Here is a 57,671-nt window from a genome sequence, read left to right on the forward strand (position 1 = left end):
TTCGAATGCTTTCCGTCCAGCCATGGACAGCGAATTTCGAAGGTGCATATGTCGACTGGATAAGTGTTCCTCTATCCCCGAACAGGCTCCCTATATTAATTAGAGCACCAGCATTCCCTCGCTCTTTGAAATGGTTAATCGCAATCCTTGTACCGTAGACAACACCCCAATAGTTAGTATCATGCATTCGTTTCATGTCCTCAATGCTTACATCCATGGCATATCCGTATATCGTCACTCCTGCATTATTAACCCAAGTATCAAATCCCCCGAATGTTTCTAGCGCCGTATCGGCAATTTTTTTTACTTCTTGTTCTTTTCCCACATCAGCCTTTACATAAACGACGGAAGCTCCTTGTTCTTTTAACTCAGCAGTCAGTTTTTCTAAGGCATTCTCATTTCGTGCTGCTAGCACAAGCTTTGCACCTTTAGCAGCAGCCATCCTCGCTGTGACAAGTCCGATTCCACTAGAAGCTCCTGTAATTACGATGACTTGTTCATTGATTTCTTTTAATGTCCACTTGCCCGTTGAATCATCTTGTTTCTGAAACTTTCTATCTTTTAATTCCTTTAAGCTCTCTAAATGAAGTACTTTCTTATTGTATTCTCTTTCCTTGCTGCTCATCATCATACCTCCCATATAATAGTAATAAGCTTAGTATTTAGTAATTCAGCAATAATAATCAGAAAAAGAATGGAAGTGACATATAGAAGATATACCCGTAAAAGCAATAAAAAAAGAATGAAAAATATCCCAAAAAGGATGCTTTCATTCTTTAGATTACTCTTTAGCCCATGGCTTCAGATAATATTTTTTTCCTTTTTTCAGATGAACAAGGAGAGCTAGCATTGGAAAAGCTATCGCCAAAAGCAATGCCGTATTCGGACTGAATTGATAATAACTATAGCTTCCGATCCATGATCCAAACGCTCCTCCTAAGAAGAAAATGGTCATATATAACCCATTTAATCTATTTCGAATGGCCGGGTTTAAGCTAAAAATAACCTTTTGACCTAACAGCATATTTCCTGATACACCGATATCTAGTATAATCCCAGAGATTACAATAAGTGCAATACTTAAGATAGAATGATCTTTTACAAAAAATAAAAGAAAAATCGAAACAACTACTAGAACCATTGATACATTCGTCATGGAGTAAATATATCCCTTATCCCCTAACTTTCCAATATATGGGGTTAACAATGCACCCGCAATGGCAACAAAGCCAAATAGGGCAATTTCGTTATTAGTAAAATGCAAGGACTCGGATCTTAATAAGATGGGCAAAACTGTCCAATACAGACTAAAGGTAGCAAAGATACAAGCATGGTAAAATGCCCTTTGTTGGAGAGGCTGCGTTTCTTTTAGGAAACTTAACATCGAGCGCAATAAAGCAGGATACGTTATGCCAAGATTAGATTCTAATTCAAAATCTGGTAAAAATTTTAATAATAATAGCAAAATAGTAACTAATATAAGGCAAGAAAAAAGAAAGACCATCCGCCAGCCAAGCCAGTCAGTAACGGCGATTGAAAATGGTCGCGCCACCATAATTCCAATAAAAAGCCCACTCATTACTTTACCGATATAATTCCCAGCTTGTTCTTTAGGGACAATTTTCATCGTTAATGGCACTAACATTTGAGCAGCACTTGCTCCAATCCCGATGAATGTAACAACAAATAAAAAGATCATCCCATTTGTCGAAAATAAAGCACCAATTAAAGAAAGAATGGTTAGCCCTATTAACAAGACAATGATTCGTTTACTTTTATAAAGATCTGCCAAGGGAACTAAGAAAAACAAGCCAGCACCATATCCAATTTGCGTTAAAGTCGTTAACAGCCCAGAGATATTTGAAGCAATATGTAAATCAGTAGAAATAAATTGAATAATCGGTTGGGTATAATATATATTAGCTACTACAGCTCCACAGCTTACCGCCAATAAAAAAATGAGAAAATTTGTTTTCGTGTTCATTACCAACACTCCTTTCACCAACCAAGATGATATATAATTATAACATAAGGACTATATCTGAAAATGTCTAAAACATTAATACTTGGCTAGTTGGTACTATATTTCATAACCCTATCCAAAGACAAGCTTTTTAAGAAACCTATATAAAAAAACAAGGAGTGTTCCCCCCCCTTGTTTTTCACTGCTAAATTACTCCCATATAAATGTACAAATCTCCGCTTCGTTCATTTGATTGGAATCGAACATTTCTCCGTTCATTTCTTCCAATAAATTAGATTTCCTTGGGTATTTCCCATTATATTTCACCGTTAAAGGCTGTTTTTCGTCCGTTAAATTGTATCCTCGAAGAACTATTTCTTTGCTGTTTTCTCTCCGCTTAAATGCTGTTAGTCGAAAAGCTTTTCCGTCCAATTGAATAAATTCATATATGGACGGATATGCACCTTTATGGATATCTGTTTGCACACTAGAAAAAGGAATTTGAAAGTTAATTGCTGCATGATAGGATTCCAGCTTGTTCGTGCTATCGTGAAATCCTACGGCAAATTTCACTGCTTGATTTCCTTGGCACTGAGCTTCTGGAGTTGGGAAGTAACCCCAATCTCCTAATTCCCCAACCGCTCGAAGCAAAGTAATGGCAATAGTATCTTCCATGATTTCATATTCATTCAGTCCATAATTCGCAACAGTCACCCCTCTATTCTCATCATGTAAATTAACGAATGCATGCTGATGCTGTGGGTTAGTTGGATTTTCCCAGTTGGAACTTACCTTATTTGCTCGCTTCACTACTTCGAAAATACTGTCTGCTTCATGCTCCTCTACATGAATGCCTGTTGGAAAGAGCACTCGTATGCGATGGTCCTTCATTTGGTTAGCAAATGATGTTTCGAATAAAAGCTGATTACTGTTTCGCTCTAATCTTATTTTTGTTTTCAGCTCCAATGTTTCCAGCTTGTTCGAACGACCTGCATGACGGCCTCGAAATTCAATTAGCCCTTTCTGCTCTTCCAATAACCTTTCATCTGCTGATTTTGGAATCAGCATTGTTTGTGTTAAAAGCACTTCTCCATATGCAAAAGTATCACCGATAACCTCCACCTCTGCTTTTCCTGCTGATGATAAAATGGGCTGATCTCCTTTTGGCATTTTGTAAATATACTCATTGCCAACATCGCCCGTATTCTCAAAAGTGAGGAAGTTTGTGTATATACTATTTGTTCCTTTATCCAAAACAGTCAATGTACCATTTTGTTCTATTTGCACCTTTAAATGATTATTTTCTAAAAGATGCCCTTGCTGCTGAACAATTCTTTTGTGTTCTTGCTGCTGAGATTCTCCTTCTATCAACGCATAGGTTTGCCATGATAATGGACTCATTTCGTTTAATGGGAGCTCAACAGTCACATAAGCACCGATAAACGGCTGACGAAAACGATCCTCTGGAAGATCATATCCAAACCGGATATCTGTATAGATAACCCTTGCTGGAACTTCCACTCCCTCTTTATCGATTACTTTCATTGCTGGAAACTCTTCGGCTTTTAGCTTGCGATACAATTCATCTGGACGTCCGCTCGAAAAGGGAAGCCTTTTCCACTCTATCTCTATTTCAACCAAACCTGTTTTTGTACTGCCAGCAGTATTAAAGACAATAAAAGGGCGGCTTCCAGCTGGAAATTCACTCGTGTCAATTTGTTCTGCAAGCATAGTTAAAGCTTCTGTTTTTATAAATTGACCTACTTCCTCTGCTTTATGAAAGCGAGTCATCATTTCACGATGCACCTCATCCACACTGCAGCCGCAAATACTGTCATGGGGATGGTTTTGCATCAATTGTTTCCATGCAAACTGAAACATTTCATGGGGATATTTTCCGTCCTTTTGATAGGCCATTGCAGCCAATGGTTCCGCAATATTTTCTAACAATCTACTAACATCTGTATTTCTTTGTTTCAGATATACTCTAGAGGAAGCGGTATTTGCTAAAGTATACCAGCCATCTGTCTCCTGACTAGTTAATTCTCCTTTCACTGTATGTAAATTTTCAGGAATGTCTTGTTTTATTATTTTCATATACTCATCAAAACTACTATGAATGAAGGTTATGTCAGGATATAGATTATTGGCAGCTTCAATGGCAGCTGTAATATTCTTTTGAACTGGCTGATGATCACAGCCATTCATAAACAATAGATGATCTGTAGATGCATATTGAAGGGCATCCTTTAATTTCTGATCCCAAAATTGCTTTGCTTCCACTTCATCCACAGGAATTTCATTCCCATTACTATACCAATTGGCAAAAAGAATGCCTAAAACAGTGGATTTATCAGGGCCTTCCCACCACATTTCTGAATATGGTGAACTATATTGATCATCATTGATAACAATATTATTAAACCCCGTAGGTTTAACCCCGCGCCCAAACGCCGCCACATCCATACCAGACTGTTTAAGAATTTGTGGTGCCTGCCCCATATTCCCAAATGTATCTGGGAAATAGCCTAACTTAACTGGTGCTCCCCATTTTTGGCATTCTTGCAATCCAATTAAAATATTTCGTACATTTGCTTCACTACTAATTAAAAAATCATCTTGCAGAATATAGAAGGGACCAATTTTTAATTTTCCTTCTTGAATATATTTTTTGAGCTTCCATTCGTTTTGCGGCTTTATCTCCAAATAATCATCGAGAATAATTGTCTGCCCATCTAAATGAAAACTATTAAAATGAGGGTCTGTGTCAAACAACTCTAATAAATCATCGATGAGCTGAACCAATCGCATGCGATGCTGTTCAAAAGGCAAATACCATTCTCGATCCCAATGACTATGGGATACTATATACACTTTTTTCATCTTCAGCTACTCCTCTCTAGTTCCTTTACTGTCCTGTCATTTATTTTTTCTTTACTCGAATATCAAAGTAATCCATTACTAGTTCGCAAAACATCATATTTGCCCAAGAAAACCACTCTCTCGTATATTGAGTAGGATTATACACATCAAAGCCTTCATGCATTAAATGTGTTCCTCCATCACAGGCTACTAGTAAGTCTAGTATTCTTTCTTTCTCCTTTTTATCCTCTGTCGTTAGACCTTCCATCGCAAGAGCAATCGGCCAAATATAATTTTCCGGTGTATGGGAGCTGCCAATCCCTTCCGCATATTTCCCTTTATAAAAGTAAGGATTCTCTTCACTAAGTATTGTCTGGCGTGTTGCTCGGTATCTTTCATCATTTTCCTCCACATATCCAAGATACGGGGCAGATAATAGATTAGGTATATTGGAATCATCCATAATTGTAAAGTTGCCTTTTCCATCTACTTCATAGGCATAAATTTCTTCACCGTTTTGATTGCGTACAACAGCAAACTCCTCAATCCCCTTTTCTATCTCCTCTTTGAGTTTTTGAAAGGCAGGAACTTGCTCCGTTATCTTCAAAACATCTTCATAAATCTCGATTAGATAACCTAGAACTACACTAGCAAACATATTCGAAGGCACTAAATAACCATATGTACAAGCATCATCACTTGGTCTAAATCCTGACCAGGTCATTCCAGTAGGCACTACTTCTGCCCCTCTCCCTTTGTTTATTAACGTATCCTCTTGTCGATCAGTCACTCTTTCAAATGTATAGGAGGAATTCGTATGATCTTGCTCTATCATCCATACCTCGATTATTTTTTGGACCGCTTCCTGAAACGACTGATTAAAATGATCTGTTCTCCCTGTTGCCTTCCAGAACAAATAACTAAGCTGGATTGGATAACACAGTGAATCAATTTCATACTTTCTTTCCCATATCCATGGATTCATTGTCGTTAAATCGGTTTGATGTCCTGCCCCATTCGCTTCTTTATTGAAAGCGTTCGCATAAGGATCTAAACAAATATACTGACATTGTCGTTCAATAAGACCGGCAATCATATTAGCCATTTCTTCGTCCCTTTCAGCCAATACTAAATATGGTCTTACCTGTGCAGTGGAATCTCGCAGCCACATCGCTGGTATATCCCCTGTAAGGAGAAAAGTAGTTCCATCCTCCAGCTTTTCAACTGTTGTTTCTAATGTATTGGCAAAGCAAGTATTGAAATTAACGGCCCAATCCGCATGTTCATCCCCACATTTTTCTGTAATCCTTTTCATAAATTCTTTTACCGAAGACATCGTTGTTTTTTGATATGACATTTTTTAACCCCTCTCATATTTGATATATCATTTAAACTCATTTTAATTTCAATCGTCTTTATTGTCTAGTGTTTCTTTTTCTTAATTTAATGAAAAATTGTTTGTCTATCAATGGATATAACTTCTCTCCTATTTATCTTCATAAAATTTACTTAGCTTTACTATTTACGGAAAGCATTTTCATGTTATAATAAATTTGATATATCATTTAAGGAGTTTATGATGAAAAAAGAACCACTTTATCAAAAAATTGTCACTGACATACTAGCACAAATCCAAGCCGGTCATTTAAAGCCAGGTGATCAAGTACCGACAGAATTAGAAATTTCTAAGCAATACAACGTCAGCCGCATCACTTCAAAGAGAGCTTTAACCGAGCTGGAAAACAAGGAGCTAATCGAACGAATCCAAGGAAGAGGAAGCTTTGTTGCCGAACAAAAACCGTCTCCTTCCCATGTTATTCTGTTTATTCTTCCTTTTCCCAATAATCCGGGACTAGGAGATTATGCACAAGGCATTAGTCGCTTTATCGCGAACACACCCTATACAGTGCAAATCCAGACAAATGCTTACTTAAGCCAGCTTGATGCCAAAAAAATATCGTCTATGTATGCGGGTCTTCTCCTTTATCCAGAGGCTGGAACATCGCATTTAGATATTCTTTATACCTTATATCTCGAGAAATTTCCGGTAGTGGTACTCGATAAGAAAATCGAAAGCATCCCATTTCCTTTTATTACCTCTGATAATATGCAAGGTGGTTATCTAGCAGCACAGCATTTAATTAACCAAGGACATAAGAAAATCGTCTTTTATGCTACACAAAATTTAGAGAGAAGTTCCACTATTCGAGAAAGGTATTTAGGCTATTTAAAAGCTATACACGAAGCGAATATCGCGTATCATGGTTCAAAAGTAGTGCTCTCAGCTGAGGACAACAGCGCTTTTATCCATCAGCTAAAGGAAGAAGAAATTACAGGACTGATAGCGGAAAACGATATTAATGCAATTCATTTAATGAAAGAAATCAAAAGATACGGCTATCAAGTTCCTAAAGACTTTTCGATTATTGGCTTTGATAATATTCAAGCAGCTGAACTTGTCGACCCAGCATTAACCACAATTGCCCAAAGCTTCGAGGAGATCGGATATCAAGCAGCTGAACAACTTATTCAATTAATTGAAAACAAAGAAGCAATTCATTCTGTCGTCATTCCTATTGAAATGATCATTAGAGAATCCACTAATTAAGGAGCGGTGTCTATGCTAGAATTAATTGATACAAGACAAGGGACAGAAAATCAACATAGCTATTCAAACGGGAATACACTTCCCTATACAGGCTTTCCCTTTGGCATGAATTTCTTTGTTCCGCAAACGAAACATACAAATGGAAGTTGGTTTTTTCATCCGCGTGATCGGGTTTTTCAAGGCTTTCGGTTAACTCATCAGCCGAGTCCATGGATGGGGGATTTCTCTCATTTATTATTAACACCTCTTTCAGGCGCCGTTCACCATGACGATATTTACCATAATCAAAGTTCCTATCGACCTGAAAGTTCCGTATACCAACCACATTATTTACAAATAACGCAAGCACGCTACCGAATTAAGAATGAATTGGTTCCTACTACATATGGCTCCATACTTCGTTCTGCTTATAGAGATTTAAAGCTACCTGGTTTATCTCTACATCTTCCTGGCAAAGGAAACGTTTCACTAGATATAGAGAAAAACAAGCTAACTGGATATGTTTCCAATTTTGCTGGCTGTGAAGATTCTGATTTTAAAATGTACTTTGTCATGACCTTTAGCCATCCCATCGATCAAGTTAATACTGGCTTTTTCCAAGAGAATAAGATGTTTACTTCCGCTCTTTCAGCAACTGGCGAAGACCAGCACTTTTTGATGCGCTTCTTATTAACCGAAGACAAACCGCTAGAAACTCGTCTTGCCACTTCTTTTATAAGCAGTGCTCAAGCAGAATGGAATCTAAGTCAAGAACTATCGCCTTTTTCATTTAATGCTCTCAAAGAAAGGGCAGAGGAAGCTTGGGAACATTACTTAAATAAAATTGAAGTGAAGAATAAAGATTTTTCTACAGTTAAGACATTCTATCACTGTATGTATCGGATGTTTCTTTTTCCGCAAAAATTCTATGAAATAAATCAACAAGGTGAGCCGATTCATTATGATACAACAAGCAAAAGTGTAAAACCTGGTGTCCTGTATACAAATAACGGCTTTTGGGACACATTCCGAACCGTCTATCCTTTCTATTCTCTTCTTATTCCAGAAGAATATGAAGAAATGCTGAGAGGCTTTCTGAATAGTTATAAAGAAACGGGATTTCTCCCTAAATGGCTGTCTCCCGATGAACGTGGACTTATGCCGGGTACGTTAATCGATGCTGTTATTGCAGATGCGTCGCAAAAAGGAATTGCTGTTGATATCATTCCTGAGTTGTTTGAAGCAATGGTGAAAACTGCTTCTACCGTAAGTTCAAAGCGAACCTATGGCCGACAAGGAATCGAAGATTATGATACATATGGCTACATTCCTTCCAGCCATCATGAAAGTGTAAACCATACACTTGATTACGCATTTAGTGATTTCTGCATTAGCAGAGTAGCCCAAAAATTAGGACAGGATGATCTAAGGAAGACCTTCGAAAAGCGCGCTTATAATTATCGCAATATCTTCCATAAAGAAACGGGATTTATGCGTGCCAAAGATAAACAAGGCAAAGTAGAAGAACCCTTCAATTCCTTTAGCTGGGGGCAGGATTATGCAGAAGGAAGCGCTTGGCAAAGCAGCTTTGCGGTTTTTCACGACTTCGCTGGATTAATAAATGCTTATGGTGGAAAAGAACCTTTTCGAAACAAATTAGTAGATCTGTGCAATCAAGAACCGATTTTTGATACCAAAGGCTATGGTTTGGAAATACATGAAATGAGCGAAATGGCTGCAATTGATTTTGGCCAAGTTGCCATATCCAATCAGCCAAGTTTTCATCTGCCTTATTTATTTACCTATGCTGGTGATCCCGCTTCGTCTCAAGTTTTATTAAAACAATTAATGACCCAGTTATTCTCTAGTAGTCCAACTGGCTATCCTGGTGATGAAGATAATGGCAGTATGTCTGGCTGGTTTATTTTTAGCAGTATGGGCTTTTATCCTATCTGCCCTGGTACAGGGGAATATGTAATTGGAATGCCGATTTTTGATGAGATTACAATACATCTACCAAATGACAAAAAAATCGAAATTTCAACTGCATTCAACCAGCCACAATTTAATTTTGTTCATCAGGTTACTGTCAACAATGAAATTTACAACAAGCTATTTTTAAAGCATGACGTACTTATAAAAGGCTGCACCATCGACTTCCAGCTTGGTATTGTGCCGCCAAATAAAGACTATGCAGAAACAGATTTACCTTATTCCTTGTCGACAGACAGTGCCTCCCTCCTATAAATAAAAGCACACCAAAAACCTACCCGCGCCGACCAAGCCAAAGGGTAGGTTTTCTTTATATTCAAATCCACTTCCTCATTCATCAATCGGCTCAAATAATTGCTGATAGCTGTCCCTAAACTCTTTTGGAGAAATACCACAATATTTTTTAAAGTTTTTATAAAAGTAACCTGGACTCATATAGCCAATTTTTTCGGAGATTTCATTTATATTCAGCTCTGAATTCAGCAATAGATTCTGCGCTAGCTTTATGCGATAGTGATTTAAATATTGAGAAAAACTCTTATTGGTTTCTTTCTTAAAAATCTGCCCTACATACATCACATTTAAGTGGAGCCTTTCGGCAATTGCTTTTAATGTTAAATCCTCGTGATATTCTTCTTGGATGATTTTGAGGACATTTTGAACATTCATGCTGTATTCTCTTCTAAACTTCTTATACTTCAGATTGTCCAACAGATCTTTAATGATCATTTGCAGCTCTTTAAAAGAACAAGCTTTATTTATTTTCTCCACCATCTCTTCATAGATGAATTCATCCTGAACCTCAAGTTCGCGATAAATATCCATGAATACCAGGAAGATAATATAGCGAGTGTATGCAGGTGAAGCGGCGGATTCCATTAACTCCGCAAAGATTTGTTTAATCTCCGTTTGAATTGTTTCTATATTTCTTATTCCTAATGCCTTTTTAAACGCTGTGAACGATATATTCGGTACATTTTCATTTAAAACATTGGCGGTTGCCGTGTCCATAAATTGTTGCTGTCTTTCATAAAAAGAACTAAGATATAAACTACTCTTTGCATGTTCATAGCTTAAGGAAACATCAGCCATTTTCTTTACTTCTTCCCCGATTCCAAAAGTCACTTTATTTTGGCAGTATAGCACTTGGATTGATTTCATTAAGCTCTCCAGTCCCCATCTTCCACCAAAATAGATAACGACCCATTGGTCTTCTTCATAATGATGAAAAAAATATAAATCTTTATTCGTATGTAACAGCTGATGAACTTGGTCATGGAGTTTCTTTTTATAGGTAAAGATCAGCACTTGATACCTTTTCATCTCCGTACTTATATCAAAGGCAGCAAGCATCTTTTTTAAATCCATATAATCAATATCATCATGTACCCAGCGTTTGAGTAAATGTGCAAATAAATATTTTTCGCCTTGGATTCGCAGCTTTTCCTCTTCAAACTCCTTGATACACTTTTTTAACGTCTCGATTAATTCCTCTTTGTTTATCGGTTTAATTAAATAATTCTCTGCTCCCATCTGGAGACTTTCTTTCACATATTCAAACTCTTGATAGCCAGACAACACAATAAAACGGAAAAAGATGGACGCTTCTTGTGCTTGTTTTAGAAAGTCAATCCCAGAAAGGATCGGCATGGTTACATCGGTTATCACAATATCTACCTTTTGTCTTTTTACAAATTCAAAAGCCTCTTGGCCATTACCTGCTGTGCCGACAATTTCAAATCCAAGATTCTCCCAAGGAATCAACTTTTGCAAACCTCTTACAATCATATATTCATCATCAACAAGCAGAACTTTATACAAAGCTATCCTCTCCTTTTAAAACAAGATTTCGATTGTTAATCCGCCTAATGGATTGGTCATTAACCTCATGCTGTATGTATCTCCAAAAAAGGATCGCAATCTTGCATTTACATTATGTATGCCGATAGAGGACTCTAACTGATTTTCTGAAGAAGGCGTTTTCAATAATTCGTTGATTTTCTTTAATTTATCTTCGTGTACTCCTGTTCCGTTATCTTTGATTAAAATGCAGGTATACCCATCTTGCTTTGAGACCTTTACACTAATTGTATTGTTTTTCCTTGTATGATCAATCCCATGTATAAAAAAATTCTCCACCAGCGGCTGAATAGAAAATTTAGGGATGCTAATTTCTCCAAGCTCCTTTTCTATCTGAAACCCGTAAGCGATTCGATCCCGATAGCGCATTTGATACAAATAAGCATATTTCTCACAAAATTCGAGCTCGTGTCTGATTGTAACTACTTTCTCTTGGGTAATGCTGTTTCTTAACAAGCTTCCAAAAACATAAACAACATTCGATAATTCATCCGCCCCTTCACTAACCGCATACATCCGAATGTACTCAAGCGTATTATAGAGAAAATGCGGATCAATTTGAGACTGAAGCGCCCGCATATTAGCATCCTTTTGTTTGATTTCTAAGTTATAGATATCCTCAATATTGCGATTAATGCTATCTAACATCTGATTGATACTATGAGAAATATCCTTTAGCTCCCCTTGCTTCGTCTTTTCTTCAATGCGTACTTCCATATTCCCGTTTGAAACTTGATTGGTTCCTTTTTGAATATCTTCTACTTGAATCACATATCGTTTAAACGTTTTTCGGAGCCCAAAAAGAAGAATACCGTCTAAAATAGCACTAACAAATAAAAAGAAAAACAGGCTTTTCATCGATTCGTTAATTACTTCCTTTTTACTGTTGAAAGCGAGCACCTCAAAGTCATTGCTTGTATGAACACTTTTAATATAATATTGTTTTTCTAAATCCTTAAGACTAATAACGGAAGACTCTTCTAAATTTGCTGCAATCTTTTGGTGGAGCACAGGGTCTTGTCTGTATTGTCCTTGATAGTATACTAGTTTTTTTGTATCAGAAATAATTGCTACTTGAAGAGATGTTTTCTCTTTGTCATTATCTAAAATCCGTTCTAATTCTTTATCATTAAAGACAATTGATACAATTCCAATTTGTGATAAAGTATTGGGATCCTTTATTGCTTTTTGGTAGACTACTTGATTGGTGCTGATAGGAATATGGAGATATTTCTTACCCCCCTTGTTTTCCTTCGTTGAATAATAGACTTCTTTATAATCATTTAATGAAATGGTTACCGATTCAATATCATCATCCAAGTAATACATCTCTGTTACGATGCGCGGAAGATAAAGAAAGGCATTATTTTTTTGCTCACTTAACGATTTTTGTAAATATGCTGCTGGTTCTAACTCAAAATACTGATACATACTTGTGATCATTTCTGAGCTGGCCATTAAATTAGCGACTACTTTATCTAACTTTTTCTCATTGTCTGTCACAATATTTTCTAATTGATTAGCGACCCTCTCAACAGAATCGATTGCGGTCCTTTGCTTACCCTGGCTTGTATTATAGCTGACTAATAAAGCAAAAAGAGTAACAGCAGAAATTAAGATAATAGAATATGTTTTTAATAGTGAATTAATAAAATACTTACTTCCCAATTAGCATCATCCTTAAGATACATATACGAGTTTTTGACTAAGTCTTATAAATAGCTTATTGGAAATAAGGCTAGCTAGTATGATAAATAGCGAGATACTTCCGAATAAAATTAGGGCAGGATTAAAATAGGTAAGAACAGAAATGACAGCGAGCAGCCCTCCTAGTTTAAGGAGTGTCCAGAAGTCCATAAAGAACAAGAGAAACGACAGCTTCCATACATCTTTTATCGCTGCTTCATATTGTGCCTCAATAAAGAGCGAAAACAGGAAGCTGATAGCCATTAAAAATAGGGCAAAAATAAGCAAGAAGTCAATGATGAGAAAGAGCAAATGATTAATTTGTAGGGAAAAATAAAGATTATAGCTTAAAATGACACCTAATAGCAAAAATCCGTAAAAGGAGAAATTGCCACGTTTATAGCTGGTCTTAAAGGTAGAAAAAACATTCTTCCATGTTAATTCCTGATGGTCCCAACGGCACTCTAAAGATAGCTTTACAATCGTTAACAATGCAGGGCCAATACCAAAAATAACCCCCCCCATTATAGTCAGCAGCCAAAAATACAGATTCAGTTTTACTACTACATAAAATCGGTTAAAAAAAGTAGTCAAAAAAGAGGCAATCATATCGCTTTTCTCCTTTCTATTATATGATGAGAAAAGGCACGTTAACTAGAGCTAACGCACCTTTTAAAGATTAGTTTTTAGAGGCTTGAAATGCATCAAATTGCTTCTGCATTTCTTCGCGGACTTTTTCATACCCCGCGCCTTCTAATTTCTCATTTAATTCAGGGATTGCTTTATCTGGATCTAATGTTCCTGTGTTTAATCCATCAAGGTATTGGCTCATTACATTCGAAATATTGGTGATTTCTGTTTTCACAGAATCTGTATTAAAGGTGAAGCCTAGAATTGGAGAGCTTGTTGCATTGGCAATATTTTCATCTCGCTCTTTGATCTGTTCATCAGTAATAGAATCTTGAACATAAACAATTTTATTATTGCCTGTATTCCAGGCTGCCATATGGTTATTTGACTTATAGCCATCTAATAATTTTACTTTGTTTTCTCCGGTCTTTTCCCATGCCTTCCCCTCTTCCCCATAAATAAGCCCATTTAATAGTTCTGGATCAGAATTTAGAAGACCTAAGAACTCTACTGCTTTTTCTTTATTCTTGGAGTTACTAGAAACAACAAAGTTTGCCATTTGCGCTTGTGCTGTAGACTTAATTGGATCTGTAATCGGCATGGAAACTATTGGCTGCTCTGCCACTGTTGATAAAAGGGTATCACCATAGTCATACGGTCCCTGTGTCTCTTGGCGAACAAACCATGTACCACTATTTAATGGGTATTCCGTATTGCTTGTTGCTGCATCTTTAGCAATATATCCTTTATTGTAGTAGTCATGCATGATTCGCAAGTTTTCTTGCATTTGATCATTTTCATACTGATTAATAATTTTGGCGGTATCTCCATTTAAATCCACTGCAAAAGGCATGCCATTTCCTAAGACAAAATCCATATTAGGGAGAACGCGGAATCCTTGCCCAACCGAAAATGGCATGACGTCTTTTTCGTTTTCTTTTATCACTTTCAAAAGCGGCTCAAGATCTTTGTATCCTTTCACATCAGAAATATCTAAATTATATTTATCAATATATTGCTTATTAAATGAAAACATCGTCTGTGCGTACACATTACCATTTACCGGGAACGCATAAAGCTTTCCATTCACTGTATTCCCTTCAATATAAGCTGGATCCAGCATGTCATAGGCTTCTTTCGCATATTTTGGAAGTAATTCCGTTAAATCTGCATAAGCACCTTTTTGCGCATTTGTTACATAGTTATTGGCATAGGCAATATCATAATTTTCACCAGAAGATACGATAACAGACATTTTTTTCTCATAATCGCCCCAGCCAATATACTGTAAATTAACACGAACGCCAATCTCCTTTTCCGTTTTCTTGTTAACATTCTCCATTAACACATCAAAATTTTCCGGTTTATCGCCAATTTGATACATTAATAAGGTGGTTACACCTTCTTTAGAACTGTTATCCGCTGTTGAATTTCCTTTTAAACTACACCCAGCTAACACAGTGCCAATCAAATACATCAATACAAGCAAAAAAGGAACTTTTTTCTTCATTTTCATATACCATATCCCCCTTTTATTTACTTACTCTTTTACCCCGCCAATTGTTAAACCGCTAACAAAATAACGTTGAAAAAATGGATAGCTGCACGCAATCGGTAAGGTAGATATCACAACCATCGCCATTCGCGTAGCCTCTTTTGGAATAGCGGCAAGGCCACCAGATAAGTTTCCACTTAAGCCCGCATTTTGGGTCATAAAATCAATATTGCTTTGGATTTTCATCAATAAGTATTGCAGTGGAATTAGATTATCACTTTGAATGTACAGCAGTGCATTAAACCAATCATTCCAATATCCTAGTGCGGCAAACAGGCTTATTGTTGCAATTCCTGGCACCGCTAATGGTAAAACAATTTGTGTAAAGGTCCTCATTTCACTTGCCCCATCAATACGGGAAGATTCAATAATCGATTCTGGCACCTGTCTTCTAAAGAATGTTCGCATCACAATGATGTTAAACGGACTTAAAGCCATAGGAAGAATAAGGGCCCACACGGTATCTTTTAACTGTAGCATATTCGTCATCACAATATAGCTTGGGACCATTCCAGGGCTAAATAACATCGTAATTAAAGCGAAGATAGTGAAAAATCGCTTATAACGAAAATTTGGCCGAGAGATGGCATAGGCATAGGTTGATGTGAATGCAACATTGATAAAGGTTCCGACAACTGTAACAAATACGGTAATAAACAAGGATTGAATAATTTGCGTTTTTAAATCAGCTAAATATGTGTACCCTTGAATACTCCACTCACTTGGCCACAATGCATATCCATTCGTTATCAAGGCTGTTTCACTTGTAAACGATATAATAATTACGAATAAGAAGGGGAAAATACAAGAGAAGGCAAACAAGCCTACCATGATATTAAAAAAGATATTTGTTTTTCGATTAAAGGTTCGGACTCGAACATGCTCTATTTTTTTCTTTTTCACTGTATGATTTGGACCTCCTTTCCTCAAAACAATGCAGATTCTTCATCAAATTTGCGAACAATGAAGTTAGCCAGAACTACTAAAATACAGCCGACAACTGATTGATAAAGACCTGCAGCTGCTGTCATCCCAATATCACCTGTACTTGTTAGTCCGTTATAGATATAAGTATCTAAGACACTTGTTACTTCATATAAAGCACCTGAGTTTCTCGGGATTTGATAGAATAATCCAAAATCAGCTCTAAAGATATTGCCGACGGATAAAATAGATAGAATAGATATTAAAGGTACTAGCTGCGGAATCGTGATATTTTTTATCTGCTGCCATTTCGATGCCCCATCAACCATCGCAGCTTCATAATAATCCGAGTTGATTCCCATTATACTCGCAAAATAAATGACACTATTATAGCCGACACCCTTCCATATTCCTAAGACGATTAAAATAAATGGCCAATATTTTTGCTCGTTATACCAATTAATTTCTTCTCCACCAAAAAGAGTAAGGATACTATTCATTAGACCTTTATCTGGACTTAAAAATGCAAAGACAAAATAACTGATAATAACCCATGATAAAAAATACGGAAATAGCATCGAAGTTTGATAAATCTTAATCATTCTTTTAGAACGCAGTTCACTGAGTACTATTGCCAAGAAAACAGCAAAAATCAACCCTAACACAATAAACGCAACATTATATAAAACAGTATTTCTTGTAATCAAGTAAGCATTATTGGAAGAAAATAAAAACTTAAAATTATCAAACCCAACCCATGGACTTTCCCGCAAGCTTTGAAAAAATCCGCCACTTGAATAGTGGAAATCTTTAAATGCTACAACATTCCCGAATACCGGAATATAGAAAAATAGAATAAGCCATATAGTTCCAGGCAATGCCATTAACAAAAAGGCCTTATTTCTCCACAAATTTCGTAACATGGCCATTTTTCTATCCCTCCCCCCTTTTTAGAAAACGCTTTCTTTTTTTTATATAGCTAAATTATAATATCGAAGAGGGTGATAACCAATAAACAAATTATAGGAAAAACTAAACGAATTATATGTTTTTGGAGTTAGAATATAAAGATGATGAACAAAATCTTAAATAAGGTTACATCCTTAATATGTACTCAATCACAGCCACTTCTGAAAACTTAATGATTTCCACCATAAAAAGAAAACCTGCCATTTGTGCTTCAAATAGTAGGTTTTCCTCATTTCCAATTATCTTGTAATTTTTTCACATCGCTTTTCGGCGGCAAGCCAAACATTCTGCTATATTCTCTGCTGAACTGCGACGGACTTTCATATCCAACTTGAAAGGCTGCTTCTGCAGCTTCCAATCCTTCAGCTATCAATAACCTGCGCGCTTCCTGTAAACGAATCATTTTTTGGAACTGTAAAGGAGACATACCCGTAATCAACTTAAAATTATGATGAAAGGAAGAGAGACTCATATTCACAGCTTTAGCTAGTTCCTCTACGCGAAGCGGCTGGGCATATGCCTGATTTATCAATTTAATGGTTTCTTTTATCGCCTGGGCATGGGTTCCTAAAATGGCAAATTGCTTTATCTGATCACCATCCTCCTTCTGTAAAATCCGATATAATATTTCCTTTTGATATAATGGCGCAAGCACAGGGATATCCTTTGGAGTATCAAGCAGCCTTATTAATCTAAGTAAGGCATCTGACATTTCAGAGGTGGTTTTATTTACAAGCATCGCTCTTTTAGGAGGATCTGAAACTACTTCCTTATGATTAGCAACTGCTTCTAAAATCTGTTCTGTCGTAAATCCAAGTCTAATACATAAATATGGCTTTTCCTTCATAGCCTCTGTTATTTTCCCGCGAATAGGCAGATGCACAGATATAACTAGATACTGGCTGGAATCATAGCGAAATATCTCCTCCCCCAACATCACTATTTTGGAACCTTGTATAATGAAACAAACAGAAGGCTCGACAATAGAATGAAGCGGTTCTGTTAATGTGGATGCTCGTACAATGCTTAGATGGTTAATTTCTGTTGCGTGTGTACCATCTGTTTTAAAGTGTTTTTCTACTAGATCCGTTAACTCATTTTTATTATTCACCATATCCCCCCTACTTTTCATACATTTTACCTCTTATTTGGAGAATTAGGCAAAGATTATACAGAAATCTTCTATCACTCTTGCTGAAAGTTTTCTTATCATTACAGTATGTTATCTAAAGACTAATAATTAGCTATGGAGGAAGAAATGAAGCATTTACAAGATAAAGTCGCTATTATAACTGGTTCATCGAGAGGAATAGGAGCAACTATCGCAGAAGAACTTGCTCAATTAGGGGCGAAGGTGATAATTAACTATTCAAGTAGCTCAGAAAAAGCCAAAGAAGTTGTCGCAAGCATCGTGAATAAAGGTGGAGAAGCTATTGCAGTTCAAGCAGATGTCAGTAAAGTTAAAGAGGTAGAACGTTTATTTATAGAAACGCTTCAGCACTTTGGAAAAATAGATATTCTTGTTAATAACGCTGGCATAATGCACACCATACCATTAAAGGCTGTAACAGAAGAAGAATTTGATTTACATTTCTCCATCAATGTAAAAGGAACTTATTTTGCTTGCCAACAAGCGCTTCAGCATATGGAGGCTGATGGAAGAATTATTAATTTCTCCACTTCTGTAGCAGGAATGATGTTCCCTGGTTACAGCCTATATGCAGCAACCAAAGGAGCTGTCGAACAAATTACAAGACAGCTGGCAAAAGAATTTGGTCCCAAAAAAATCACTATAAACACGATTTCACCTGGTCCTACAAATACCGAGCTGTTTATGGATGGCAAAAGCCCTGAACAATTAGAAAACCTAAAAAAACTAAACGCCTTCGGCCGCTTCGGAGAAACGGACGATATCGCAAAAGTTGTCGCCTTTTTAGCGAGTGAAGATGCTCGTTGGATTACAGGTCAGACCCTTCGCGTTAATGGTGGAATGGTTTAATTGTAAGAAAAAAATCGATTGAAAGAATCGGATTCACACTGAACAGTGCAAATCGATGTTCTTCCAATCGATTTTTCATTATATTATTTTGCTATTAATGAGATGGATGGTCTACTTTCACTCGTTTGATAAAGAACGATAGAACTAGACCAATGATTGCAACAATAATCGCAAAGCTAAATGATTTTTGTACACCAGCTGTAAAGGCGAGCAATGGACTTAACGGGTTGGTTAAATCGGTCGCAGCACTATCTATATATTCCGCTGAACCTGAAGCTAAAAGAGAAATAGCAATTGCTGTTCCGATAGCTCCACCAACTTGCTGCAACGTATTCATAATTGCAGTTCCATGTGGATATAATTCAGGCGGCAATTGGTTTAATCCATTTGTTTGTGCCGGCATCATTACCATAGAGACACCAATCATTAATACAATCAGCAAAGCAATAATAAAACCTGATGATGTATCAATATCAATTGTAGAGAAACCAAATAATGCAAGAGTTGCTAGTGCAAGACCAGGAATAACTAACCATTTTGGCCCAAATTTATCAAAGAGACTTCCCATAATTGGCGAAAGTAATCCGTTAATTAAACCACCTGGCAGAAGTAGTAATCCTGCTGTAAATGTGCTTAATGCAAGCACATTTTGTAAATATAGCGGCAATAAAATCATGGATGAAAGCATAACCATCATAATCATGATGACAAGTACTAAACCTATAACAAACATTGGATATTTAAAAGCACCTAAATTCATCATCGGCTGCTCACTTTTCACTTGGCGAATAGCAAACAAGATTAATGCTATTAGTCCAATGGCAATAGAAATAATCACTTCTAAGCTGCCCCATCCGCCGCCTTCTCCAGCATTACTAAACCCGTAAACAATACCACCGAATCCAATTGTTGATAAAATAATCGATAAAATATCAATCTTTGGCTTCGTTAATGTTGTTACATTTTGCATAAATATACTACCGAATACAAGCGCAACCACAAGCAGTGGCAGGGAAATCCAGAAAATCCAGTGCCAAGTAAGAGAGCGAAGAATTAATCCAGAAATAGTTGGCCCTACTGCCGGAGCAAAACTAATGACCAACCCCATCATTCCCATTACTTTCCCCCGTTTATGCGGTGGAATTAACACAAGAATTGTGTTAAACATAAGCGGTAATAATAGTGCTGTACCAATTGCCTGAACAACACGAGCAACCATTAAAATGGTAAAGGTAGGCGCGATTGCTCCTATAAGCGTTCCCGAAATCGAAAAAATAAGGGAAGTAATAAATAACTGTCTTGTCGTAAACCATTGTAGAATAAGTCCTGATACAGGAACTAAAATTCCAAGTGTTAATAAATAACCTGTTGTTAACCATTGTACGGTTGTTTCGTTAATACTAAAATCCGTAATAATTGTTCTTAGCGCCATATTCAGTGCCGTTTCACTAAATAATCCAATAAAGCCCGCAATTAAAAAGGAGGCAATAATCGGCACCGTCTTAAACTCCGTTTTCCCAATTGTTTCGCCTTTAGCGGGAATATCCATTGTCATTTCTTTTCCTCCTTTAAATCCAAAAAAATCACTGTTTTAACAGCACTGCTATTTGATTCGAAATGCAACGCAGGGGGTTACTGCTCTTATTCGTGAGAGCAAGCATGCACCCACCTTCTATCATTGCATTTAACGTAATACCCAGTTCCTTTGCCAGAGGTTCTGCAAAGCCAAAGTCCTCTAGCCTATTTGTATAAAGCGCCTGCCAATCGGTAAAAGTAGCATCACATGCCAAGCGCAGCGTTTCATGTGTTAACGCTGTTTCAGAAGCAATCAAACTAATTTGCAAGCCTTCAAGTGCACTGCAGCCCATCTGATCAAATTCATTTGCGATAGAATTCACATGTTGTTGAAATGCAGCCACAGGAGTTTCCCCACTATATAAGTCTGCTTTCATTTTCTCTACGACTAGCTCTCGCATTCGCTTAATTGCTTCTAATGCAATTTCTTCTTTCCCGTTTGGAAAGTGATAATACAAAGAGCCTTTGGGAGCACCACTCTCATCAATTATTTGATTAAGACCCGTTGCATGGAATCCTTGCAGTTGAAATAGTTTCGTTGCAGTAGTTAGAATTGCTTCTTTTTTATTGTTGCCTTTCTTCATTAGATCATCTCTTCTTAAAATTATTATAACAACTGGTCTACATAATATTAATGTGGCATTCTAAAAGTGTCAAGAAGATAATAGCTGATTTTGCTTCTTTTTTATACAAAAATTACTGATTCTTTACTTATTTTTAAAGTAAAGGGTTTTTATTTATATTCTTCACCAAGATGCCTTCTGGTACAATTGTTTCATCATAAAAGTGACTGGCATAAATATTTCAACCAAATAGCCCCCAGAACAATTAGACGGACATCGTAAAAATACATTCGTCCAATTGTTTTGGGGGGTATTTATTTTAAGAAAGATATGCTAGTGATAATTTAAAGCAGGCTGAAGACTTATCCCGCTTATTGTGGTAGGAAGTCATAAACAATTAAAGCCATTGATAAGAGACCCCCTGTCAAGAATACTAATAGGTTTCCAACAATAGAAAGGTATTTCAAGCGACTTTTTTCGCCTTTAAATCCGAATATCAATCCGACTAAAGGGATGATAAATATACTTGCTAATATACTATAACCGAGATAATCGTTCCCAATTCCAATGTTAAATCCTGTTTCATCATATAACTTCCGCATCATGTTAGCTAGAATAAAGACAACAATAAACTAAGAAGCAATAAAAAGATATGCCAGTGTTCTTGCTTTTCATTCGCCTACTCTCCTCTTTCCTGTTGTAAATTAATGGAACTTATATATACGTCATACACAAATAATGGAAATATATGAAGAGAAATCAGACTGATTTACCACAATAATTTCCTATGCTATACTCATAAACAAATTGGTTATCTTAAAGAAGTACTGGGTAATCAGATGGTATATAAGAAGGGAGATAAATTATGCGCAATAAAGAAGAGTTAAAACAGGAAATTCTTGCTGCCTATCATTTTCGTCATGCTACAAAAGAATTTGATCCAGAGAAGAAGATTCCTGAAAGTGATATGAAGTTTATTTTAGAAACAGCTCGTCTTTCTCCAAGCTCATTTGGTACTGAGCCTTGGAAATTTCTTGTGATTGAAAATCCAGAATTGCTAAATAAAATAAAACAATCATCTTGGGGAGCGTCTACAAAGATTCCAGCCGCTAGCCATTTTGTGATTTTATTAGCTAGAACAAAATTAGATACAGCCTATAATTCTACCTATTTAAAAGAACAGTTTACCAATGTATCCAAGCTTCCTGCTGGAGTGATTCCAAAAATGATTGAACGGATAAAAGAATTCCAAAAGGAGGATTTCCGCTTAGATACCGATCGTGCTTTATTTGACTGGGCTTCCAAACAAACCTATATCGCGCTTGGAAATATGATGACCGCTGCTGCCCAAATCGGCATCGATTCTTGTCCTATAGAGGGCTTTCATATGGAAAAAATGAATCAGTTATTAGATGAAGAAGGACTTTTAGAAGATGGCCATTTAGGTATTTCCGTCATGGTAGCATTCGGCTATCGTGCGAAAGATCCATATCCAAAAACACGCAGAGAATTTGACGATGTGGTGACGTGGGTATAAGTATTGTTTAAAATTGCTTAACAGAAACTCTCCCCGCTTTAGTGAATGTATTCAATGCGGGGAGAGTTAAAAAGGGATAACTAGTTCTTTATTTATACTGTCTCCATGCATCTTTTCTTTACGCTTCCTTTATACTTCTAGATATAAGACGATATTTTCTAGGGGTCACATGCTTAACTTGCAGGAATTTTTTTATAAAATAATCAGGATTCTGAAAACCTATATTTGTCGCTATTTGATAAATACGATCATCTGTTTCTTCTAAAAGCTGGCATGCTTTTTCTATTCTATATTCATTTAAGTAATCTTTAAACGCTACTCCATATTTTTTACTGAATAATTGGCCTAAATATACACTATTTATATTATATTTATCTCCTAATTTTCTTAAACTCAATTTTTCCATATAGCGCTCTTCAATGTCCCTTTCAATTTTAATTAAGATGTCTTTTGATGAATAATTTCTGATACTATATAAATAGTTTGCAAAATGTAATGAATAGGTTAAAAACTCATCCATTGAAATTTTTCCAGATAAAATATTCTTCTGATCATGAATAAACAGCGAGGACTCATCATTAGAAAAATTCGGTTTATTATTCTTGTTCCATAGATCTGTTAATTGATAAATTAACAGAGTAAGATTGTTTTTTATTAATTGAGGATGCAGACATTTCCGTTGAAATTCATCGTATATTTCTTTAACAATGACGGTTATTTTTTGCTCATTATTTTCTGATATACTATCCATATATTGATTTATCCGTTTTGGAGATAAGTGATATTGCTCTAAAGAAAATACTGGTGTATTATCGCAATAAATGATTGATTTATCGGCACAATAAAAATATTCATATTCTTTTCCTAAAACTACTTTATTATAGGAATCAGTTAGTTCTTCTATTTTCTGTACTGTATTTCCGATATACATTTTCACCCTGAACGGTACTTCACTTATTAATCTTCTTTGAAGTTTCTCTATATAATTTGCTCTATAAACCTCCGAACGATTGCATTGCCAAACAAGACTTACTGAGTATTCCATGTTTGTATTTTCTATATCATAAAGAATAAGGAAGTTCTCTTCCTGCACCATTTTTTCTATGACTTTATACAGCTTATTTCTCCACTCCTTTTTTTCATCTGTTGTAACACGTTCCTGCCTAGTTTCTTGTACAACATCCATATTAATAAAGGTATAGTTTTTGAAATCTCCATATCTATCTTTGATAAATTCAATGTCCTTTAAGGTAAATTTATCATATAATATATTTTTTAAATGATAATCATTAATTGCCTTGTTCTTTTTTTCTTCCTCTTTTTCTTTTCGCTTTAATACTATAAATCGTTTATTAATGGTTTCTAGTAAATCGATTAACTCCTTTTCCTGTATTGGTTTTAACAAGTAATCAGTAACCCGATATTGAATAGCTTTCTTCGCATATTTAAATTCATAATATCCACTTAAGATCACAAACCTTATTTCCTTATCCATACTCTGCTTTACTTGTTTAATTAATTCTAGTCCGTCCATAACAGGCATTTTTATATCAGTAAAAACAATGTCCACTTCATAGTCTCGAATAATTTGAAGAGCATCTTCCCCATTTCCCGCTTCATAACAAAGTTCAAAACCATAGTTTCCCCAGTCAATCATGACTTTAATTCCTTCCCGAATATATGGCTCATCATCAACAATAAGGACTTTTAACATTATTTATTCCTCCTAAATGATCTTTCTTCTATTCAAAATGAATTTGTGAAAGAAACACTAAATGAAAAAGTAATTAACACCTGCCTTAGAAATACTTTTCCCAGCTTACTCTCTATATAATGGGTAACTTAATGTATACTTCTGTTCCAGTGTAATTTTGGCTTTCAATTTCTAATTCCCCTTCCTCTTGATAGTGCATTTTTAACCGTAAATAGGCATTTAAGATTCCTGTGCTCTCTTCCCAATTGGATGTTGTCACATCATTTTTCTCAAGGTCCTCTCTTATTTTCCTTAATCTCTTTGCATCCATCCCAACTCCGCTATCTAAAATTTCAATATAAATAGCATTCTCTTGTGTAGAGACGATGATGCTAATTTCTCCTCCATTTTTCTTTTTCTCAATCCCATGAATACAGGCATTTTCCACAAAAGTTACTATCAGCATCTTTGGAATATAATGCTCCTTGCATTCCTCTTCTACATAGATAGAAAAGTTCAATCTATCTACAAAACGATATTTTTGAATATTTAAGTATCTTTGAACATATGCTAATTCTTCCTCGACAGTAACAAAATATGAATCACTCCATTTGGTCATTCTTCTAAATAACTGTGCTAATTCATTAATAACTGTTGCACTTTCTCGATCTCCATTTAGTAAATTCCTCATTCTGATGCTATCAAGCGTATTATAAAGAAAATGTGGATTTACTTGACTTTGAAGCGCATTTAGCTCTGCTTTTGTTTTGGCTAATTCTATTTTCTGCTGTTCTCTCTCCTTTTTGTACACTTCACCTAATAATTCATCGATTTTAACCACCATGAAATTATAACTCCTTATTAAATCACCTATTTCATCTTTTCCTTCATTTATATTGATTCTTTCGAATATCCCCTTTTCTACTTTCAATAAATGCTGCTCTGTTAGAGCAATTCTATCTTGAAAGGACTTATTAATAAGCAAAATAACAAGTGTGGGAAATAGAAAATTAAAAATTATTAACACCAGGAGTATGGTTTTCTTGTTCTCAATGAGATCAAAAATATTAATCTGATTATTAGATATATAGATATCCCATCGATCATTGATTGCTAGAAAAGAATCAGATAGATTAAATCTGGATTTTTCTTTTGATTTTAATTTTCGGAATATGGTATTCTTTTTCTCTGAGCCCTGATTACTAAAAATAACCTGATCATTATATGCTATTACAATATTATTACTCGTATCTTCATTTTTGATATTTGCCAATAATCGATAATAATTAATATTTATTTTTACAATACTTTTATATCCGTTGCTTCTATTTGGTAATTCTCTTATAAAACTAATCGTTCGATTCGACTCTAACTTTGGTGGGAATTGCTTATTCTCTTCATAATAAGGATATAAAATCATATTATGATTATTCTCTTTGTAAATTCTATACCAATTCGTTTGCTCGACCGCTCGCAAATTCCAAAAAACCCCACCGTTAATAATAGTTGGATTAGTAGTGTATATTTCTATACTTTCCAACGCTTGAGATACATAAAAATTATTAATGATGTTTTCTTGAACAAGGGAAATATAGTCACTATAATAATCTACATTATCTTTATACTTTTTTTGAAGAAATTCGTTGATTTTCAAATCTCTACTAATATAATTGGATACTTCCGTAATCTCGTTGAAGCTCTCATTAAGATGATATTTCAGCCGTTCTATCGTAATCTCCATTGATTTATTTTTTTGAATATCCTCATTTTCTCGAATGGAATGGATAATGACTAAATTAGTAAGAACGATAGGAATCACTACAGCTAATAAATAAATTAGTACCATTTTTTTCTTTATTTTTATATTATTCAGAAGCAGTGCAAGCAAATTTTTTTCCCATCCTTCCAAACCAGTCTCTACACAAATAGTAAAGCTAAAGGCTATTATCTACCATACTCAGACAGAAATATTAAACGATTGCGACTTCTGGCCCATTTATTTTGTAAGCGTTTTCCGCGATGCGTATTCTACCATTTATTCACTACTACTAGATAGAGATTTTTTTCATATAATCAGTATTGCTATATTTCTTTGAAGATTTAGTTATAGTCTGTGCTTAATTCCTCTTCTTTCCCCCACACTCTCCTGTTATTTTTCTTTCAAATAGCTGGAGAATATAGTTTCCATATAGCGACTTATTATATAGGAGAAAAATGCAGGAATGATTACAACTAATATTGGTAATAACCATATACTAACTATAAAAAACACTAGAAGTATTAATAGAAATAGCGATTTAGGCAAATGGCTGATGGCTAAAATGGCAGCATTTTTCCAAACAATTTTTAATGGGGATTGAAATCTCGCTATATAGGAGATAGCATAAATAAAACAACAACATACCAAAGGGATAAGCAGAAGAAATATTGTTTGCCCTATTATAGATACAACACTCCCATTTGTTTGCGCTCCTAAAAACAGACTATTGTAATAAAACACAGAAATGGCAGCTACAAAAAATACCCAAGTAATAGTAGCCTGTTTAAAGCTACTTTTCATTGCTTTCCAAAATTGTTCAAATATATATCCCTCTTCCTCTCTAATAGCATGATGGGCTGTATAATACAATGCAGCCGTTGATGCCCCAATCGTAATGATAGGTAACGAAAATACTGTCCAAAGAATACTTAAATATAATAAATTAGCTACCTTTGTCAATCTCCTCATATATATGCCATTCATTAACCTATTCATACTGTTTCACCTTTTCTGTTACATGCAGCTCTACTTCCTCGTTTACTTGCTCCAACCATTGAAAGTCTGCATAACAACTGTTTGTAAGATCCGATTTACTAGTTGCATAAACTCCCATTGTACAACCAACAAATCCTCCTGCCACTTCCGTACTTAGGATATGTGCATCTATATTCTTCACCACTTCTATTTCCTCGCCATCTTCTTGAGAATAATAGAAATGGAGTTTTTGACAATCGCCTTTTATTTTTAAGGTTAAATTACGAGAATCCTCTACTATACGTTCTTCCAGCTTCTCTTCCCCATTATAATTTGTTATGACTCTCAATTCTCTTTTTCCATCAAACAATCCTGAGACAAAGCGAATAGAATAACGATCATTTTGCAGAATGACAAGCCCGGCTTCATCCCCATTTTGTTGCGGAGTAAAATCCAGCCTCGTTTTAAGCGTATACCACATGGATTGTTGTCTAATCCCTATATAAGAAGGGGATGCAATATCTGCGATTGTATGTGGGGAAGCGTACATTCTTAACCAACCGTCTCTTTCATCAAAAACATACTTTTCTATATCAGGATTTTTTAAAAATAATAACCGCTTATCTAAAGGTTGTTCAAACAGAATTCGGGGATTTACTGTTTCTGTTGGAAAAAGTGGCAGCCTGTGCATCTGCTCTCTTGCTAACCTTCCTAATCCCGGATTAATGACTGGCCAATCACTCTCCCAGACTACTTCTGCTAGAAATGTCTCTCTGCCTAAATTGCTATATCCGTCAAAAATACGACTTGCAAGACAAGTCATATACCACTCCCCATCCGCTGTTTCCACTAAGTCGCCATGCCCTACATTACATACAGGATAATCACGTCCAAGATGCCTATGTGTAAGAATAGGGTTACATGGATTTCCTATATACGGACCATCAATTTTTTCACTTCTCGCAATCGTGACACAATGTTCAAACGAAGTGCCACCTTCTGCAATCATTAAATAATAATAACCGTTCCTCTTATATAAATGTGGTCCTTCTGGCCAAATTGCCTCTCTTAGAGCACCCTTCCAAAGTTTTGTACTGACTCCAATCAGTTTCATAGATTTTAGATCTATTTCCTGTAGCCATACCTCCCAGTCTCCATTGTAGCGCACTCCTTTGGGATTGGGTCTTGTCCCTACATAATAGCTTTTTCCATCTGTATCAAAGAATAGACTTGGATCGATTCCTGCTGCTCCTTCTAAATAATATGGATCAGACCAGGGTCCTGTTGGATCAGTTGCTGTCACAATAAAGTTTCCACCATTCGGAACATTTGTCGTTATCATATAGAAAATTCCTTTGTTATACCTAATAGAAGGTGCAAATATTCCTTGAGAATGTGTAACATCTGATAGGGGAAGCTGCGATTTTCGGTCCAATATATTTCCGATTAATTCCCAGTTAACAAGATCCTTACTATGGTAGATCGGAACACCAGGAAAATAAGAAAAAGTGGATGTAACCAAATAATAATCATCTCCAACTACACAAATAGATGGATCAGGCGAAAATCCTTTTAAAATTGGATTCTTAAAAGTCTGCACTGCCGATCATCCCTTCTTCTCAAAAATAGCACTACCATATTCTATAATTTCCGCTTAACGATAAAAACGCAAAGCTATAAAGAAAGTTATCATAATATCTCCGCTCTCCCGTTCTAAGGGGGGTATTCCAAAATTTCTCTACACAGTCTTTCGCATAATCAAACTTTCCTTCTGTTGCAAGGGAACCCATCGCATTTGTTGCTAATAGGCCAACAGGATGTAACACATTCTGCTCCACCTTTGTTCCATCTATAGCATAAACGTAATCCTCTTCTCCTTTGACTGTTTCGCAAAAGAATTTTTGAATCTTTGCCACGCAATTTCTTAATTCTTCGTCTTTGCCAAACCATTCGTAATCGAGGCCAATATTAGCCGCTACCCGATACGAATCACTATAAAAGTAGAAATGCTCGCTGTCATAGTAAGGATTTCCATCATAATCGGCATATTCTGCTGTAAGCCCCGTAACTGGATGACATGCTTTTAACAAATAGCTTCTACTCGCTTCCGCTGCTCCCTTCCAAAAATCACGATCTTCTTCATTTGCCCATAGGGAAAAAAGTTCATAAAAGTGGGGCAAATGATAGGAAGGATCAGAGTACTCTACTTCTGGAATAAATTTGATAAGCTTATTTTCAGGATTCCACATTGGAAAGCCATCATTGTTTTCTCCTTTATGGATGCAATAGTGGAGAATATCTTTCGCTTCTTTTGAATACTCAAAGATTCCGTCTCCATCTCCCCAGCGATGCGAAGCAAAAAATAATGCCATTGCAAAAAATTCTTCTCCGTCGGGAGCTGGTCCATAAGAATTTTTTACTCCTTCGGGTGAAACAGACCATGAAAAATAGTTAGCATGAACACCAGAATCCATCCACATATATGTTTTTGTCCATTTCCATAACCGATCAAATACTTCCTTTTGATCTAATTGCACACTTAACATCATTGCATAGGACATACCTTCTGTCCTTACATCGTTATTCCCCGTATCTACCACATATCCCATCTGGTTATCTGTTTCATAATAAATTCGTTCCTCCTCCTTTCCGAAAAATAACGTTTGCCAAATAAGCGCTAAGCGATTGTTAATTTCCTCTTCTTGATAGCCATATTTTTTAAATAAATTAGTATATTCCCCCGTCTGAAATGCTTTAACCATATTAATCTACCGAACTATCACGTTTTGATAGTAAGGCAGCTCACCTCCATCACTTATTTTTAACATCTTTATTCTTTTACTCCACCTATTGTTAGTCCACTCATAAAATATTTTTGTAAGAAGGGGTAGAGACAAACAATCGGCAATGCTGTAATAATGGTTGTTGCGGCTCGTATTGATGTAGGAGTGACCATAGAAGACGAATTTTTCATAGAATCCGCATTTGCACCTTGATTCGTCACAGAAGAAAGCAGTTTCATTAATTCATATTGTAATGTAGTTAATCGATCATTAAATCCATTGTATAACATCGCATCGAACCAAGAGTTCCATTGGTATACTGCTATAAATAATGCAACTGTTGCTAAAACTGGTTTGCATAGCGGCATTATAATACTTATAAATATTCTAAAATGAGATGCACCATCCATTTTGGCCGATTCCACTAAACTCTCCGGTAATCCATTAATATACGTGCGGATAACTAACATATTAAACGCACTTATCATTCCCGGAATAATATACACCCAAAAGCTATTTAACAATCCTAATTTACTCATCAAAAGGTAATTCGGAATCAACCCCGCATTTAAATACATAGTAAAGATATAGAGCAATGTAATAGATTTTCTAAATACAAATTCCTTTCTGCTTAATATATAGGCTAAAAGAGCAGTCAGAAATAATTGAACGATTGTAGCAATTACCGTTCTTGCAACAGTAATAATAGAAGCTTGGATAAGCGTATCTTTTTTCAATACAGTTATATAGTTTTCAAGTGTTAATTCTCTTGGAAAGAGGTAAATTCCTCCTTTAATAGAATCTAATCCATCATTAAAGGAAACTGCTAGCGTATTTAAAATGGGGTACAGTGTTGCAAGAATAAAAAATAGTAAAAAAATCCATTTAAAAATATCAAAAAGTACATCAGAATAATAGACCTTTTTCATCACTCTCCATCCTCCTTTAGAATAGTCTTTCTTCTCCCGCTGCTTTCGCTAAGTGGTTAGCAATGAAGATTAAGGTAAGACTAATTATTCCATTAAATATTCCAGCAGCAGTAGCTAATGAATAGTTATTTAAGCTAATTCCGTATTTTAAAACAAAGATATCAATTGTTTGCGATACTCCTTGCACTAATCCATTTCCTAATAAATATTGAACTTCAAATCCAGCATTTAATATATTTCCAATATTGATTAATAAGAGAATAAAGATAGTTGGTTTAATCCCCGGCAATGTAACATGCCAAATTTTTCTTAAGCGATTCGCTCCATCAATAGATGCTGCCTCATACAGTTCTTCATTAATCGATGCCATTGCCGCTAAATAAATAATGCTTCCCCATCCAGTTGATTTCCATACATTTGCAAAGCCTACAATCCACCAAAAGTATTTGGGATCTGCAAAAAAGTTAATAGGTGTATCAATTATGCCAAAAACTAACAATAATTGATTGATAATACCTGTTTCCGGAGACAATACTTCCATAACAATTCCTGTCACGATAATCCAAGATAAAAAGTGAGGAAGATAAGAAACGGTTTGCATAAACTTTTTGACTGTTTTATTTCTTACCTCGTTTAATAGAAGTGCAAATCCAATAGAAAAAATGAATCCTAGCACTAGATTTATCATACTCATTGCTAACGTATTACGGACTACATTAATGAATGTAGGATCAGAAAAGAGAAATTTAAAATTGTTTAGCCCCACCCATTCTTGTTCAAATATTCCTCTTCCTGGCCGATAATTTTGAAAAGCCATTAACCAGCCACTAAGAGGAGCATAATAAAAAATTAATGCATAAATTACAAAGGGGATAGATAACAACACTAATTCTTTTTGCTCTTTACATTTTTTAAATAATTTTTTTAAAGAACCTACCTTTTTCGGAGATGGCTGTACGACAGTTTCTAACATTACCGGTTTCTCCTGCTGCACCCTTTACACACACCTTTCCTTAATACGAAAGGGATTGGGAAAACGTCCTATATTTCAGGGCGCACCCCAATATTTCGTTAAATAATCATTACCAGCATTTTTAATTATTAGATTCAGAGACTTCGATTCTTCGTTGTACTTCCTTTGTTAAGGCATCTTCATAGGCCTTTACATCAACTTGAGAATTGTAAGCATCCATGTAATCATCCCAAGCACTTTCAAACTTATCTGGTGATGTCATAATAACTTTTGGTAACCACTGCTGCTTTACTTCCGTCATTTTTTCTTTTGAAATTCCTTCTGGTGTGCTGGCAGTCCATCCATTTGTCGCTGAATAAATAGGATACCAAGGTGCATTTTCCTTCACTGGTGTTAAGAAATCTGTCCATTTTTTATAGCCATAAGCATCAAGAATTTTTCGATCCAAATCAGATAAAGTAGCATAGAATTCATCTGGCTGTTCACCTGGAGATACAGCATTGATTCCGTCTTCCAGCATTCCAGTGTATGTCGGGAAATAATTATAATCAGAAAAATTATTCGTCACGTAATTCTGATTTTTTGCGTTTTTACGTTGTTCTTCGGTTCGATAGAATAAACCTTTATCATCTACTTCATAATCAACGCCCTTTTCTCCCCAAGTTCTCATAACCATCACCTCAGGATCAAGTAAGTCATTTAGGAACTTCAAGGAGCCCTCAACATCTTTATTACTAATGCTAATACCAAGACCATTTGCAACATTCAATGTTGGCGGACTAAAATATTGCGGTGTAACATTTTTATCTAAGACTAAATCAAGCGGAACATAAGTTAGATGATCTAAACCTTGTGATTTAAGAGAAGTTTCTGCATCCTGGAATTGCCAATATTGATCAACCATTCCTAATACACGCCCTGAAGAAATTTTTGCAATATATTGATCATAAGACATCGTAAAAGTTTCTGGATCAACTATTCCTTTGGCAAATTTCTCACTTAGGATTTTGTAATACTCTTTTGCTTCTGGAATTTGATCATAAACTTTTGCTTCCTTTGTTACAGGATCAATAACCGCAGCTCCGTCATTAGGATATCCCGCTAAAAATTGCGGTGGGTTTTCTAAACAGAAATATCTCCAATCATCAGACAAAATGGAAAATCCAATATTCTTCTGGCCATCCTCTGAAGTAGGATTTTCTTTAAGATAGCTTTCAATTAGATCAAAATATTCATCTAATGTGGTGATTTCAGGATAATCAGCCCATTCCAAAATGCGCTTTTGAATCCAAAATGCTTCATCACTATGGTTAACTGCCATATTCTGCCCTTTAACGACACCAAATTGCGGAATAATATAAATATGGCCATCCTCATGTCTAATTTGATTCCATTGAGCATCCGTATACAGGTTTTTAATATTGGGATAATCATCTAAATAATCCTCTAATGGAATTAATGCACCAGCATTGATTAATGCAGCTGTACCATCTGATCCATCAATAAAATCAGGATATTCACCTCCTGCAATCATTACCCCGATTCGCTCAGAAGCGGTTTGTCCTGTTAACCACGTAACATCTGCTTTTGCTCCTATTTTTTCAGCAATTTTATTCATCATTCTATTATCATCCGGTAATTCTTTACCAGGCACAGCCATAAATGCAGTAAAAGTTTTTATTCCATTTTCATCCACATTAGACGATGTTTCCTTATCTGATTCGCAGCCTGAGAGCACTAATAAACCTATTAAAAACAAAGATAAAACGGATATTATCTTCTTCATCTGTACACCTCCGGATAATTGTTCAACCAATAAGAATAAAGAAATGTATATACTCCATATAAAATAAAAGATAGCAAGGTCTTCCTTATCTCCCCCTTTTCATTCTAATAAAGAAAACGCTTTCTTCATCAACCATAACAAATGTAAACAATGTTTTCATCCATACATTCTAAAGAGAATACACAAAAAAGACATGATATATTTAATTTGTCTTATTTTTTTGGTTTTTTTATCCAAAATTATAGAGGGTTTAATGATGTGGTGAAGGAGGTATTGAAGGTTGTTTTATTGATATACAAATAAATAGGACATTTTTTTTAGTCCTATTCCTTAGGAGGAAAAAAACAAATATTTTCCTCCTAATTCTTCCTATACTGGTGACTATATGGATTAAACGGAGTGAAATAAGAAACGGAGTAGTCCAAGTTTATCATCTCACTATATTCAAATACGGTGCCATTCTGCAGAATTCCTCGATTAAAAATCTTCATAGCAGCCGTACCCTTTTTACAGTTAAGCAGCTCGGCATCTTCTTTACTGACATTTATGGCACTATAGGTAGTAATAAAATGAGAGATTTGATAGCCACATTGCTGGACATACTCATGAACGGAGTTTTTTACTGCTTCCTCCTCTAAATCTGGGAAATAGACACACGGAAGTCTTGTCGTTTCTATTTGCATTTTTTGAAAATCCACAATGCGAACACGTTTATACTCCCATACTTTTGTTTTTTTACCACTTAAGTCAAATATTTTTTCTAAAGCATGATCTGCCTCTATTTTTTTAAAATAAATAATTTTTGATTGAATATCTTTAAACTTTCTTTCTGTGAGTGAATTATATATTAAAGGGCTTTTATACCGTGTCTCATTTACAAAAATTCCTGAACCCTGAATAACTTTTACACACCCTATATTCACAAGCTTTTTTAGTGCTTCACGAATAGTGTATCTCGATACATCATAATGTCTTGCCAGTTCTCTTTCCGTTGGGATTTTTTCGCCAGCTTTATATTTATTTTGATAAATCTTACTTAAAATATCTTCTGCTATAAAGTCTCTTTTTTTCATCATTCTTACCTCTCAAACAGAATAAGTTTCATCCGCCTCATCATTCTAACATATATTTATTTCTTAAAAATAAAAGAAAGAGACAGATCCCTTTTACTAAGACCTCTCTCTTCATTTCTATTATGGTGTATGAATAGCGCCGTTTGGTATTCGGGCTTGTGTCCATTCATGTTTGCGATAGATAACAGGGTAATTCTTCGCCATTTCCTCATCAAATTCTACGCCAATTCCCTCTCTTTCAATTGGGTAAATATAACCTTCATGCACTTTTATCGCATGCGGGAACATTTTCATTGTCGTTTCATCTGGTTCCTGAATCTCTTGAATTGCCGCGCTATGAAGATGAATATTTAAATGCGTATTAACCGCCACCCCAATTGGCGTCATATCAGAAGGCCCATGCCACGCAATGCGCACACCAAAATTTTCACAAAGAGCAGCTAGCTTAAGTGCTGGGGTAATTCCACCAATTTGTGAAACATGACAGCGTATATAATCAATTTGTCGATTAACGATTAGATTTCTCCATTCCATTGGATTATTAAAAAGTTCTCCCGTCGCAATAGGTGTCGTACATTGTACTTTTAGTTGGGAAAGCCATTCATTTTGATCAGGCGGCAAAATATCTTCTAAGAAATAAAGCTTATATGGTTCCAGTTCTTTTGCCAACTGAAGGGCTTGATTTGGAAATAACCGCTCATGAACATCGTGTAAGAAGTGAATAGAATAGCCATATTTTTCACGAAGTGCCTTAAACATAGTAATGACATCTGTCATATAAATATCTGGATCAAAATATTCCCCTTCACTTAGCTCGTTCGTCAAGTGCATTTTTTGATTTTTCCCACCATATTTCCCCAACTGACAACGAATATGACGATATCCCTTTTGGATTAACTCATCAACATTGGCGAAAAGTTCATCGAGTGTTAATCCGTCTGCATGAGTATATGCGGCAATGGCATTTTTAGATTTTCCGCCTAGCAATTGATAAAGAGGCATATTAGCAAGCTTTGCTTTTATATCCCATAAGGCCATGTCGATGCCGGCAATCGCATTATTTATTACTGGTCCATTGCGCCAATAGGAATTCACCATCATCATCTGCCATAAATCTTCAATATGATTGGCATCTTTATTTAATAATAAGGGTTTTAGATATTCCTCAAGGATGGATTGAACTGCTAAAGGCCGCTGCTGAAAGGTTGCACAGCCATATCCATAAATCCCTTTATTAGTTTCCACTTTCACGACAACTAAATTATGCCGATGTGGATTGGTTACAAAAGATTTAATATCTGTTATAATTGTCGGTTCCACCAAAATCTCCTTCTCTCTCTTTGCTTCTTCTTGTCAAATCAAAGCCAATCAATACTTAAATTTAAACATAGGAAAAATACAGCGTCAATTTGGTTAGGCAAGTCATAATATAACGTTAATTTACCGTACCAATTTTATAAACAAATCGGAAAAAACCTTTATTTTATAAGGACCAGCTCATTATCTTGGTATTTTTAAACCGTTTTCAAAATTAAAGAGCTATGCTATGATTTCCTTGTCAAATCAAAGTGCAATTATACATTTTCCGCATTTATGTAAGAGGAAAGGATGCTATGAAACTATGAGGGAAAAAGACACGATTTCAAAAATCATTGAATATGTTGGCGGTAAAAGTAATATTAAAAAAGTTTGGCATTGTATGACTCGTTTACGTTTCGATTTATATGACCAGTCGTTAATAAAAAGAGAGCAAATAAAACAGCTGGATGGAGTAATCGGAGAACAATTACAAAGTGATCAATACCAAATCATTATTGGTACCCATGTCCAAAAATTTTATACAGCAATCATCGATGAGTTAGGACTAGATGAAGATAAGCAAGAAGCACAAGAAGGCGACAAGAAAAAAGGAGTTTTTGGAAGATTACTAGATGTTGTTTCAGGTGTTTTCGGACCAATAGTTCCTGCTATTGCCGGAGCTGGAATGATAAAAGGGATATTAGCTGGACTCATTGCCTTAAATATTCTTTCTAAGGAAAGTGAAACTGTCACTATTTTAGATTTAGTTGCAAGCGGTGTCTTTTACTTTCTACCATTCTTTTTAGCAGCCTCAGCAGCAAAAATCTTTAAAACCAATCAATACTTAGCTATTGCCATCGCTGGAGGACTGATGTATCCAACCTTATTGGATGCAGCTAAATTAGGAGAAATAAGTCAATTCCAATTTATCGGCTTACCGATTCCCGTTATTAATTATTCTGGTACAGTTATACCTGTTATCCTTTCAGTTTGGGCATTAAGCCATATTCACAAATGGGTGGACCGTTTTATGCCAAATGTTTTACGCACAGTATTTACACCTACTTTGGCTCTATTTATTGCTATTCCTTTTTCTTTAATTGTCACGGGTCCATTGGGTGGTTATGTCGGTAAGGCATTGGCTTATGTTATCGAACTTTTATTTGATATTTCGCCTATAGTAGCTGGTGTTGTAATGGGAGGAGCAAGACCCATTGAAATTGTATTCGGAGTGCATCACGCTATCACGCCAATCGCCCTGCAAAACTTCGCCGATAAAGGCTATGATATGTTAATGCCAATGATGTTTATGACCAATATGGCAATTGCTGGAGCGACCTTTGCTATGTTCTTTAAAGCAAAAAATAAAATGGAGAAATCGATTATCATTTCTGCAACTATATCAGCACTACTCGGCATTACAGAACCTGCTTTATTCGGTGTATTAATTAAAAATAAAAAAGCATTTATTGCATGTACAATCGGAAGTGCCATTGCCGCTACCTTCTTTGCCGCTGCAGGAGTGAGAATATATGGCTATATCCTTTCTAGTATCGTAAGTCTAGTTGCCTATGTTGGTCCTTACTTCCCATATGCGATAGCTGGAATTATTATTGCCATCGGATCCGCTTTCTTGATTGCCTACTTTACGATTAAAAAAGCTGATACTAATGATGTAAATGAGCCTGTTTCTGATACACAGAAGCTTTAATGCTAGCTACTAAAATAGCTGTCTCTACAAAGAGACAGCTATTAATCATAAGAATAGATAAATATGTATTAATTAATGAAAGATTTCTTATCTCTCACAAGCATACCCATCCTTATCTCTATCCATTTTTGACTGATAAGCAGGATGAGAGCTTGGTACCCCATTTGGATAGACAGATCTTAATTCCGTACAATTAGCAAAATTATTATTGCCTGAATTAACAGTTGAAGCAGTTGCATTATTATTTTTGGAACTAGCGGTACTGCCTGAATTCGAAGCTTTTGTTGAAGAACTTGATGGCGTGTTCGCCGCAGCAACTTTGTCTTCTAAGTTATTTACTTTTTCTTCAAGCTCCTTCTTTTCACTTTCTAAGTTAGCGATTTTTTCTTCTTGTGATTTTTTGTATTCTGCAAATTCCTTATCTTGATCCTTGCTATCAGAGAGCTTAGCTTCTGTATCACTTAATTCAGTTGAAAGTTTTTCTTTATCTGATTCGAGTTCTACGACTTTATCTTCAAGCTCTTTTGCTTTTGTTTTTAATGCTTTTACTTCTGACTCTAATTTACTATTCTTTCCCTCTACTTCTTGTAATTGTCCTTGAGTTCCTGTATCAAGAAAAGAAGCCGAAAGAATCATTAATAAGAAACCACCAATTAAGGAAAAATAAAATATTTTCTTTGAAAGAATTGGATTTCTGCCTCTCACCTTTTTAAGCAAATAGATAACGAAGTAAATAAGCGCAAATACCATTAATAATAATCCTATAAGTCCTAAGCCAATCATGCTGTCCTCCAAAAAATTATATTTAGGAGCCTCTTCCTATAACTTGAAAAGTAGTCATTAAGAAGTAAATCCCACCCATTTACTATCGGTAGTTTTTCCTATATTTCTATAAAATTCTTTCGACAAAATCTGCATATTCCTTTTAATTTTACTATCTCAATACAAAAAACTCCGATCTCACAAAACCGATATAACGCAGTTTTGATGAGATGGGAGCCTCTTTGATTTGCATCTACTTCTCTTAAACAACTACTCGTTAATCTATAGGCAAAAGTTATAGCGTAATACTATCATTTTTAGATACTTTCATAAATATTAAGAGAGAGAGAACTGTTATTATCGTTAATATTGTAGACAGTGCTGCTGCAATACCATAATTCCCCCGAATTACCTCCGTATAGATTGCTACTGTCATTGTTTTGGTATTCACCGTATATAGCAATATGGACGTAGAAAGCTCTGAAAGCATGGTAATCCAGCTCAATATTGCTCCAGAGATAATGCCAGGCAACATCATTGGAACGGTTATTTTGATAAAAGTATTTAACCGGCTACTGCCTAAACTTTCAGCCGCTTCCTCAATAGAAGGTGGAATTTGCTGTAAGGAGGCTACTGATGATCTTATCGTATACGGCAATCTTCTAATAGATAAAGAAATAACCATAATAAACGCTGTACCAGTAATTGCGATTATTCCACTTCCACCTATTCCCGTATTAAATGATGCTAATAAGGCTATCCCTAAAACAGTGCCAGGAACAATATAAGGAATCATACTTAAACTATCAATCAATGATGTAAATAGGTTACGTTTCCTTACCGCCAAATAAGAAATAAAGATAGCAAAAATAACTACGATTACTAGGGCTAAGAAAGGTATCCTTATCGTGTTAATTATCGCTGATCCCATTCTATCCCATGCTTCTATATAACTATTAAAAGAATATCCCTCTTGAAATACCATCCCTTTTGTATTTAAAAACGAGGTATACATCAGGTAAAATTGTGGCAGCATCGCAATAAATACAATGCCATAAACTACTATATAAACAAAAAGTTTCTTAAATCCTTTCATACTTTTGGGCTGCACAGGGTGAAGCGAACTCATACTAAAAGAATTTTTATTGGACACATATTTCTGAATTAAAAATATGACTAAGGCAATAACAATTGCAATAATAGCTAAAGAAGCTGCAAATGCTGCATTTCCTCCTACCTCACTAATGAACTGCGTATAAATTAACACCGGGAAAGTTCGATAACCTTCTCCAATTAACATTGGGGTTCCAAAATCGGAAAACGCCCGCATAAAAACTAGTAAAGCTCCTGCTAAAATGGTAGGAATCAACAGTGGTAATAACACTTTGAAAAACCGAGCTATTCCTGTACATCCCATACTCTCAGCTGCTTCTAAAATCGAATTATCAATACTCTTGAAGGCACCTGTAACATATAAGAAAATAAGCGGGAACAACTGCAAAGTAAAAACTAGGGTTATTCCAGAAAATCCGTAAATATCAAATGGAGGAAAATGAAGATATTCCACTAAAAATTTAGTAATGACTCCATTTCTTCCTAATAATAGGATCCATGAGTAGGCACCAATAAAAGGTGCTGACATGGAAGCTATAATAATTAATACTTGCAGCACTTTTTTTCCTTTAAACTGAAACATGGAAAATAAATAAGCTAAAGTTATTCCAATTACTAACGCAAAGAACGTTGCAGAAATAGAAACTTTAAAACTATTGATTAATGTTTCCGAGTAGTAACTTTTAGAGAAAAACTCAACAAAGTATTTTAATGAAAAGGAACCATTTATAAATAATGCTTGTATTAAAATCATTAATACCGGATATATAAGGAAAACGGTATAAGTAAGAAGGATAAATAAGGAGGAGCCGGTCCAAATATTAAATTTAAACTTGTTTCTCATTATTTACACCCCCAATAAATTACGTGAACCATCATCTGTAAATATATTGATTTTTTGTTTATTTATCTCCAGCCAGACTTCATCCCCAGCCTTCAAATCTTCTTCAAATGTTGACTCTTCACTTACTTGAATATTTTCTCCTGTATCAAGATGAATGAAATATTCCGTATTCATTCCTAGGTAGACACTATCAGTTATTACGCCACGAATAGTATCAGGATTTTGCTTTGTTCTTACATATTCCTCTGGTCTAATACTCACTCTAACTCTTTGACTATGTTCGCTGGCTAGTTCATCAAAGGAAAGATTAAAACCATTTTCGAACTCTATTGTGGCACTATCTCCAGTAGAAACTAGTTTCGCTTCTTGTATATTGGTTCTCCCAATAAAGGTAGCAACAAATTCATTAGCAGGGCGGTGATATAATTCTTTCGGACTTCCAATTTGCTGAATTACTCCATTATTCATAACAGCAATCTGATCTGAAATTGCCATGGCTTCTTCTTGATCATGGGTAACATATACGGTTGTTATTCCCACTTCTCTTTGGATATCCCTAATAGCTTGGCGCATATCAAGTCTTAATTTAGCATCTAAGTTACTTAGCGGTTCATCCATCAGTAGTACATCAGGATTTATTGCTAATGCACGTGCTAGCGCAACACGCTGCTGTTGTCCACCACTTAATTTTTCTGGTTTCCGCTCACTATATTGCTCAATTTGCATTAATTTCAAATATTGAGTCGTCCTCTGTTGGATTTCCTCTTTCGTAAGTTTTCTTTGTTTTAAACCAAATTCTACATTTTCTCTTACCGTTAAATGAGGAAAGATTGCGTAGTTTTGAAATACCATTCCAATATTTCTTTTACTTGGTTCTTTATCATTTATTCTGTTCTCATTAAAATAGAAGTTTCCTCCTTCTATTGAATTAAAACCAGCTATCATTCTCAGTAAGGTTGTTTTCCCACATCCAGATGGACCTAAGAGGGTAAATAAAGATCCATCTTTTATGTTCAGGGTTAGATCTGGAATTACCGCTACTCCTCCATATTCCTTTTTGGCATGCTCTATATTAATAAAACTCATTCTCTTTCACCTCCTGGCCTCTCATTATTTAGATTGAATATCAACAAATATTTCATTATAATGTTGGACAATTTCATCCTTATGCTGAATAACATATTCATAGTCTTCTGTTAATGTCTTAATATCTGCAAGCGGCTTCATATTTTCTCCGATTTCTACATCATCTCTAACTGGTCTATTAGTTGTTGATTTTGCAAGTACCTCTTGAACATCTTTAGAAATAATGAAATCAAGGAATTTTTTCGCATTATCCATATTTTTGGCATTTTTCACAACCGCTGAGTTTGCAGGTAAGAAAACCGTACCTTCTTCTGGATAAATAATTTCAACATTCGCTCCATCATTCAATAACTTCACTGTCGGATCTTCATAAGATAATCCAACTGCCATCTCTCCATCGGCCACTGTTTTATATACATTACTAGAACTAGAGTTGATTTTTCCATCTATATTTGTAAAGAGATCTTCTACATAATTCCAGGCATCATCTGAATCATATCCGCCCTTTGCAAGTAAAATATTCGTTAATTGCGAAAATGCACTTGATGAATTAACTGGATCAGCTGTAGAGATTTTTCCTTTTAACTCGGGATTCAATAAATCAGCATATCCTTTAATATCCACTCCTTTTGTCAGATCTTTATTTACAACAAGTACACTTCCATCTAAAGTAAATGGAGTAGAATACCCATTAGTATTGCGATATTCCTCTATTACGTTTTCGTTTTCAGCAGAAACATATTCTTCGAATAATTCTCCATGAAGAGCATAAGTAGTATAGGTTCCTCCAAACATTACATCCGCCACTGGAGAGTCTTTTTCGCTTTCCAACTTTTTGAATAACTCTCCTGTACCAGCCTGAATTAACTCAACCTTGATTCCATATTTTTCTTCAAAGGCAGGGATTGTCGCATTAATTAACCCTTCTGAATTTGGTGTGTAAATAACTAATTTATCCGATGCTCCTTCTCCCGCTTTCTCTTCAGATGAACAAGCAGTTAGTGCTAATACACCCACAACTACTAAAATGAACATTTTCCAATATCTTTTCATTTATTATCCTCTCCTTATCATTGATATGTTTAGGATAATATATAAGCAAACGCTTTCAAATGGTACTATTCTATAAATTCAGAGAAAATTCTACACTACTTTCTCTCCAAAAATTCAGTACAAGTATATCCTGTGTATTTCTTAAACACTTGATTAAAATACTTATAATCAGTGAAACCAACTTTTTCAGCTATTTGATAAATTTTATACTCTCCGCGTTGAACCTCTTCAATTGATTTTTTTATTCGATATTGATTCAGGTATTCATTAAAAGTTTGTTTGGTTTCCTCTTTAAATTTCTTATAAAGAAGAGATGAGCTATATCCCAGTTCATTTGACACTGCATTAAAAGTAAACTTTTTTGCGTAATTTTTCTCAATATATTGAATCATCTGCTTAACTAAATGATCATAATGACCCTCAAAAGATGAATGTGCTAACCCCTTAATCATATCGTCTATTTTCTGCTTTTCCTTTTGTTCCAGTTTCAATATATCTACCATTGTCCCTGCTTTTCTGATAGCTTCTTTTAATTCTGATTCATTTATCGGTTTTACAATAAATTCAACTGCGTCATAAGAAATTGCCTTTTTTGCATTAGGAAAATCATTATATCCCGAGACAATAATTTTTGAAAAAATAAGATATTTTGTTTCTTCAAGCATTTGAAAGGCATTTTTTCTTGGCATATTAATATCTGTAATGACAATATCAGGCTTTAGTTCATTTATAAGTTCAATTCCTTCTTCCCCATCACTTGCTTCTCCAATTACTACGCAATTAACTGATTCATAATCAAAACCATAACGCAGCCATTTTCTTATTAATTTTTCATCTTCAATAATGAGAACTCTGTACATTTTTCTCTCACTCCCTGATTTTCATAATGACAGTCGTATGTTCCCCAGGACTTTTTACTTTGAAGTAAGAATTTGGGTACATTAATAATAATCTTCTCTTTGCATTATATAGGCCATGATGGTTCCCACTTTTCTTAAATACATTTGAATTTACTTTAACTAACGTACTATCATCTATACCTCCTCCATTATCGCTTATTTGTATCGTCAAACTTTCCCCAGTTCTGACGATATTAATTGATAAATGTAAATCTCTTCTATCTCTAAATCCATATTTCATACTATTTTCTACTATTGGCAAAATTAACAATTTCGGAATGAGGAATTCCTCTGTTTGTTCCTCTATCGTTATGTCAAACGTAAATCGCTCAAACCGTTCTTTGCAAATTTCCAAATAGTTTTTAATATAAAGCATATCGGTTTTAATGGCTGCTACTTCATTCATTTTGGAAATGCTATATCTCAAAATGGTATTTAGATTTAAGATTAATTTGTTAGCTAATTCTGTATCATAATAAGTTGCTACTCGTATCGTTTCCAATGTATTATACAGAAAGTGAGGATTAAATTGCGCCTCTAACATTTTGCGTTCTGAGATGACATTTTCCTTTAGTAAAGAAATGTTATTTTGATTTAATTCTTCTAATTCATCGAGCATTTGATTTATATTTTCACTCAAAAATTGGAATTCATCTTTTGACTCTATCTTAAAGCGATAGTTTTTATTATTTGTTACTTTTTTCATTTCATTGGATATAAATTCCACATATCTAGCATTATTGTAAGCGATCTTTTTAGAGGAATAACGAGAAAAAAGTAATAAAAAGAAAACCAAAATCATGACGATGCTAAACGAAAAGCGCCATAATATGTTTAGTGATTCTAATTTTTTATAAACAATTAAATTCATATTTGATTCCAGCAGTCTATGTTTGGAGTAATAGTTCTCTTCTTCACTTTGAAAATTTCCATCCCTTACTTCTGAACTTACTTTTTCTAAAGATCCTTTTAAAAATTCGAATGAGCTACTGGAGAAAACATTATGATAATTATCATACAGTAGATATTGGGTTCCATTTCCTGAAGAGTTTTGCAGAAAATCATTTCCATTCATTAAAAAAGCCGCATATCCAATCGTATAGGAATCCTCCTTTATCTTTTTTAAGGATAATAAGGTATGCTCTCTTTGAGGAGTCATAAATATCCGACGGATAACTTTTTCCTCTAATGGATTATTATCTACTACCGTATTTAAGAAATAGATCAACCTAATATCTTCTTTCTTCTCGCTATCAAATAATAAATTTTTATTTTTATCCAATAATAATAACCGAATTCTTATATTCCTTTCCTTTCTGCTTAGAAGGTGATAATACTCTTCATATAAATCTCTATCAGTTAATTTTCCATCTACATATCTTGCAAATATGGTTTCGCTGTACATTTCTAAATTTTCATCAAGGTAACTAGTTATACTTTTATACTGATTAGTAATCCTTTCCCTTTCTTCTGTTATTTCTTGGTTGATTGAATAGTAATAGTAGCCAAATAGTCCTCCAAAAATCACCAAGGAAGCCAGCGAGATAGTAATAAGCGAACTTACCATAATTTCCTTTCGTAATCTATCTTTAAATTTAAACGTTTTCAAAAAAATGATTCACCCACCTTTCTTTACTAACTCCTTATTATTACGACTACTTTACCAAGATAATTAAAAATTGGAAAGGTAATTTGAAAAACGATACTCACAAACTATTAAATACCAAAAACAGCAGAAGAGACAATTCAAGATAAATAGGATTGTTCTATGCGAATTATATGACTTTCAGGATCATATTGTAAGTCGCATATTAATGTATTCTTCACCATATAAGATAAAAAGAAGCATAGATTTCTTTTCACTTTCTTTCTTAATCATTTATGTAGGTATGTTTAAATAAAAACAGAAGATATCAATATGAATCATTGATACCTTCTGTTATAAATACTCTACTATTTATTGCGCCTTGCGCACTTTTCCAAATAATATTGTTAAAAGGAATGGGACGATTATGACAATGGCCATTCCAATGAAGAATGCTCCCCAATTATTAGGGAAAATGGACAGGAATCCTGGCAAGCCGCCTACTCCTATTGAAGGTGCTTTTACTGCTTGGATAGAAATAAAGGCACCAGCTATAGCAGATCCAATAATGGCCGAAATAAAGGCAAAGCGGAAGCGCAGATTAACACCAAACAACGCTGGCTCCGTAACACCAAGATACGCGGAGATAGCTGAAGTTACTGACAAACTCTTTAATTTTTCATCTTTTAATATAAACAACATGGCAAGTGCTGCTGACCCTTGAGCAATATTGGATAAAGCAACCATCGGCCATAGAAATGTTCCGCCAGTGCTTCCGATCAACTGCAAATCTACTGCTAAGAATGTATGATGCATACCAGTAATAACAAGCGGTGCATATAATCCGCCGTATATTAATCCACCTAAAATTGGCGCAAAATCAAAAATTGCTACAACGCCATCTGTAATTAAGTTGCCAATAAAAAATGTGATGGGACCGATTGCAATAAATGATACAAAACCAGTTACAAGTAAAGCAATAGGTGCCACGAATAACATTTGAAAAGAATCTGGAATTCTGTTTCTTAAGAAAATTTCTAATTTAGCTAAAACATAAGAAGCAAGCAGGACTGGTAAAACCTGACCTTGATAGCCAACCTTTTCTACTTCTAAACCAAAAATGTTCCATGTCGGAATTTCTTTTGCACTTCCATATCCCCATGCATTCAATAAATCAGGATGAACGAGCATTAATCCAAGCACAATCCCTAATAAAGGACTGCCGCCAAATCGAGTCATTGCAGACCAGCCGATTAAACCGGGTAAAAAAGTAAACGCTGTATTAGCTATTAAATTGATAATACTAGCAAAGTCTGCCCATTGTGGATATGCTTGAACCACCGATTGCTCAAAAAAGATACCTTCACCTGTTAGGACATTATTGATTCCCATTAGTAAACCAGCTGTTACAATTGCAGGCAAAATCGGAATAAATATATCAGCTAACATTTTTACAGCACGCTGTAATGGATTTAAATTTTGTTCTGAGGCTTTTTTGACATCATCTTTCGACCCTTCGGATGCACCCGTTTGATTGATTAATTCTTTATAAACCTTCTCCACCGTACCTGGACCAATTACAACTTGAAATTGTCCATTTGCCGAAAACGACCCTTTCACTAAATCTATTGATTCAAGCTTCTCTTTATCTACTTTTCCTTCATCTGCTAATGCAAATCGCAATCTTGTCACACAATGCGTTGCAGCAGAAATATTCTCTTTGCCGCCAATCGCGTCAATTATATTACTAACCTGCTGTTTATCTATGCTCATTTCTTACGTCCTCCCATTCTATGATGAAGATGAATTCTATTCCAAAACTAATAAAACGTTTGCAAATATTTGTCGAATCTTGTATATACATGTTATAAAACTAATGATATAGATGTATATACAAGTTGTCAATGAAAAAGTAATACGTTTACAATGATATTTTTTTCCATTTGTTTCTGAAATATAAATCCTATTAGTAGTTATAAAACAAGTAGTATCGTATTGTATTGTATTGTATTTAATGATGATATTAAATCCTGCCAACCTTCCGTAGCTGAAGGGAGAAGATATTTATTCTTTTCTATAATATTTTAAGGATGTTTCTAATAGTTTGAGTTTGGAAAGCAAATACTTACAATGAAGCCATTAGCAATCAGCTGTTTACGTCATAGGAGTAGTAAAATATAGGAGAAATTACTGGAAAGATGCTTCCCAGTATGGCAAAGATAAGAGAATTCTAGCCGAAATGGGGTTTTATCAGTCAAAATCTGTTGGGTTTTCAGCCAATCTTCTTTTTTATCAGCTAAAACTGAGGGCTTTTCAGCCATACTTCTTTTTTATCAGCCAAAGTTAGGGGCTTTTCAGCCAAACTTCTTTTTTATCAGCCAAAACTGGGGGCTTTTCAGCCAATCTTCTTTTTTATCAGCCAAAACTGGGGGCTTTTCAGCCAATCTTCTTTTTTATCAGCCAAAACTGGGGGCTTTTCAGCCAATCTTCGATCTTATCAGCCAATCTCACTGGCTTTTCAGCTAAAGTCGAATTTTTTCAGCCAACATCAGTTTCCCTTGAAGCCTTACATAATTAACGTAAACACTTAATAAGGCTGATACCTTCCTTCTTTTACCCTTTTAGGCACTACATTATTCTTAAAATAAAAGCAAAAAAGACTGTTCTATATGTAGAAACAGTCCTTCGCTTTCCATTATGGGAAATTCCTTGCCCATGTAGTTACTATTAATGTATAATCTCGCTTGCTTTTGCCTTTTCTGTCATTTTTCTTGTTCCATTGGCCAATGGCTTTTTTAAAAATAGAGCAATAATCAAAGCAATTACACTAAAGATGATAAGCATGCTGATTGAAAATAATACTTTTTCCTTTACCATCCCGCCTACGGTTTCTCTTAATAGGTTGATTGCATGTGTAAATGGTAGGTAGGGATTAATTTTTTGGAAAAAAGGTGGTGCAACTTGAATAGGAAAAGTTCCTCCAGAACCAGATAGCTGCAATACAAGAAAAATAATCGCTAATCCCTTACCTAAGTTGCCAAAAACAGAAACCAATGTATAAACAATTGTCATAAATACTAAGCTGATAAACATGCTGAACAATACGAATGCAACTGGCTCAGCTACATATGCCTTTAAGATAAACATATCTCCCAGTGTCACAATTAAGCTCTGGCATAATCCAATTGTGACAAAGGTTAGCCATCTGCCAAAGTAAATTTGGTTCGGTGTGTAAATTCCTTCAGGATCTCGAACATCCACGCGTAATAAAGAAATGAGCAGCAAGGCACCAACCCATAAACTCAAGGTTGTATAAAAAGGCGAATTCGCTGATCCATAATTAGGAATAGGAAATAACGAATTTTCATTTAATACAATCGGATCAGATATAAAGTCACTTTCTTGTTGTATATCATTTTTCAACAAGGAAATAATTTCTCCTAAATCATACTCATCTTCAAAATTCCGGATAGAATCTGCCGTTTTAGTCAAGGTCGCTTCTAAATTTGGCAATTCATTTTGTACCATATCTGCCGCTTTATGAACAGCCTCTTCCACTCTAGGTAAATCTGTTTTAATAAATGCAGCTACTTTAGAAATATCTTTTTCAGCTGCCGGAAGATCATTACGAACAAAGCTTGCTGCTGCATAAATCTTCTCTTTTAGACTTGGAAAAGATTTTTGATAAAATTCTGCAGCATCATTAATCCTTGCTAGAACTTTATCCATATTTTTCTGGATAAGATTTGTTGTTTCATGAATCTTCTTTTCTATTGTAGGTAGGTCAGAATGAAGCTTTGTTAATTCTTCTTGCGCAAAGGCAAGTGACTCATCCGTATTTTTTAATATCTCTTCTAGCTTTGGTATATTCGCTTGTGCACTTTCCAAATCATTCATTGCATTTTGAGCCGAATCCTTTATCCCCTCTAAAGCACGATGAATAGCTGGCTCTGTTTGCTTGTCATAGCGATTCACTAGAGTAGTACTAAGCTCGATTGCCTCTTGCGACAACGCCAATAAACTGGATGCTTTTTCTTTATCCTCTGCCTGTATCGTTTGTAGCAGCTCTTTTTCTTGCTGAAAATTGGTTTGTAATGCCTGTAAGTTTTTAATTTCAGACAAAAGAGCCTCATCCCCATTTGGAGTTGCACTATTAAGAGTAGTAAATAATGCAATAGAACGTGTTAAACTATCGATACTAGTTTGCACTTGTGCTTGCAAAGCTACTGCATTTGTCTTTGTTTCCTCTTCAGTTAGATTACCATTTTGAACTAATCCAGCAAATTGATGAACAGCATCAGCCGTTTTTTGATGGAGAAGAAGATTTTGTTTATAAACTGGTCCCACCGCATCGAGCGCTTCCCCATTTGCATCGATAAACGCCGGCAGTGTATCTGCTAATTGCTTCCCGTTATTTATCCCTTGTTGGATTTTCTCTAATGAACCACTTGCTGTTTCCAGAAATGACTGCATGTCTTCTACATTTGATAATGCTTTTGTTACCATTTCACTAATGTCAGCAAAATGAGCATCTAGCTCTATCACGCCATCTGCTAGCTTTTGAATCTCTGGCGCCTTTTCCTGTAATACCAGAATGCCTTCTCCAACCTTATCTAGTTCCGGAAGCTTTTCTTCTAATAACAGAATATTTTTACTTGCTTCATTAATATCTGGAAAAGCTGCTTCTAATGTTAAGATTTTTTGGGCTTGTTTATTGATTTCAGGCAATTTACCTTCCAGTGTTACTACTTTTTCTCCTAATTCATTTATTTTCGGAACTTCTTTTTCTAATGCGAAAATTTTCTCTTCTATATTTCTAATCGTCGGTAATTCTTCTTCCAGCTTAATTCCAGCATCATTAAATACACCCAATACGGATTCACTTACCGTATGAATAAAGTTTTCTTTTACTTGCTGCACAATCGTCGAGGCACCAGTAGAAGTCATCTTTGGTGCGATTGCGTTTAACTTTTCATTTACGCTATAATCAATTTCTGGCTTTACTTGTTTGTCCTCTAAAATGGTTGCAATCTTGGCAGAAAAATCATGAGGTATGTACAAGCTTGCATAATACTCTCCTTTTGTAACACCCTCCTTCGCTTTTTCTTTACTTACAAATTCCCAGCCAAGCTTATCATTTTTCTTTAAGCTTGAAATAATTTCATCGCCAATATTGACGGAGGAATCGCGAATAACTGCTCCATCATCTTCACTTGTTACTGCTATTTTTATCCCACTCGTATTCGAATATGGATCCCACGAAGCAGCCAAATTAAACCACGCATATAAAGATGGCAGCACCATTAAAGCCACAATGAGAAGTGCAGCAATAGGCGCCTTAAATATACGAATCCAATCATTTCGGTAAATAGTAAAAACATTCTTCAAAAAAATCACCCTTCGTTAGTTTATGAAGCCGGATAGAAAAGCATTCAGAGGAAAGATTTATTTAATCTTAAACAAAAGCTTCCTTCTGCAATCCCTATCATCTTAATAACGGCAGTCACCTAAAATCCATCCTCTTTTTTTCTTAGTATATATTGGAAAAATCTAATATTTCTCTATGATACCACTTCAAGTGATACAACAAAACATTATGGATAAAGGAATTCATACAAAGTCCAAGTAATCAATACAAAACAATCTTCTAAGTAGAAACACTGTAGTACCATTGAATTTTGATTTCTATTCCACCATTTCCGTTTCTCTTTCATGTTCCCACCAAGTTATAAAGCCAATAAAACTTTGTGTTAAGACCCGTCAGTATGTTCATACTCTTTTAAAGAGTTACTTTATCACATGAAACTTTTGTCCATCATCTTCGTAAAATATTAAAAGGAGTGATTGGGCAATGTTGGAAGTCAAAGTAACAAAAAATGATAACAAGTTACAAATAAAATGGCAGCTATGCACCATTGAAATCCCTTTATCAGATATAACAGCAGTAGCAAATGATGAAACCTATGCTGGGAAAGAAATAACCGGAATAAGAATTGGTTTCCCTTATGGAAACACTGACAGGGTCCTTATACATACCAAAACAGATCATTATATTATTTTTACAAGTAGCGGAAATTTGAAGGACAAGATTACGGATTTAATTAAGGAAGAATAAAATTCTTTATCGCCACGATATTGGCTGACTTGTATTTTTGGATAAAAGCCGTTTACTTGAGGTTAAGAGAAACTATTGATTAAAATATACTACCAGTTTTCGAAGTTAATATTACCTTTCTTAAAAATCTTAACCGTACAAGCGTGAGACTTAGTTTTCATCGTTGATGATAGCTGTGGGAGGATACTCCTTGATAAAAAAGATGGCAAGCTAGGCTGGGTATCAACAGCATGATTATAACTCAGAGGGACGGTTTTTTTCCGCTTTCCTTTTTTAGTATGTGCTACCAACAATCTTTTAAGGAAAGAGGAGATTTTCTTATTTGAACGCGCTATCATTTAATGGTATAGTTTATTTTATTAATAAGACTATACAATAAATATTAAGGATTGAATCTAACTATGCTTGTGATTAACGAACTTCCTATTGAGGTAACCAAGATTTATCCGTCAAGTAGCTTTAAAGGGCTGGAAATTTTATTCCGCATAGAAAATCATGATTATCACTTAGAGTACTAAATTGCTTTGCTGTTCTCTCTCTACTTTTAATTTCCATTAAATGAAGTGCTTTCGACCGTTCCTTTACAATATAAAGGCTCAAACGTCTAATTCTCATATGTACCTATACAATAGCAAGTATTTTTCTTTCTTTATTAAAAGGTGGTGAGCCCATTAAAATGTATGAATTAACACCCAAACAGGCACAAAAAATTGTAAATAAAATGATGAAGGATATTCCATATAATATTAATATTATGGATAAAACCGGCATTATCATTGGCAGTGGCAATAAAGAAAGAATCGGCACGCTCCACCATGGTGCAGTTGCTGCCATCAAACAAAAAAGAATCGTTCCTATTGCAAAGGATGAAGAATTCGTCAAGAAAGGAATTAATCTGCCTATTGAATGGAATGAGTCTATATTAGGAGTAGTTGGTATTAGCGGCGAGATAAAGGAAACCAGTCCTTTCGGAAAACTAGTTAAATCAACCGTTCTGCTATTAATCGAACAGAGTATTGCTTCGGAAAAAGAAAATAGGAGAAAGAATGTAAAACAGGAATTTTTCAACTTATTAATAGATCCAAATACTATTTATACAAAAGATTTAATAGACCAAGCATCATCCTATAATGTTCAGTTAAATAAACCAAGCCAACTAGTCTATATAGAATTTCAGAAAAACGTTGATGAGACTATAGTAAAAGATTTCCCTTTCTTTCAGCCCTATCAAAATACACTATGTGTGGTTGTTCAAGAGCCAAACAACATGGAAGAGCTGCGAGATAATCTAGCTAAATATCAAGATATCTTTGTTTCCGTCAGCAAAATAAATGATAAAATTGCTGAAGGTTTTCTTCAGACAAAATTGGCATTAAAAGTATTAAAAGGATTGTTTCTTCATCAGAAAATCATTTTTTATGCTGATTGTGAGTTTATTGCTGACTTATCATATTCTTTGCAAAAAATAAAAAAAACAGCGCTTCAATCAGACTTGTTGGAAACAAATGATGAACTTATCAAGACACTCCAAGCTTACCTTAACTGTAATATGAATATGAATGAAACAGCCAGCCAGCTGATTGTGCATAGAAATACATTAAATTATCGATTAAATCGAATTTATAAAATTACAGGGAAAGATCCTAAAAATATATTGGATCTTTTAGAACTAATCTTTATGTTAATTAGTCGTATCAAATGAAGAAGCTGCTCCTAAGTCAAAGGAACAGCTTCCACAAAAAACATGACATCAGCAATGCTATTTTAATAGTCTCGCAATACTTTCTGCCGTTCTTGCAACATTTTCTTTTCCTTGAGCCAGCAAAGTGTCAATCGAATCTGCTCCAGGGACAATCCCAAAAATAGCATCGAAACCTTCTTCGTACAAAACTTCCACATCCTGACCAATACACCCTGCCAGTGCGATTACTTTAATGTCACGGTTCACACTTTTAGCCGCTTGTGAAACTCCATATGGGGCTTTGCCAAACTTTGTTTGAAAATCAATGCCGCCTTCTCCTGTAAAACAATAATCTACTGCTTTTAACTTTTCCTTTAAATTGGTATATTCAATTACGATATCTATTCCTTTCTTCATCGTTGAATGAGTGAAAGCAAGTAAACCTGCCCCAAGGCCACCTGCAGCGCCTGCACCAGGTGTATCTACTATATCGATTCTAAGATACTCTTTCACCTTGTTAGCGTAGTGACGTAGGTTTCTATCTAAAATTTGGACCATCTCTGGAGTAGCACCCTTTTGGGGACCAAAGACAACCGATGCTCCATTTTCTCCACACAATGGGTTTGTGACATCCGATGCCACCAATATATGCACATTTTTCAACTGTGGGTTAACATGAGAACAATCAATTGTATTAAGTTCATTTAAATAACCGCCGCCAAACAACAATTCATTTCCATCTTTATCTAAAAATTTATAGCCAAGCGCAGCGGCCATACCCGTTCCGCCATCATTTGTTGCGCTCCCGCCAATCCCCAATATAATATCTGTAATGCCTTGCTCTATACATTCCCTTATTAATTCCCCTGTTCCAAAAGTTGTGGTAATAAGGGGATTTTTTGTTTCTTTGTTAACATGATGGATTCCGCTTGCAGATGCCATTTCAATGACAGCAGTCTTACCGTCTCCTAAAATACCATACTGTGCTAAAACTGGTGTATGAAGGGGTCCTGTAACTTCCTTTATAACTAGTGTACCGCCTGTAGCGTCTACTAGTGATTGAACCGTCCCCTCTCCGCCATCTGCCATTGGAACATGGATACATTCTGCATCAGGGATTGCTCTTTTTATCCCTGCTTCCATAGCAACACATACTTCTTTTGCTGTCATACTTTCTTTAAATGAATCAGGAGCTAATAAAAATGTTTTCCCCATTGCTTCCACCTCTTTTTATAAAATAAATCCGTATAGGATAATTGCTACAATAGTCATGGTTAAGCCAACAATACTTTCATAACCTGCCACTTTCATTCTGTCTGCCATACTCATATTCATAGCGTTGCGAGTAACATGAAAATAAGTTCCATGTGGTAAGTGGTCAATCACCGTAGCGCCAGTATGTGTCATCACTGCTGCAGCTATAGGTGCTACGCCAGTATTCAAGATTGCTTCTGAGAATGAACCAGTTGCCAAAATAACCCCTGTTGAAGTAGATGCTGTAGCGGCTGCCATTAAAGTTCCTGCAATTGGAGCAAGGAATGTGCCAGAAATGCCAGATGATTCTACTAAGGCAACTACTTGTGAAGGCAAGTCTGAAGCAGTAATCAATCCACCAATAGCACCTGCACCAATAATAATTAAAATGGTTGGTGTCATTCTATTTAAGCCAGCTGTACAATAATCCAGCAGCTTTTCTTTTTTCCCTAACGCCAGCGTACCGACAACTGCCGCAAAAGGCAAAATAAACAAGGAGTCAATGTTCAATTTTGTAAGTACATCTATTCCAAGCAATGCTCCTATTGGACTAATCATCAATAGAACAATAGCAATAATTGGTGTTATTAAAGCTTTAGATAAAGACGGCAGATTGGAGGTGTTTGCATTTTCAAGTTCTTCTGCCTCCTTATCTGTCACTTTCGTTCCTTTATACTTAATTAGCGATGCAAGGACTACTGTGACAATTACACCAAAAATAGCTGGAATTAGTCCCCCTATCATTACCTGATTAACATGAAGCTCAAATCCGCCTGCAGCAGCAATTGTATTAGGATTTGGAGATATAATATTTCCTGCTTTTCCTCCTCCGGATAAAGCGACTAAGACGGCAATCTTAGAATAACCCATTTTGTTTGCCACAGACAGAGCAATTGGTGCAACAATTAATACCGCTACGGGAATGAATACTCCTACTGCTGTAATAATCATCGTTGATAATGCTAAAGATAACATCGCCTTTGTCCCACCGAGTTTATCAACAATAAACTTGGCAATTGTTTCTGCTGCCCCAGATTCCATCATGACACCAGCAAAAACCCCTGCAGCAATAATACGGATAACTGTTCCTTGAACACTTTGTGTCCCTGACACTAAAATCGTAATTGTCTCTGAAAAATTAGCACCACCAATAAATGCTCCAACAATCGCCCCCAAAATAAGGGAATAAGTTGGGGCTAACTTAAACAAAATTAAAATGATTGCCAGCGCCAAACCACATAAAGCTCCAATCCAACTAATTTCTAACCCAGCTGCCATAAATAATCCTCCTAATCTATTAATCTTGACAATAACGGTCTATTACATTCGAATCTCTCCAAAAATCATCCTTTGTTCTGCCCTTGTTTGGTAATATTACTAAAATTGGTGTATACCCCTTATAAACCAATTGCAAATAGAACCGTTTGAATACGGTTTCATTTTATTGTATTGTAAGCCCTTTAACAATTGATAAACCAACCAAATTTCCTTGTTCATTTGCACAAAAACTAAGTTAAAAATATATAAACAGTTTCTTTATCACCCTTATAAAAAGAAGAATTTTCTTCATGCAACATTACAATCTATCATGACTACTCGCTCGCTTACACTAAAATAATGTCAAAAAATCTTCCCTCCTACTAGAAAAATAAAAGAGAATATACTAAAGTTAGGAATATATAAAATTTTATCAATATTAAAATCAATCTTCCTTTAAGCGGTTCCTGCTATGATGCTCTATAGAGAAACTGAAGAACACATTTCATAAACCTCTCCATAGTTCGTTTTTTACCATATTATTTCCTCTACAAACGACAAATTTATATTTTTTTCGCCAAAATCCGCACATTCTATTGAATTATTTAAAAATGATATGTATAATAACCAATATCAATAAGTTTGGCAGGTGATTTATCATCGATGCAAATGAAATGAAAAGATTTCTATCTCAGGTATACAATAAGATTTCAAAAGATTTGTTTGGTGCTGGAACGACATTATTGAAGGTAACGATTGATCAGAATGTGATTACACTTCAAGCGAAGCATCCACGTGCCCCTCGATCTGCTGCTCTCGAAGGAGAAGTACCGAGCCTTAAACAAGAGGTTGACTTTCATCTGTCCTTACTTTTTAAGAAAAAGCTAAAAGAACAACTAGAAGAAACGACAAATTGGAATATTGAAGCGATTCTTAGGGATTATGATTCTTTCACACAGCTTGCTTTTACAAACATTGTATTAACTAAACATTAATCTTGGATTTCTTCTTGGATTTATCTAAGCAGAACGCCACTATATACAAAAGATAAGTTTAATCTTTGTTTACAAAGAAAAGACAATCTTAAGTAGAAGGATAATTCTATTTAAGCTTGTCTTTTTTTATTATTTATAGCTTACGAGAAAGATCGTTTCCTAAAGCCTAAAAAACTAAATCATTCGGAGGGTTCTAAAATGAAAATGAAAAAATTAGTTAGTGCAGTAGCCGCATCATCCTTTTTATTATTAGCAGCATGCAGTTCCGATGACACATCAAACAGTAAAGAAAAAAAAGAAAAGCTAGTTGTTTCCACTTGGGGTTTTAATGAAGATTTCTTCCGCAGTGAAATTTATGCCCCATTCGAAAAAGAGAACAATGTAGAAATCGTTTTAGATACAGGTAATAACGCAGACCGCTTAAACAAAGTGAGACAAGGAAATTCAGATGTTGACGTCATCTTTTTATCCGACTATTACGCCCAGCAAGGAATTGAAGATAAAGTTTTCGAAACGATTGATCGCAGCAAGCTGACTAATCTAGACAATATTTATGAAACGGCAAAAGCTCCACTTGGTGAAGAGTATGGACCTGCCTACACTATAGCGCAATTTGGAATTGCTTATAATCCAGATGAAGTAGCAAAACCTGTTACTTCTTGGAAAGACCTATGGAGTGCAGATTTAAAGGGAAAAATTACAATCCCGAGCATTACCTCTACAACAGGCCCAATGATGGTAGACGTGGCTTCTTTAGTTAGCGGTGAACAAACTTTTAGCGAAGATAAAGCCTTTAAACAATTAAAATCCTTAATGCCAAGCGTTGTAAAAGAATATGGTCAAACTTCTGAATATGTAAATATGTTTGCTCAAGGAGAAATTGCCGCTGGGCCAATCATGGAAATGTACTTTGCTGATTTAAAAGAAGCAGTTCCTAATGCTGAATTTATTACACCTGCTGAAGGTGGATATGCCGTTATGAATACAGTAAACATCGTAAAAGGTTCAGACCAAAAAGAACTATCAGAAAAATTCATCAACTATATTTTAGGAAAAGAAGCACAAGAAAAATCAGCTAAAAATAAAGTAGATTCACCAGTTAATACGCAAGTCAAATTAACAGAAGAAGAAGCACAAGGGTTAACATATGGCGAAAAGGTAATCACTAGCTTGCACACATTAGATATGAAATTTATCAACGATAACTTAAAGGGCTGGATTGATCGCTGGAACCGCGAGCTAGTTCAATAATAGAAAAGAGGGTCATCATGAAAGAGAAGCTGATATTAGATGTAGACACTGGCATTGATGATGCAATTGGTATTCTACTAGCCGTGAAAAGCA

Annotated in this window: 42 protein-coding genes and 1 pseudogene (2 of these 43 running past the window's edge); 10 read left to right on the forward strand and 33 right to left on the reverse strand. The window is 35.3% G+C overall.

Annotated elements, in window-relative coordinates:
* The 4 genes from NiCM35_RS09670 to NiCM35_RS09685 all read right to left on the reverse strand — a co-directional run.
* Positions 1-625 carry the 5' portion of an SDR family oxidoreductase gene (locus NiCM35_RS09670; protein ID WP_172859460.1) on the reverse strand. Its footprint begins 485 nt before the window's first position, so the window shows 625 of its 1,110 coding nt (coding positions 1-625); the start codon lies at positions 623-625; its stop codon lies beyond the left edge, outside the window.
* A 156-nt stretch (positions 626-781) separates the two neighbouring features.
* Positions 782-1,984: an MFS transporter gene (locus NiCM35_RS09675; protein WP_341123236.1), complete on the reverse strand. Its 1,203-nt coding sequence runs from the start codon at positions 1,982-1,984 to the stop codon at positions 782-784.
* Positions 1,985-2,173: 189 nt separating this feature from the next.
* Complete coding sequence (locus NiCM35_RS09680) at positions 2,174-4,846, reverse strand: glycoside hydrolase family 38 N-terminal domain-containing protein (protein ID WP_163186505.1); 2,673 nt, start codon at positions 4,844-4,846, stop codon at positions 2,174-2,176.
* Positions 4,847-4,886: 40 nt separating this feature from the next.
* The gene (locus tag NiCM35_RS09685; RefSeq protein WP_433779324.1) at positions 4,887-6,182 is read right to left on the reverse strand and encodes a glycoside hydrolase family 125 protein; all 1,296 of its coding nucleotides are present in this window, start codon (positions 6,180-6,182) and stop codon (positions 4,887-4,889) included.
* Between the two features lie 222 nt (positions 6,183-6,404).
* Here NiCM35_RS09685 and NiCM35_RS09690 point away from each other — a divergent pair, with 222 nt between their 5' ends.
* Both NiCM35_RS09690 and NiCM35_RS09695 read left to right on the forward strand, forming a co-directional pair.
* Positions 6,405-7,433 carry a GntR family transcriptional regulator gene (locus NiCM35_RS09690; RefSeq protein WP_095329837.1) on the forward strand — a complete coding sequence of 343 codons (1,029 nt, stop codon included), beginning with the start codon at positions 6,405-6,407 and terminating at the stop codon, positions 7,431-7,433.
* A gap of 12 nt (positions 7,434-7,445) precedes the next feature.
* Positions 7,446-9,659 (forward strand): GH92 family glycosyl hydrolase, encoded by a 2,214-nt coding sequence (locus NiCM35_RS09695; protein ID WP_144544618.1) that lies wholly within the window; start codon positions 7,446-7,448, stop codon positions 9,657-9,659.
* Between the two features lie 75 nt (positions 9,660-9,734).
* On the opposite strand, the gene NiCM35_RS09700 is transcribed toward NiCM35_RS09695, so the two are convergent.
* The 7 genes from NiCM35_RS09700 to NiCM35_RS09730 all read right to left on the reverse strand — a co-directional run bounded on the left by NiCM35_RS09700 (position 9,735) and on the right by NiCM35_RS09730 (position 18,160).
* Entirely contained in the window at positions 9,735-11,225 is a 1,491-nt protein-coding gene (locus NiCM35_RS09700; protein ID WP_047943836.1) for a response regulator transcription factor, read from the reverse strand.
* Between the two features lie 15 nt (positions 11,226-11,240).
* Positions 11,241-12,932, reverse strand: coding sequence for a sensor histidine kinase (locus NiCM35_RS09705; RefSeq protein ID WP_144544616.1), 1,692 nt, complete (start codon positions 12,930-12,932; stop codon positions 11,241-11,243).
* Positions 12,933-12,944: 12 nt separating this feature from the next.
* A complete protein-coding gene (locus tag NiCM35_RS09710) occupies positions 12,945-13,559 on the reverse strand; it encodes a DUF624 domain-containing protein (RefSeq protein WP_144544614.1) in 615 nt (204 codons plus the stop codon).
* A 70-nt stretch (positions 13,560-13,629) separates the two neighbouring features.
* Positions 13,630-15,096, reverse strand: coding sequence for an extracellular solute-binding protein (locus NiCM35_RS09715; protein ID WP_144544612.1), 1,467 nt, complete (start codon positions 15,094-15,096; stop codon positions 13,630-13,632).
* Between the two features lie 24 nt (positions 15,097-15,120).
* Complete coding sequence (locus NiCM35_RS09720) at positions 15,121-16,038, reverse strand: carbohydrate ABC transporter permease (protein ID WP_433779328.1); 918 nt, start codon at positions 16,036-16,038, stop codon at positions 15,121-15,123.
* A gap of 23 nt (positions 16,039-16,061) precedes the next feature.
* Positions 16,062-16,988 (reverse strand): ABC transporter permease, encoded by a 927-nt coding sequence (locus tag NiCM35_RS09725; RefSeq protein ID WP_204259868.1) that lies wholly within the window; start codon positions 16,986-16,988, stop codon positions 16,062-16,064.
* A 269-nt stretch (positions 16,989-17,257) separates the two neighbouring features.
* Positions 17,258-18,160 carry an AraC family transcriptional regulator gene (locus NiCM35_RS09730; RefSeq protein WP_171510004.1) on the reverse strand — a complete coding sequence of 301 codons (903 nt, stop codon included), beginning with the start codon at positions 18,158-18,160 and terminating at the stop codon, positions 17,258-17,260.
* 126 nt (positions 18,161-18,286) lie between these two features.
* On the opposite strand from NiCM35_RS09730, the gene NiCM35_RS09735 reads away from it, so the two are divergent.
* A complete protein-coding gene (locus tag NiCM35_RS09735) occupies positions 18,287-19,027 on the forward strand; it encodes an SDR family oxidoreductase (RefSeq protein ID WP_095329831.1) in 741 nt (246 codons plus the stop codon).
* A 94-nt stretch (positions 19,028-19,121) separates the two neighbouring features.
* Here NiCM35_RS09735 and NiCM35_RS09740 read toward each other — a convergent pair whose 3' ends face one another.
* Both NiCM35_RS09740 and NiCM35_RS09745 read right to left on the reverse strand, forming a co-directional pair.
* The gene (locus NiCM35_RS09740; protein WP_371471514.1) at positions 19,122-20,576 is read right to left on the reverse strand and encodes a DHA2 family efflux MFS transporter permease subunit; all 1,455 of its coding nucleotides are present in this window, start codon (positions 20,574-20,576) and stop codon (positions 19,122-19,124) included.
* Between the two features lie 34 nt (positions 20,577-20,610).
* Entirely contained in the window at positions 20,611-21,186 is a 576-nt protein-coding gene (locus tag NiCM35_RS09745; RefSeq protein WP_047943829.1) for a TetR/AcrR family transcriptional regulator, read from the reverse strand.
* Positions 21,187-22,030: 844 nt separating this feature from the next.
* Here NiCM35_RS09745 and NiCM35_RS09750 point away from each other — a divergent pair.
* On the forward strand, positions 22,031-22,702 hold the full coding sequence (locus NiCM35_RS09750) for an NAD(P)H-dependent oxidoreductase (RefSeq protein WP_095329829.1): 672 nt from the start codon (positions 22,031-22,033) through the stop codon (positions 22,700-22,702).
* Positions 22,703-22,820: 118 nt separating this feature from the next.
* Here the strand turns inward: NiCM35_RS09750 and NiCM35_RS09755 are convergent, their stop codons facing one another.
* The 10 genes from NiCM35_RS09755 to NiCM35_RS09800 form a co-directional block, all read right to left on the reverse strand.
* The gene (locus NiCM35_RS09755; protein ID WP_095329828.1) at positions 22,821-24,416 is read right to left on the reverse strand and encodes a response regulator; all 1,596 of its coding nucleotides are present in this window, start codon (positions 24,414-24,416) and stop codon (positions 22,821-22,823) included.
* A gap of 112 nt (positions 24,417-24,528) precedes the next feature.
* Positions 24,529-26,304: a sensor histidine kinase gene (locus tag NiCM35_RS09760; protein WP_095329827.1), complete on the reverse strand. Its 1,776-nt coding sequence runs from the start codon at positions 26,302-26,304 to the stop codon at positions 24,529-24,531.
* A 240-nt stretch (positions 26,305-26,544) separates the two neighbouring features.
* Positions 26,545-27,150: a YesL family protein gene (locus NiCM35_RS09765; RefSeq protein ID WP_433779332.1), complete on the reverse strand. Its 606-nt coding sequence runs from the start codon at positions 27,148-27,150 to the stop codon at positions 26,545-26,547.
* On the reverse strand, positions 27,143-28,729 hold the full coding sequence (locus NiCM35_RS09770) for a glycoside hydrolase family 43 protein (RefSeq protein WP_433779334.1): 1,587 nt from the start codon (positions 28,727-28,729) through the stop codon (positions 27,143-27,145). The genes NiCM35_RS09765 and NiCM35_RS09770 overlap by 8 nt, the downstream gene beginning before the upstream one ends.
* Before the next feature lie 31 nt (positions 28,730-28,760).
* Complete coding sequence (locus tag NiCM35_RS09775) at positions 28,761-29,891, reverse strand: family 8 glycosyl hydrolase (RefSeq protein WP_095329824.1); 1,131 nt, start codon at positions 29,889-29,891, stop codon at positions 28,761-28,763.
* A gap of 68 nt (positions 29,892-29,959) precedes the next feature.
* Positions 29,960-30,841 (reverse strand): carbohydrate ABC transporter permease, encoded by an 882-nt coding sequence (locus NiCM35_RS09780; protein ID WP_095329863.1) that lies wholly within the window; start codon positions 30,839-30,841, stop codon positions 29,960-29,962.
* A gap of 16 nt (positions 30,842-30,857) precedes the next feature.
* Positions 30,858-31,814 (reverse strand): ABC transporter permease, encoded by a 957-nt coding sequence (locus NiCM35_RS09785; protein WP_095329823.1) that lies wholly within the window; start codon positions 31,812-31,814, stop codon positions 30,858-30,860.
* Positions 31,815-31,935: 121 nt separating this feature from the next.
* Positions 31,936-33,600: a type 2 periplasmic-binding domain-containing protein gene (locus tag NiCM35_RS09790; RefSeq protein ID WP_095329822.1), complete on the reverse strand. Its 1,665-nt coding sequence runs from the start codon at positions 33,598-33,600 to the stop codon at positions 31,936-31,938.
* Between the two features lie 359 nt (positions 33,601-33,959).
* Complete coding sequence (locus NiCM35_RS09795; RefSeq protein WP_235850255.1) at positions 33,960-34,676, reverse strand: GntR family transcriptional regulator; 717 nt, start codon at positions 34,674-34,676, stop codon at positions 33,960-33,962.
* A gap of 117 nt (positions 34,677-34,793) precedes the next feature.
* On the reverse strand, positions 34,794-35,993 hold the full coding sequence (locus tag NiCM35_RS09800) for an enolase C-terminal domain-like protein (protein ID WP_095329820.1): 1,200 nt from the start codon (positions 35,991-35,993) through the stop codon (positions 34,794-34,796).
* Between the two features lie 301 nt (positions 35,994-36,294).
* On the opposite strand from NiCM35_RS09800, the gene NiCM35_RS09805 reads away from it, so the two are divergent.
* Entirely contained in the window at positions 36,295-37,683 is a 1,389-nt protein-coding gene (locus NiCM35_RS09805; RefSeq protein WP_095329819.1) for a PTS transporter subunit EIIC, read from the forward strand.
* 87 nt (positions 37,684-37,770) lie between these two features.
* Here NiCM35_RS09805 and NiCM35_RS09810 read toward each other — a convergent pair.
* The 8 genes and pseudogenes from NiCM35_RS09810 to NiCM35_RS09845 form a co-directional block, all read right to left on the reverse strand.
* Positions 37,771-37,887: pseudogene (locus NiCM35_RS09810) on the reverse strand (excalibur calcium-binding domain-containing protein); the annotation flags it as partial.
* 853 nt (positions 37,888-38,740) lie between these two features.
* On the reverse strand, positions 38,741-40,402 hold the full coding sequence (locus NiCM35_RS09815; protein ID WP_047944411.1) for an ABC transporter permease: 1,662 nt from the start codon (positions 40,400-40,402) through the stop codon (positions 38,741-38,743).
* Positions 40,403-40,405: 3 nt separating this feature from the next.
* Positions 40,406-41,488, reverse strand: a complete 1,083-nt coding sequence (locus NiCM35_RS09820; protein ID WP_433779336.1) for an ABC transporter ATP-binding protein — start codon at positions 41,486-41,488, stop codon at positions 40,406-40,408.
* A 24-nt stretch (positions 41,489-41,512) separates the two neighbouring features.
* On the reverse strand, positions 41,513-42,541 hold the full coding sequence (locus NiCM35_RS09825) for an ABC transporter substrate-binding protein (protein WP_341123243.1): 1,029 nt from the start codon (positions 42,539-42,541) through the stop codon (positions 41,513-41,515).
* Between the two features lie 95 nt (positions 42,542-42,636).
* Positions 42,637-43,401, reverse strand: a complete 765-nt coding sequence (locus NiCM35_RS09830; RefSeq protein WP_095259504.1) for a response regulator transcription factor — start codon at positions 43,399-43,401, stop codon at positions 42,637-42,639.
* Between the two features lie 7 nt (positions 43,402-43,408).
* A complete protein-coding gene (locus NiCM35_RS09835; protein ID WP_095329817.1) occupies positions 43,409-45,049 on the reverse strand; it encodes a sensor histidine kinase in 1,641 nt (546 codons plus the stop codon).
* Between the two features lie 348 nt (positions 45,050-45,397).
* Positions 45,398-46,798 (reverse strand): PTS system trehalose-specific EIIBC component, encoded by a 1,401-nt coding sequence (treP, locus tag NiCM35_RS09840; protein WP_095329816.1) that lies wholly within the window; start codon positions 46,796-46,798, stop codon positions 45,398-45,400.
* A 954-nt stretch (positions 46,799-47,752) separates the two neighbouring features.
* Positions 47,753-50,413, reverse strand: coding sequence for a YhgE/Pip family protein (locus tag NiCM35_RS09845; RefSeq protein ID WP_433779338.1), 2,661 nt, complete (start codon positions 50,411-50,413; stop codon positions 47,753-47,755).
* A 463-nt stretch (positions 50,414-50,876) separates the two neighbouring features.
* On the opposite strand from NiCM35_RS09845, the gene NiCM35_RS09850 reads away from it, so the two are divergent.
* Both NiCM35_RS09850 and NiCM35_RS09855 read left to right on the forward strand, forming a co-directional pair.
* A complete protein-coding gene (locus tag NiCM35_RS09850; RefSeq protein WP_095329809.1) occupies positions 50,877-51,140 on the forward strand; it encodes a SunI/YnzG family protein in 264 nt (87 codons plus the stop codon).
* Between the two features lie 676 nt (positions 51,141-51,816).
* Complete coding sequence (locus NiCM35_RS09855; RefSeq protein ID WP_433779339.1) at positions 51,817-52,842, forward strand: CdaR family transcriptional regulator; 1,026 nt, start codon at positions 51,817-51,819, stop codon at positions 52,840-52,842.
* Positions 52,843-52,899: 57 nt separating this feature from the next.
* Here the strand turns inward: NiCM35_RS09855 and NiCM35_RS09860 are convergent, their stop codons facing one another.
* Positions 52,900-54,036: a glycerate kinase family protein gene (locus NiCM35_RS09860; RefSeq protein ID WP_123258317.1), complete on the reverse strand. Its 1,137-nt coding sequence runs from the start codon at positions 54,034-54,036 to the stop codon at positions 52,900-52,902.
* Positions 54,037-54,051: 15 nt separating this feature from the next.
* Positions 54,052-55,353, reverse strand: a complete 1,302-nt coding sequence (locus NiCM35_RS09865; RefSeq protein WP_433779340.1) for a GntP family permease — start codon at positions 55,351-55,353, stop codon at positions 54,052-54,054.
* Between the two features lie 653 nt (positions 55,354-56,006).
* On the opposite strand from NiCM35_RS09865, the gene NiCM35_RS09870 reads away from it, so the two are divergent.
* From NiCM35_RS09870 to NiCM35_RS09880, 3 genes are all read left to right on the forward strand, one after another.
* A complete protein-coding gene (locus tag NiCM35_RS09870) occupies positions 56,007-56,327 on the forward strand; it encodes a Na-translocating system protein MpsC family protein (RefSeq protein WP_047944423.1) in 321 nt (106 codons plus the stop codon).
* Between the two features lie 204 nt (positions 56,328-56,531).
* The gene (locus tag NiCM35_RS09875) at positions 56,532-57,578 is read left to right on the forward strand and encodes an ABC transporter substrate-binding protein (RefSeq protein WP_095329815.1); all 1,047 of its coding nucleotides are present in this window, start codon (positions 56,532-56,534) and stop codon (positions 57,576-57,578) included.
* A 17-nt stretch (positions 57,579-57,595) separates the two neighbouring features.
* Positions 57,596-57,671 carry the 5' portion of a nucleoside hydrolase gene (locus NiCM35_RS09880; RefSeq protein ID WP_095329805.1) on the forward strand. The gene runs 872 nt beyond the window's last position, so 76 of the gene's 948 nt are visible here — the first part of the coding sequence; the start codon lies at positions 57,596-57,598; its stop codon lies beyond the right edge, outside the window.

Source organism: Niallia sp. M35 (genome assembly GCF_050971705.1).
In the GTDB taxonomy this organism is placed as follows: Bacteria; Bacillota; Bacilli; order Bacillales; family Cytobacillaceae; genus Niallia; species Niallia circulans_A.

Excerpts from the sequence above, each read along its gene's own strand:
- NiCM35_RS09675 (WP_341123236.1), bottom strand. The coding sequence starts at position 1,984 with ATGAACACGAAAACAAATTTTCTCATTTTTTTATTGGCGGTAAGCTGT.
- NiCM35_RS09680 (WP_163186505.1), bottom strand. The coding sequence starts at position 4,846 with ATGAAAAAAGTGTATATAGTATCCCATAGTCATTGGGATCGAGAATGG.
- NiCM35_RS09685 (WP_433779324.1), bottom strand. The coding sequence starts at position 6,182 with ATGTCATATCAAAAAACAACGATGTCTTCGGTAAAAGAATTTATGAAA.
- NiCM35_RS09690 (WP_095329837.1), top strand. The coding sequence starts at position 6,405 with ATGAAAAAAGAACCACTTTATCAAAAAATTGTCACTGACATACTAGCA.
- NiCM35_RS09695 (WP_144544618.1), top strand. The coding sequence starts at position 7,446 with ATGCTAGAATTAATTGATACAAGACAAGGGACAGAAAATCAACATAGC.
- NiCM35_RS09710 (WP_144544614.1), bottom strand. The coding sequence starts at position 13,559 with ATGATTGCCTCTTTTTTGACTACTTTTTTTAACCGATTTTATGTAGTA.
- NiCM35_RS09715 (WP_144544612.1), bottom strand. The coding sequence starts at position 15,096 with ATGAAAATGAAGAAAAAAGTTCCTTTTTTGCTTGTATTGATGTATTTG.
- NiCM35_RS09725 (WP_204259868.1), bottom strand. The coding sequence starts at position 16,988 with ATGGCCATGTTACGAAATTTGTGGAGAAATAAGGCCTTTTTGTTAATG.
- NiCM35_RS09730 (WP_171510004.1), bottom strand. The coding sequence starts at position 18,160 with ATGAAAAGTAGGGGGGATATGGTGAATAATAAAAATGAGTTAACGGAT.
- NiCM35_RS09735 (WP_095329831.1), top strand. The coding sequence starts at position 18,287 with ATGAAGCATTTACAAGATAAAGTCGCTATTATAACTGGTTCATCGAGA.
- NiCM35_RS09740 (WP_371471514.1), bottom strand. The coding sequence starts at position 20,576 with ATGGATATTCCCGCTAAAGGCGAAACAATTGGGAAAACGGAGTTTAAG.
- NiCM35_RS09745 (WP_047943829.1), bottom strand. The coding sequence starts at position 21,186 with ATGAAGAAAGGCAACAATAAAAAAGAAGCAATTCTAACTACTGCAACG.
- NiCM35_RS09750 (WP_095329829.1), top strand. The coding sequence starts at position 22,031 with ATGCGCAATAAAGAAGAGTTAAAACAGGAAATTCTTGCTGCCTATCAT.
- NiCM35_RS09755 (WP_095329828.1), bottom strand. The coding sequence starts at position 24,416 with ATGTTAAAAGTCCTTATTGTTGATGATGAGCCATATATTCGGGAAGGA.
- NiCM35_RS09765 (WP_433779332.1), bottom strand. The coding sequence starts at position 27,150 with ATGAATAGGTTAATGAATGGCATATATATGAGGAGATTGACAAAGGTA.
- NiCM35_RS09775 (WP_095329824.1), bottom strand. The coding sequence starts at position 29,891 with ATGGTTAAAGCATTTCAGACGGGGGAATATACTAATTTATTTAAAAAA.
- NiCM35_RS09780 (WP_095329863.1), bottom strand. The coding sequence starts at position 30,841 with ATGAAAAAGGTCTATTATTCTGATGTACTTTTTGATATTTTTAAATGG.
- NiCM35_RS09785 (WP_095329823.1), bottom strand. The coding sequence starts at position 31,814 with ATGTTAGAAACTGTCGTACAGCCATCTCCGAAAAAGGTAGGTTCTTTA.
- NiCM35_RS09790 (WP_095329822.1), bottom strand. The coding sequence starts at position 33,600 with ATGAAGAAGATAATATCCGTTTTATCTTTGTTTTTAATAGGTTTATTA.
- NiCM35_RS09795 (WP_235850255.1), bottom strand. The coding sequence starts at position 34,676 with ATGATGAAAAAAAGAGACTTTATAGCAGAAGATATTTTAAGTAAGATT.
- NiCM35_RS09805 (WP_095329819.1), top strand. The coding sequence starts at position 36,295 with ATGAGGGAAAAAGACACGATTTCAAAAATCATTGAATATGTTGGCGGT.
- NiCM35_RS09815 (WP_047944411.1), bottom strand. The coding sequence starts at position 40,402 with ATGAGAAACAAGTTTAAATTTAATATTTGGACCGGCTCCTCCTTATTT.
- NiCM35_RS09820 (WP_433779336.1), bottom strand. The coding sequence starts at position 41,488 with ATGAGTTTTATTAATATAGAGCATGCCAAAAAGGAATATGGAGGAGTA.
- NiCM35_RS09825 (WP_341123243.1), bottom strand. The coding sequence starts at position 42,541 with ATGAAAAGATATTGGAAAATGTTCATTTTAGTAGTTGTGGGTGTATTA.
- NiCM35_RS09830 (WP_095259504.1), bottom strand. The coding sequence starts at position 43,401 with ATGTACAGAGTTCTCATTATTGAAGATGAAAAATTAATAAGAAAATGG.
- treP (WP_095329816.1), bottom strand. The coding sequence starts at position 46,798 with ATGAGCATAGATAAACAGCAGGTTAGTAATATAATTGACGCGATTGGC.
- NiCM35_RS09850 (WP_095329809.1), top strand. The coding sequence starts at position 50,877 with ATGTTGGAAGTCAAAGTAACAAAAAATGATAACAAGTTACAAATAAAA.
- NiCM35_RS09855 (WP_433779339.1), top strand. The coding sequence starts at position 51,817 with ATGTATGAATTAACACCCAAACAGGCACAAAAAATTGTAAATAAAATG.
- NiCM35_RS09860 (WP_123258317.1), bottom strand. The coding sequence starts at position 54,036 with ATGGGGAAAACATTTTTATTAGCTCCTGATTCATTTAAAGAAAGTATG.
- NiCM35_RS09865 (WP_433779340.1), bottom strand. The coding sequence starts at position 55,353 with ATGGCAGCTGGGTTAGAAATTAGTTGGATTGGAGCTTTATGTGGTTTG.
- NiCM35_RS09870 (WP_047944423.1), top strand. The coding sequence starts at position 56,007 with ATGAAAAGATTTCTATCTCAGGTATACAATAAGATTTCAAAAGATTTG.
- NiCM35_RS09875 (WP_095329815.1), top strand. The coding sequence starts at position 56,532 with ATGAAAAAATTAGTTAGTGCAGTAGCCGCATCATCCTTTTTATTATTA.